The 56,621-nt window shown below is 72.1% G+C and carries 51 protein-coding genes and 1 tRNA gene; 25 read left to right on the top strand and 27 right to left on the bottom strand.

What is annotated here, in order from left to right:
* The first annotated feature begins 28 nt into the window (after positions 1-28).
* On the top strand, positions 29-943 hold the full coding sequence (locus ACLJWH_RS13330) for an alpha/beta fold hydrolase (protein ID WP_411141864.1): 915 nt from the start codon (positions 29-31) through the stop codon (positions 941-943).
* A 99-nt stretch (positions 944-1,042) separates the two neighbouring features.
* Positions 1,043-1,119 (top strand) — tRNA-Pro (locus tag ACLJWH_RS13325).
* A gap of 178 nt (positions 1,120-1,297) precedes the next feature.
* Here the strand turns inward: ACLJWH_RS13325 and ACLJWH_RS13320 are convergent.
* The 10 genes from ACLJWH_RS13320 to ACLJWH_RS13275 all read right to left on the bottom strand — a co-directional run bounded on the left by ACLJWH_RS13320 (position 1,298) and on the right by ACLJWH_RS13275 (position 9,372).
* A complete protein-coding gene (locus ACLJWH_RS13320) occupies positions 1,298-2,608 on the bottom strand; it encodes an MFS transporter (RefSeq protein ID WP_411141863.1) in 1,311 nt (436 codons plus the stop codon).
* 104 nt (positions 2,609-2,712) lie between these two features.
* Positions 2,713-3,495 carry an MBL fold metallo-hydrolase gene (locus ACLJWH_RS13315; RefSeq protein ID WP_411141862.1) on the bottom strand — a complete coding sequence of 261 codons (783 nt, stop codon included), beginning with the start codon at positions 3,493-3,495 and terminating at the stop codon, positions 2,713-2,715.
* Between the two features lie 28 nt (positions 3,496-3,523).
* Positions 3,524-4,981, bottom strand: a complete 1,458-nt coding sequence (locus ACLJWH_RS13310) for a catalase (RefSeq protein WP_411141861.1) — start codon at positions 4,979-4,981, stop codon at positions 3,524-3,526.
* Positions 4,982-5,070: 89 nt separating this feature from the next.
* Positions 5,071-5,889, bottom strand: a complete 819-nt coding sequence (locus ACLJWH_RS13305; RefSeq protein WP_411141860.1) for an SAM-dependent methyltransferase — start codon at positions 5,887-5,889, stop codon at positions 5,071-5,073.
* A gap of 28 nt (positions 5,890-5,917) precedes the next feature.
* Complete coding sequence (locus ACLJWH_RS13300; protein ID WP_411141859.1) at positions 5,918-6,388, bottom strand: MaoC family dehydratase; 471 nt, start codon at positions 6,386-6,388, stop codon at positions 5,918-5,920.
* Positions 6,388-6,627 carry an acyl carrier protein gene (locus ACLJWH_RS13295; protein ID WP_052860443.1) on the bottom strand — a complete coding sequence of 80 codons (240 nt, stop codon included), beginning with the start codon at positions 6,625-6,627 and terminating at the stop codon, positions 6,388-6,390. The genes ACLJWH_RS13300 and ACLJWH_RS13295 overlap by 1 nt, the downstream gene beginning before the upstream one ends.
* Entirely contained in the window at positions 6,599-7,039 is a 441-nt protein-coding gene (locus ACLJWH_RS13290) for a holo-ACP synthase (RefSeq protein ID WP_411141858.1), read from the bottom strand. The genes ACLJWH_RS13295 and ACLJWH_RS13290 overlap by 29 nt, the downstream gene beginning before the upstream one ends.
* Positions 7,036-7,869, bottom strand: a complete 834-nt coding sequence (locus tag ACLJWH_RS13285) for a hypothetical protein (protein WP_411141857.1) — start codon at positions 7,867-7,869, stop codon at positions 7,036-7,038. Before ACLJWH_RS13285 ends, ACLJWH_RS13290 begins: the two co-directional genes overlap by 4 nt.
* Positions 7,866-8,783 carry a diiron oxygenase gene (locus tag ACLJWH_RS13280; protein WP_411141856.1) on the bottom strand — a complete coding sequence of 306 codons (918 nt, stop codon included), beginning with the start codon at positions 8,781-8,783 and terminating at the stop codon, positions 7,866-7,868. Before ACLJWH_RS13280 ends, ACLJWH_RS13285 begins: the two co-directional genes overlap by 4 nt.
* Before the next feature lie 379 nt (positions 8,784-9,162).
* Positions 9,163-9,372, bottom strand: coding sequence for a DUF2180 family protein (locus ACLJWH_RS13275; RefSeq protein WP_052860473.1), 210 nt, complete (start codon positions 9,370-9,372; stop codon positions 9,163-9,165).
* Positions 9,373-9,939: 567 nt separating this feature from the next.
* Between ACLJWH_RS13275 and ACLJWH_RS13270 the strand changes: the two genes are divergently transcribed.
* The gene (locus ACLJWH_RS13270; protein WP_411141855.1) at positions 9,940-10,392 is read left to right on the top strand and encodes a Fur family transcriptional regulator; all 453 of its coding nucleotides are present in this window, start codon (positions 9,940-9,942) and stop codon (positions 10,390-10,392) included.
* A gap of 136 nt (positions 10,393-10,528) precedes the next feature.
* On the opposite strand, the gene ACLJWH_RS13265 is transcribed toward ACLJWH_RS13270, so the two are convergent.
* The 3 genes from ACLJWH_RS13265 to ACLJWH_RS13255 all read right to left on the bottom strand — a co-directional run bounded on the left by ACLJWH_RS13265 (position 10,529) and on the right by ACLJWH_RS13255 (position 15,712).
* On the bottom strand, positions 10,529-14,362 hold the full coding sequence (locus ACLJWH_RS13265) for a S8 family serine peptidase (protein WP_411141854.1): 3,834 nt from the start codon (positions 14,360-14,362) through the stop codon (positions 10,529-10,531).
* A 255-nt stretch (positions 14,363-14,617) separates the two neighbouring features.
* Positions 14,618-15,031 carry a pyridoxamine 5'-phosphate oxidase family protein gene (locus ACLJWH_RS13260; RefSeq protein WP_411141853.1) on the bottom strand — a complete coding sequence of 138 codons (414 nt, stop codon included), beginning with the start codon at positions 15,029-15,031 and terminating at the stop codon, positions 14,618-14,620.
* A gap of 108 nt (positions 15,032-15,139) precedes the next feature.
* A complete protein-coding gene (locus tag ACLJWH_RS13255; protein WP_411141852.1) occupies positions 15,140-15,712 on the bottom strand; it encodes a helix-turn-helix domain-containing protein in 573 nt (190 codons plus the stop codon).
* 237 nt (positions 15,713-15,949) lie between these two features.
* On the opposite strand from ACLJWH_RS13255, the gene ACLJWH_RS13250 reads away from it, so the two are divergent.
* The 8 genes from ACLJWH_RS13250 (at position 15,950) to ACLJWH_RS13215 (ending at position 24,407) form a co-directional block, all read left to right on the top strand.
* Complete coding sequence (locus tag ACLJWH_RS13250) at positions 15,950-16,747, top strand: aldolase (protein ID WP_411141851.1); 798 nt, start codon at positions 15,950-15,952, stop codon at positions 16,745-16,747.
* Positions 16,747-17,685, top strand: a complete 939-nt coding sequence (locus ACLJWH_RS13245; RefSeq protein ID WP_411141850.1) for a dihydrodipicolinate synthase family protein — start codon at positions 16,747-16,749, stop codon at positions 17,683-17,685. The genes ACLJWH_RS13250 and ACLJWH_RS13245 overlap by 1 nt, the downstream gene beginning before the upstream one ends.
* A gap of 150 nt (positions 17,686-17,835) precedes the next feature.
* The gene (locus tag ACLJWH_RS13240; RefSeq protein WP_411141849.1) at positions 17,836-18,519 is read left to right on the top strand and encodes a hypothetical protein; all 684 of its coding nucleotides are present in this window, start codon (positions 17,836-17,838) and stop codon (positions 18,517-18,519) included.
* Positions 18,520-19,180: 661 nt separating this feature from the next.
* A complete protein-coding gene (locus tag ACLJWH_RS13235; RefSeq protein WP_411141848.1) occupies positions 19,181-19,669 on the top strand; it encodes a helix-turn-helix domain-containing protein in 489 nt (162 codons plus the stop codon).
* Between the two features lie 79 nt (positions 19,670-19,748).
* Positions 19,749-20,354 carry a hypothetical protein gene (locus tag ACLJWH_RS13230; protein WP_411142201.1) on the top strand — a complete coding sequence of 202 codons (606 nt, stop codon included), beginning with the start codon at positions 19,749-19,751 and terminating at the stop codon, positions 20,352-20,354.
* Complete coding sequence (locus ACLJWH_RS13225; RefSeq protein WP_411141847.1) at positions 20,347-21,564, top strand: MAB_1171c family putative transporter; 1,218 nt, start codon at positions 20,347-20,349, stop codon at positions 21,562-21,564. The genes ACLJWH_RS13230 and ACLJWH_RS13225 overlap by 8 nt, the downstream gene beginning before the upstream one ends.
* A 168-nt stretch (positions 21,565-21,732) precedes the next feature.
* Positions 21,733-23,010 (top strand): cytochrome P450 family protein, encoded by a 1,278-nt coding sequence (locus ACLJWH_RS13220; RefSeq protein ID WP_411141846.1) that lies wholly within the window; start codon positions 21,733-21,735, stop codon positions 23,008-23,010.
* Positions 23,011-23,207: 197 nt separating this feature from the next.
* Positions 23,208-24,407, top strand: a complete 1,200-nt coding sequence (locus ACLJWH_RS13215; protein ID WP_411141845.1) for a D-alanyl-D-alanine carboxypeptidase family protein — start codon at positions 23,208-23,210, stop codon at positions 24,405-24,407.
* Positions 24,408-24,538: 131 nt separating this feature from the next.
* Here ACLJWH_RS13215 and ACLJWH_RS13210 read toward each other — a convergent pair whose 3' ends face one another.
* Complete coding sequence (locus ACLJWH_RS13210; protein ID WP_411141844.1) at positions 24,539-25,159, bottom strand: DUF309 domain-containing protein; 621 nt, start codon at positions 25,157-25,159, stop codon at positions 24,539-24,541.
* Between the two features lie 173 nt (positions 25,160-25,332).
* Between ACLJWH_RS13210 and ACLJWH_RS13205 the strand changes: the two genes are divergently transcribed.
* The 3 genes from ACLJWH_RS13205 (at position 25,333) to phzG (ending at position 27,048) form a co-directional block, all read left to right on the top strand.
* Entirely contained in the window at positions 25,333-25,626 is a 294-nt protein-coding gene (locus tag ACLJWH_RS13205) for an ArsR/SmtB family transcription factor (protein ID WP_411141843.1), read from the top strand.
* A complete protein-coding gene (locus ACLJWH_RS13200) occupies positions 25,623-26,009 on the top strand; it encodes a VOC family protein (protein WP_411141842.1) in 387 nt (128 codons plus the stop codon). Before ACLJWH_RS13205 ends, ACLJWH_RS13200 begins: the two co-directional genes overlap by 4 nt.
* Before the next feature lie 394 nt (positions 26,010-26,403).
* Positions 26,404-27,048, top strand: coding sequence for a phenazine biosynthesis FMN-dependent oxidase PhzG (gene phzG / locus ACLJWH_RS13195; RefSeq protein ID WP_411141841.1), 645 nt, complete (start codon positions 26,404-26,406; stop codon positions 27,046-27,048).
* A gap of 238 nt (positions 27,049-27,286) precedes the next feature.
* On the opposite strand, the gene ACLJWH_RS13190 is transcribed toward phzG, so the two are convergent.
* Positions 27,287-27,856 (bottom strand): DinB family protein, encoded by a 570-nt coding sequence (locus ACLJWH_RS13190; protein ID WP_411141840.1) that lies wholly within the window; start codon positions 27,854-27,856, stop codon positions 27,287-27,289.
* A 53-nt stretch (positions 27,857-27,909) separates the two neighbouring features.
* Here ACLJWH_RS13190 and ACLJWH_RS13185 point away from each other — a divergent pair, with 53 nt between their 5' ends.
* Positions 27,910-28,152 (top strand): hypothetical protein, encoded by a 243-nt coding sequence (locus ACLJWH_RS13185; protein WP_411141839.1) that lies wholly within the window; start codon positions 27,910-27,912, stop codon positions 28,150-28,152.
* A gap of 415 nt (positions 28,153-28,567) precedes the next feature.
* On the opposite strand, the gene ACLJWH_RS13180 is transcribed toward ACLJWH_RS13185, so the two are convergent.
* The 4 genes from ACLJWH_RS13180 to ACLJWH_RS13165 all read right to left on the bottom strand — a co-directional run bounded on the left by ACLJWH_RS13180 (position 28,568) and on the right by ACLJWH_RS13165 (position 33,965).
* The gene (locus ACLJWH_RS13180) at positions 28,568-30,067 is read right to left on the bottom strand and encodes a DUF2079 domain-containing protein (protein ID WP_411141838.1); all 1,500 of its coding nucleotides are present in this window, start codon (positions 30,065-30,067) and stop codon (positions 28,568-28,570) included.
* 342 nt (positions 30,068-30,409) lie between these two features.
* Positions 30,410-31,423, bottom strand: coding sequence for a hypothetical protein (locus ACLJWH_RS13175; RefSeq protein ID WP_411142200.1), 1,014 nt, complete (start codon positions 31,421-31,423; stop codon positions 30,410-30,412).
* A gap of 299 nt (positions 31,424-31,722) precedes the next feature.
* Positions 31,723-32,979, bottom strand: coding sequence for an MFS transporter (locus tag ACLJWH_RS13170; RefSeq protein ID WP_411141837.1), 1,257 nt, complete (start codon positions 32,977-32,979; stop codon positions 31,723-31,725).
* 32 nt (positions 32,980-33,011) lie between these two features.
* Positions 33,012-33,965 carry a metallophosphoesterase family protein gene (locus ACLJWH_RS13165; protein ID WP_411141836.1) on the bottom strand — a complete coding sequence of 318 codons (954 nt, stop codon included), beginning with the start codon at positions 33,963-33,965 and terminating at the stop codon, positions 33,012-33,014.
* Between the two features lie 447 nt (positions 33,966-34,412).
* On the opposite strand from ACLJWH_RS13165, the gene ACLJWH_RS13160 reads away from it, so the two are divergent.
* Positions 34,413-35,045 (top strand): RICIN domain-containing protein, encoded by a 633-nt coding sequence (locus ACLJWH_RS13160; protein ID WP_411141835.1) that lies wholly within the window; start codon positions 34,413-34,415, stop codon positions 35,043-35,045.
* A gap of 210 nt (positions 35,046-35,255) precedes the next feature.
* On the opposite strand, the gene ACLJWH_RS13155 is transcribed toward ACLJWH_RS13160, so the two are convergent.
* A complete protein-coding gene (locus tag ACLJWH_RS13155; protein ID WP_411141834.1) occupies positions 35,256-35,588 on the bottom strand; it encodes a DUF427 domain-containing protein in 333 nt (110 codons plus the stop codon).
* Between the two features lie 111 nt (positions 35,589-35,699).
* On the opposite strand from ACLJWH_RS13155, the gene ACLJWH_RS13150 reads away from it, so the two are divergent.
* Positions 35,700-36,923, top strand: a complete 1,224-nt coding sequence (locus tag ACLJWH_RS13150; RefSeq protein ID WP_411141833.1) for a serine hydrolase domain-containing protein — start codon at positions 35,700-35,702, stop codon at positions 36,921-36,923.
* Positions 36,924-36,982: 59 nt separating this feature from the next.
* Here ACLJWH_RS13150 and ACLJWH_RS13145 read toward each other — a convergent pair whose 3' ends face one another.
* The 4 genes from ACLJWH_RS13145 to ACLJWH_RS13130 form a co-directional block, all read right to left on the bottom strand.
* Positions 36,983-37,501 carry a thioesterase family protein gene (locus ACLJWH_RS13145; RefSeq protein ID WP_411141832.1) on the bottom strand — a complete coding sequence of 173 codons (519 nt, stop codon included), beginning with the start codon at positions 37,499-37,501 and terminating at the stop codon, positions 36,983-36,985.
* Entirely contained in the window at positions 37,498-38,469 is a 972-nt protein-coding gene (locus ACLJWH_RS13140; protein ID WP_411141831.1) for a 3-hydroxyacyl-CoA dehydrogenase NAD-binding domain-containing protein, read from the bottom strand. Before ACLJWH_RS13140 ends, ACLJWH_RS13145 begins: the two co-directional genes overlap by 4 nt.
* Positions 38,470-38,782: 313 nt before the next feature.
* Entirely contained in the window at positions 38,783-39,670 is an 888-nt protein-coding gene (locus tag ACLJWH_RS13135; RefSeq protein ID WP_411141830.1) for a 3-keto-5-aminohexanoate cleavage protein, read from the bottom strand.
* A 135-nt stretch (positions 39,671-39,805) separates the two neighbouring features.
* Positions 39,806-40,669, bottom strand: coding sequence for a TetR family transcriptional regulator C-terminal domain-containing protein (locus tag ACLJWH_RS13130; RefSeq protein ID WP_411141829.1), 864 nt, complete (start codon positions 40,667-40,669; stop codon positions 39,806-39,808).
* 191 nt (positions 40,670-40,860) lie between these two features.
* Between ACLJWH_RS13130 and ACLJWH_RS13125 the strand changes: the two genes are divergently transcribed.
* From ACLJWH_RS13125 to ACLJWH_RS13110, 4 genes are all read left to right on the top strand, one after another.
* Entirely contained in the window at positions 40,861-42,924 is a 2,064-nt protein-coding gene (locus tag ACLJWH_RS13125) for a SpoIIE family protein phosphatase (protein WP_411141828.1), read from the top strand.
* A gap of 78 nt (positions 42,925-43,002) precedes the next feature.
* Entirely contained in the window at positions 43,003-44,403 is a 1,401-nt protein-coding gene (locus ACLJWH_RS13120; RefSeq protein WP_411141827.1) for a glutamine synthetase, read from the top strand.
* Positions 44,403-45,542 carry an amidohydrolase family protein gene (locus ACLJWH_RS13115; protein ID WP_411141826.1) on the top strand — a complete coding sequence of 380 codons (1,140 nt, stop codon included), beginning with the start codon at positions 44,403-44,405 and terminating at the stop codon, positions 45,540-45,542. The genes ACLJWH_RS13120 and ACLJWH_RS13115 overlap by 1 nt, the downstream gene beginning before the upstream one ends.
* A gap of 53 nt (positions 45,543-45,595) precedes the next feature.
* A complete protein-coding gene (locus ACLJWH_RS13110; RefSeq protein WP_411141825.1) occupies positions 45,596-46,885 on the top strand; it encodes an MFS transporter in 1,290 nt (429 codons plus the stop codon).
* Between the two features lie 18 nt (positions 46,886-46,903).
* On the opposite strand, the gene ACLJWH_RS13105 is transcribed toward ACLJWH_RS13110, so the two are convergent.
* Together ACLJWH_RS13105 and ACLJWH_RS13100 are read right to left on the bottom strand one after the other, a co-directional pair.
* Positions 46,904-48,427: a M81 family metallopeptidase gene (locus ACLJWH_RS13105; protein WP_411141824.1), complete on the bottom strand. Its 1,524-nt coding sequence runs from the start codon at positions 48,425-48,427 to the stop codon at positions 46,904-46,906.
* 81 nt (positions 48,428-48,508) lie between these two features.
* On the bottom strand, positions 48,509-49,681 hold the full coding sequence (locus tag ACLJWH_RS13100; RefSeq protein WP_411141823.1) for an ROK family protein: 1,173 nt from the start codon (positions 49,679-49,681) through the stop codon (positions 48,509-48,511).
* 221 nt (positions 49,682-49,902) lie between these two features.
* Here ACLJWH_RS13100 and ACLJWH_RS13095 point away from each other — a divergent pair, with 221 nt between their 5' ends.
* The 4 genes from ACLJWH_RS13095 to ACLJWH_RS13080 are packed head-to-tail and all read left to right on the top strand — an operon-like array spanning position 49,903 to position 55,628.
* Positions 49,903-51,669, top strand: coding sequence for a peptide ABC transporter substrate-binding protein (locus ACLJWH_RS13095; protein WP_411141822.1), 1,767 nt, complete (start codon positions 49,903-49,905; stop codon positions 51,667-51,669).
* The gene (locus ACLJWH_RS13090) at positions 51,666-52,616 is read left to right on the top strand and encodes an ABC transporter permease (RefSeq protein ID WP_411141821.1); all 951 of its coding nucleotides are present in this window, start codon (positions 51,666-51,668) and stop codon (positions 52,614-52,616) included. The genes ACLJWH_RS13095 and ACLJWH_RS13090 overlap by 4 nt, the downstream gene beginning before the upstream one ends.
* Positions 52,613-53,509 carry an ABC transporter permease gene (locus ACLJWH_RS13085; protein WP_411141820.1) on the top strand — a complete coding sequence of 299 codons (897 nt, stop codon included), beginning with the start codon at positions 52,613-52,615 and terminating at the stop codon, positions 53,507-53,509. Before ACLJWH_RS13090 ends, ACLJWH_RS13085 begins: the two co-directional genes overlap by 4 nt.
* 16 nt (positions 53,510-53,525) lie before the next feature.
* Complete coding sequence (locus ACLJWH_RS13080; protein WP_411141819.1) at positions 53,526-55,628, top strand: dipeptide ABC transporter ATP-binding protein; 2,103 nt, start codon at positions 53,526-53,528, stop codon at positions 55,626-55,628.
* On the opposite strand, the gene ACLJWH_RS13075 is transcribed toward ACLJWH_RS13080, so the two are convergent.
* Positions 55,622-56,401 carry a L,D-transpeptidase family protein gene (locus tag ACLJWH_RS13075; protein ID WP_411142199.1) on the bottom strand — a complete coding sequence of 260 codons (780 nt, stop codon included), beginning with the start codon at positions 56,399-56,401 and terminating at the stop codon, positions 55,622-55,624. The genes ACLJWH_RS13080 and ACLJWH_RS13075 overlap by 7 nt on opposite strands.
* Positions 56,402-56,621 lie beyond the last annotated feature (220 nt).

Genomic DNA, 56,621 nt, shown 5'->3' with positions numbered 1-56,621 from the left:
CCCGCCCCGGCAGTCAGGAGACGACGCCATGCAGCAGGACTTCCACCAGGCCCCCGACGGCGCCCGCATCGCCACGTACACCTGGCTCCCGGAGTCCGGCCACCCCCGCGCCCTCGTCCAGATCGCCCACGGCGCCGCGGAACACGGCCGGCGCTACGACCGGTTCGCCCGCTTCCTGGCCGGTCACGGCTATGCCGTCATCGCCTCCGACCACCGCGGCCACGGCGGCACCGCCCCGTCCACCGGCGGCCGCGGGGTGGCCGGCGAGGACGCCTGGCGGGCGATCGTCGGCGACCTCAAGGGCATCGGCGACCAGGCGGCCGCCGCCCACCCCGGAATCCCCTTGGTCCTCTTCGGCCACAGCATGGGCGCGATGCTCGCCCGGGACTACGCGCAGGAGTACGGCGCCGACCTGGCCGGTCTGCTCCTCATCGGTGTCTTCCGCACCCTGCCCGGCGTGGAGATCGACACCGCGTCCGCCGAGCTGGAGTCCGAGATCGCCGCGCACGGCCGCGGCCACCTCTCCGGCTTCCTCCCCCGTACCTTCGGCTCCTTCAACGAAGCCTTCCCCCACCGCACCGGCTTCGAATGGGTCACCCGTGACACGGCCGAGGTGGACCGCTACCTGGCCGACGAGGACTGCGGCTTCCCCTTCTGCGCCGGGCTCGCCCTCGACTGGGTGCGCGCCATCCGCAAGATCAACGCCCCGGACAACCTCGCCCGCATCCCGCGTGGACTGCCCGTCCACCTCGCCGTCGGCGAACAGGACCCCTGCCACCAGCGCCTGACCCTGGTCTACGAGCTGCTGGAGGACTTCCGGTACCTCGGCATCCGCGACCTCACCTGGAAGGTGTACCCGGGCGCCCGCCACGAGATCCTCAACGAGACCGACCGCGACCGGACCTTCAGCGACCTGCTGGCCTGGCTCGACAAGCGCATCTGACGGGGCGGCGGCGCCGGAGGATGGCGGTGCCCACCCTCTGACATGCGGTATTGTTCTCGTGCACGCCCCGACCGGGAACTTTCCGGCCGGTACGGGCACCGGGACGTGGCGCAGCTTGGTAGCGCACTTGACTGGGGGTCAAGGGGTCGCAGGTTCAAATCCTGTCGTCCCGACCAGCTTTTTGGCAGGTCGGAAGCCGTTTCCACGGATAGTGGAGACGGCTTTTCCCGTTCCCGGGGCGAGGGCGAGGGACGCGCCCCGCCCCCGCTGCTCCGCCTGCCGTATCCAGCAGGCGAAGCAGCAGATCCCCGGACCGGCCCACGGCATCCGCGGCCGGGCCAGGTGCCGTTGTGGCTAGTGCGCGATCTGGCTGCCGCGGCCGGCGAGTGCCCCGGTGAGCCCCATCGGTACCGCCAGGATCACCAGCGCGATCAGCCCCGCGGTCCAGCTGCCGGTCAGGTCGCGGGCGGCGCCGAAGGTGGTGGGGCCGACGGCGGCGAGCAGGTAGCCCACGCACTGGGACATCGCCGACAGCAGTCCGGCGTCGTGCGTGGTGCGGGCGCAGAGGGACATATAGGTGATGCCCAGCGACAGGACGGCGCCCAGGCCGAGGCCGAGCAGCACGGCCCACAGGACCGCCGCCCCGGTCGGTGCGGAGATCAGCCCGACGAAGGCGGCCACGCACAGCAGAGTGCCGCCCAGCGCCAGGTAGCTCTGCCGCCGGGACCGCTGTGCCCACACCGGCACCAGGAGGGAGGTGATGATCGCGGAGCCCATGCAGACCGCCAGCAGCATGCCGGCGCCACCCTCCGAGTAGCCGTGGGAGATGTAGAACGACGGCAGCCAGGTGGTCGCGGTGTAGTACAGCAGGGACTGGAACGCGTAGAACAGGGCGACGGCCCAGGCCAGTCCGCTGCGCCACATCGAACCGTCCGCCTGGGCCCGGGTCTGCGGGTGCTCGCGCCCGCGGCGCAGCCGCGGCACCCACACCAGGACCGCGGCCAGCGCCAGTACGCCCCAGATGGCGAGGCCGCCGGCCCATGACAGCGACAGGGCGTCGCGCAGCGGGACGGTCACGGCGGCCGCGACCGCGCCGCCGCCGACCAGCATGGTGGTGTGCAGACCGGACATCAGCCCGACGTGCCGCGGGAAGTCCCGCTTGATCACGACGGTGATGACCACGTTGGCGACGGCCACCGCGGTGCCGACCAGGAACGACCCGGCGAACAGCGGGAACAGCGACGGGACCAGGCGTACGGCGATACCGCACAGCAGCACCAGCAGCACCGCGACCAGAGTGCGTTCCATACCCCAGCGGCGGGCCAGCCGGGGCGCGAGCGGAGCGAAGATGCCGAAGCAGATCAGCGGCAGGGTGGACAGGGCACCCGCGGCGCCGTTGGACAGGCCGGTGGCCTGCCGGATCTCGTCCAGCAGCGGGGAGACCGCGACGATCGCGGGCCGCATGTTGATCCCGACCAGCAGCACCACCAGGGCGTACCACAGCAGATGCCGGCCGCGCCGCGCGCCGGGGGCGGGCTCGGTGTCGCGCTCGGCGGCCGGGCGCCCGGCCGGTGCGGGCACCTCGGCCGCCTCGGGGGGTGCCGGCACGTCAGCCGCCTCGGGGCGTGGGGACACGGGGGCTTCCCGTTCGGGGGGCGGGGTCACGAATGTTCCTTCCATGAGCGCCCGCCGGGCCGTCGCCCCCCGCGGGCACCACGGGGCTCGCGGTACGGGGGGAACGGCCCGGCGGGTGTCCGAGCGTGGTGTGGTCAGGCGGCGCTTGCGAACGGCACGGGTTCCCCGTCGCCGGGAGCGACCGCGTGGATGCCCCTGGCCTGGGCGGCGCGCAGAAAGCGCCCGCGAACGTCGTGCTGCTCGGTGTAGTACGGCGGGTTGTTGAACAGGTCGTAGTGGATCGCGCAGGCGGTCGACGCCTGGAGCACGACCGCGGCTTCGACGGCCTGTTCGGGGGTGAGCGTGGCGGGCTGGTTGGTGGGGGTGAACCCCTCGCGACGCGTCATCACTCCGGCGATCGGGAGGAAGGCGACGTCGAAGGGGCCGTGGTCGCGGGCGATCTGCCACCACTTGCCGTGCCAGATGGTGTCGCCGAAGTGGATGACGCGCAGACCGGCGGTTTCGACGATCCAGGCGACCTGGTCGTCGCCGCGCCAGTCGTGGGAGGCGACGGGGAGGGCGGTGAACGGGCCGAGCCGGCGCCGCTCGCCCAGCGTCTGCGGCGTCGCGGTCACCCCCATCCCGGCCAGGACGTCCACGATCGGGGCGTGAGCGCCCACCGTGCCGCCTTCGCTGCCGGCGATGTCGGTGAGCAGTTCGCGATCGCAGTGGTCGGGGTGGAGGTGGGTGATCAGGGCATGGGTCGTCACCCCTGGCGAGGCCCCGATGCCGGGCATGGGGCGCCGCGGCATGCCCTGGAACCCGGCGAGGTCCGCGGTGTTCTGAAGCGGATCGATGACCACCCGCACGTTCCCGGCGGCCACTTCGACCCCGGCCCAGGCAAGACGCCGTACCGTGACGGTCGCGGCCGAACTCATGGTCTGCTCCTCACTGTGGCGTTCGTGGTCACTTCCCGTTGACGCCCAGACCCTTGGCGACCCGGCTGCCGAGGTCCTTGTGGACGTTGCGCCAGTAGTCGACGATGCGCTCCTTCGTCTCCGTCAGCACCTCGGGTGCCGAGGCGTGCGCGACGATGTTGGTCACCAGGTGCTCGCGGTCGACATCGGTCATCACCTGCTCCCACAGCGCGCGCGGCTGGACGAAGTCGTCGTCCTGGGCGTGCAGCCGGTGGGCGCTGCGCACGATCTCGCCGGTGGCCTCGTAGCCCTCGCCGGCCAGCAGGGTCGGGTCGGCCACCGGGCCGCTGTGGCTGTTGGGCGCGTAGACCGGGTCGCCGGGGTTGTCGTACCGCATGGCCCCGTCGCGGTTGTAGGAGTGCACCGCGTTCTTGGGCCGGTTGACCGGGAGCTGGAGGTAGTTGGCGCCGATCCGGTAGCGGTGGGTGTCGGGGTAGCTGAAGAGCCGGCCCTGGAGCATCTTGTCCGGTGAGGGCGCCACCCCCGGGACCAGGTTCGAGGGTTCGAACGCGGCCTGTTCGACCTCGGCGAAGTAGTTCTGCGGGTTGCGGTTGAGGGTGAGGGTCCCGATGTCGATGGGCGGGTAGTCCTCGTGCGGCCAGACCTTGGTCAGGTCGAACGGGTTGAACCGGTAGTCCGCGGCCTCCTCGAAGGGCATGACCTGTACCTGGAGGGTCCAGGACGGGTGGTCGCCCTTCTTGATCGCCCCGTGGAGGTCCCGGATGTGGGTGTCCAGGTCGGCGGCGGCCGCGGCGGCGGCCTCGTCGTTGGTGAAGTTCTTGATGCCCTGGTCGGTCTTGAAGTGGTACTTCACCCAGAACTTCTCCCGGGCGGCGTTGTACCAGAGGAAGGTGTGGCTGCCGTAGCCGTTCATATGGCGCCAGGAGTACGGGGTGCCGCGGTCGGACATCAACAGCGTCACCTGGTGCGCGGTCTCCGGGGAGAGCGTCCAGAAATCCCACTGCATGTTGTTGTCGTGCAGGTGGTTGTCGGCACGCCGCTTCTGCGAGTGGATGAAGTCGGGGAACTTCTGCGGGTCGCGGATGAAGAAGATCGGCGTGTTGTTGCCGACGATGTCGTAGTTGCCCTCTTCGGTGTAGAGCTTCACCGCGAAACCGCGCGGATCGCGGACGGTGTCGGCGAAGCCGAGCTCTCCGGCGACCGTGGAGAAGCGCAGGAACAGTTCGGTGCGCTTGCCCCGCTTGAAGACATCGGCCAGCGTGTACTGGCTGACGTCCTCGGTGATCTCCAGGACTCCGTAGGCGCCGCCGCCCTTGGCGTGCACCACCCGCTCGGGAACGCGCTCGCGGTCGAAGTGGGCCAGCTTCTGGATGAGGTAGTGGTCCTGTAACAGCAGCGGGCCGTCGGCGCCCACCGACTGGGAGAACTCGTCGCTCGGTACCGGAATACCGCTGTCCGTGGTCGTCACCGGACGACTTACGCTCATGGCACTTTCCCTTCGTACGGCTGATGGGTTGTCGGGTCGGCGGGAGCGGCCCGGCCCCCGCAGGGGCCGGGCCACCGCACCGGCTTCGGTTATGTCAGTTCCGCGCGGATCAGCCAGTTGCGGGCCACGCCGCCGACCTCGCGCGGCTGGACGGCGTAGGGCCAGCGCCCTTCGCCCGCACCGGGCTCGCCCGGTTCCTTGAGCTCCCGGACCGTCCAGCCGGTGCCCGCCAGGAACTCCTCGGGCGTGTCGGTGCCGAACAGCCAGGGGATCCCGTCCGCCTTGAGAGCGGACAGGAAGATCTGGGCGGCGGGGTTGCGCAGCAGCGACTTGCTCAGGATGTCCAACGCGACCCAGCTGCCGGGGGCGGAGTTGGCGGCGAGGGTGCTCAGGAGCGTGGCGGACTGTTCCTCGGTGAGGAAGAACAGCAGCGCCTCGGGCACCCAGAGGGTGGGCAGCGCCGGATCGAAACCGGCGTCCCGCAGCGCCGCGGACCAGTCCCCCGCCAGGTCCGCCCCGACCCGTCGCAGCCGCACGGACGGGGACGGGGCCCCCAGCTGAGCGAGGCGTTTCTCCTTCTCCGCTATCAGCGCCTGGTGATCCACCTCGTACACGGTGATGTCGTCCGGCAGCTTGAGGCGTAACGCGCGGGTGTCCATACCGGCCGCGATCAGGACGACCTGCCGGACGCCCTTCCCCACCAGGTCGTTGATGGCGTCGTCGAGGTAGCGGGTACGGATGGCCACGAACTCGACGAGCCCGCCGCCGCCGTACTGGTCGAGGAGTTCGAACCCGCGCGGTTCGGCCAGCGACCGCGCCAGCGGATCGCTGAACAGCGCGTCACTGCGTTCGCTCTCCAGCGCGCGGGCGGCCGCAGTCCACTGCGACGTGTAGGACACGGTCTCCATGTGAAGCTCCATTCGGGGAAGGGGCTGGTCAGGAATGCTTGGGACGGGACCGGAACCGGGCGTTCAGGATCAGCGTGAGGACTTCGGTACCGGCCGCGTTCACCAGCCGGCCGCGGTTGCGGATGATGCGGAAGTCGGGTGCCGACAGGGACGGCAGGGACGAGATGATCTCGCAGGTGCCGCTCAGCACGTCACCGGGGCGGACCGGTTCCAGGAAGCGCACCTCGTCCACCCCGGGGGAGCCCTCGACCGTGCCCTCGGCCGCGGCGTCGGGCAGCAGCGTCGTCACGTACAGGCGCATCCAGATCGCCGCGGTGTTCCACCCGCTGGCGATGAGGCCGCCGAAGGCCGAGGCGCGTCCCGCCGCCTCGTCGACGTGGTAAGGCTGCGGGTCGTAGGTCCGGCCGAAGGCGACGATTTCGTCCGCCGTGACCTTGTGCGACCCGAGGTCGTGGAGCGCACCGGTCTCGTAGTCCTGGGCGTAGAGCAGACGCCCCATCAGAAGAACTTCCGCTCGATGGCTTTCAGGGTGCGGAAGTCGTCGAGGTCGATGGCTTCACGGTCGATCTCGACGCCGCTGGCCTCTTCTATCGTGAGGACGAACTCGACGAAGGACAGCGAGTCGACCAGGCGGGCGGTGATGAGGTCCTCGTCCGGGTCGATGGAGTCGCGCTCGGTGGTCCTGGCCAGCAGCCAGTTCCGGACCTGGTCAAGGTTGGACGATGTCGTGTTCGGCATGGCATTCCTCCTTGTGCGTGGGGGGTACCGCCGCACCCGCGGCGACGGCGACAGCGAACTGGTCTTCGTGGGAGATGCTGATGTCGATCGCCGCCAGGCCGGCCTCGGCGGCCCAGCGGCTGGCCGGCCCGGCGAGCCGGACGTACGGCCACTGTCCGGGGCCCTTGAGGATCTCGATGGAGGTCCACGGGAGCGGCTGATCGGCGATGTGGAACAGCTTGAACACCGCCTCCTTCGCGGCGAGCCGCCCGGCCACCCCGTGGAGGTCCCATCCGGCGGGGAGCCGGCTGAGCTCCGCTTCCGCCGCGGTGAGCATCAGGTGCAGCGGGACGGCGCCGTCGGCGTCGACCATGGTCCGCACGCGGGCGACGGGGACGACGTCCACGCCGACCCGCACCGCGGCCGTGGTCACGAGGCCGCCGCGGTGACGGCGGCGCGGGCTCGGGGCAGATCACCCTCGAACCGGTCGCTCAGGGCCGCCAGCCACCGTTCGAGGCCGAAGGCGACGCAGCTCGTGTAGGCGTGCTCGCCGGTGCCCTCGATGGTGATGCGGCACCGTTCGCCGAAGAAGTTGCGATGGGTGTTGACCGAGGCGATGGCCAGACCGTCGGCCTGGAACTCGTATTTGACCGGGCTGAGGCGCTGGAGGAGGGCACGGCCGCCGTCACTTTCGAAGAACGGGTCGGTGGCCGCCACCTTCTTCAGTCCGAGGCCCAGGGCCTCGGCGAACCGCTCGATCCGGCCGGTGAAGCGATCGAGGACCTCCTGGGTGTGCTCGAACGACCCGATCGCCACCACCTCTCTCATCTGGAAGCTGAGCAGCCGCCGCAGACCCTCGTACTTCTGCTCGTTGCGGAAGCACCGGTTGACGAGAGTGAGGCTGGTGTCAGGGGCTACGGACTGGTTCTCGTAGTAGAGATAGGCGCCGTAGCAGGTGGAGTGCGGCATCCCCAGGAACGGCAGCTCGACGTCGTCGCGGGCGAAGACGCCCGCCACCGGTGCCGGCGGGGTACCGGCCACATCCAGCGCGCCACCGACGAACTGCAAGTGGGGGAAGTTCCGGTAGACGTCGAACTTCTCCAGGTCGTGCAGCGGGTAGACCGGCGGGGGGATGATCTCCCGCGTGCCGTCCTCGTCGGCCCAGCCGGTGACGATGCGGTCCAGGGCGCGCAACAGGTCCGTCTCGTCGGGGCTGAGGATGCTGAGCGCACCGCCCCGCGCTATCGATATCGGCGCGGTCACGAATTCCCCCGTGCGGTCGGCAGGCCGGCGGGGGCGAGGTCCCGATCGTGCAGAATCCCGGTCTTGACGAGGAAGTTCAGCGGTTTGCGGAGCACCTGCTGCTGGAACTCCGCGCTGCGCGGGGAAGCCAGCAGGCGACGCCGCACGGCGAACGGTTCGGGGATCCCCGCATCCCGGTAGACCTGGGGGTTGAACAGCGACTCGAAGCTGTAGTTCACGTAGCGCTTGATGTACTCCCGGATCTCGCCGAGCTGCTCCTCCGGCACCTTGGCCTTCAGGTCCTCGAAGAGCAGGGAGACCAGTTCACGGCCGAAGGCGATGTGCCGGGACTCGTCCTGGTGGTGGATGCGGTTGACCGCGCGGATGGTGTCGTGCAGCCGCTCGTCGACGGCCATCGTGCTGTTGAAGTGGTCGACCAGCTCCTCGAAGAGGAGGATGCGGACGAACACCAGGAAGCTGGCGGCCTCCGGCCACGCTCCGTCCTGCCCGGACGAATCCACCTGGCGGTAGATCTTCTTCCCGTAGCGCTGACAGAACTCGGCGAAGAACCACATGTGTTCGTTCTCCTCACCGATGAAATGGTGGAAGAACTCCGACGGAATCTCGAAGCCGCGGGTGTGGATGCGCCGGGTCACCTCGATGATGAGGTCCCGGATACCGTCCACGTTGAGGCTGTAGAAGTTGATGCTCTCGTACCGGGACAGCCGGTATAACTGCTCCTGGTCGAGTTCGGCGGCGATATCGGTCCCGTACGTGGTCGTGAGTTCGGGGCTCATCCACCACTGGTTCTCCGGCAGGGAGTCCGGCCACTCGAACATCCGGTACGGGTTGTAGTAGTCCTCGACCGACTTGCGGTTCAGGCGCTCAAGGATCTCCTGGAACCGTTCATCCTTGCTGATCAGCTCGCTGATCATCCCATCTCCTGAATTCGGGGAACTGCGCGGGTGAATTCGGGGAACTGTGCTGGAGACGACTGGCTGGACAGGGGAGCGCGGAGTCTCGACGGGGAAGGGAAGCGCCGACTGTCCGCCGTAAACCCGCCGGCCCGCGGGTGCATCGGTGATTTCTCCGGCCGGCGGGACCGACACCGGCGGCCTTCCTTGTGAAGCATCCGCGGCGGAGTATTCCGCGCGACGGTTCACCGCTTCACATGAAGGCGGAACCGGTCTCGTACAGAGGGGGAAGGTGAGGCGGCCGCTGGTCCGCTCCGGGGTAGCTCACCACCGGGGCGTCCCGTTCTTCCGCCGGGCTTCACGCCGAAAGCCGGCGGGGAATTCCGGGGCCGCGGGAGCTTCAGAAGGAGCGCTCGGCCCCGTGACAGGTCTGGCAGAGCACACGGCGGGCGGGCAGGTCACTGGTCGACTTGCCCATACCGGCCATCCTGTGGATGGTGCTCTGCGCGACATGTGCGTGCTCGGCGCAGACGGCCAGGCCGCAGCGGCAGCAAATGCCCACGGGGACCTTGCCGTTCCTGTCGGCAAGGCAGCAGTCGTAACACTTCAAGAGAAGCTCCATCGGGGTACGCGCCTGGTGCACTCCCGGCCCAAGTGCGCGGTTCCTGATCCGGGGAGGTGGCGTCTCGGCGTGAGGTGGGGTTCAACAGCGGCGTACGCGTACTGGTCGACGAGAGGCTGATCAACGCTCCGCCACCGACTGAGAAGTTAGCTCGCCAGATTGGACGGAGTCAACTCTAGTGACAGGTTTGTCCCCGCCCGAGGGTCCACGACACCGGCCCGGCCGGTCCGCTGCGGGCGCTCCGTAATCCGCGCCGATACCGTCCGTCACGAGCGCCGATACCGTCCGCCACCGGCACCGATACCGTCGGCGGGCCCCCCGGAGCACCGGCTCGGGCGCAGGGTGCGGAGCGGTTCACCGCAGGATCACCCGGGGTTTGCCGCCGAGGGCCGCGAGACGCTCCGGCTAGACTTGTTCTCAGCCAATATGGCGTGCGGACGGGGCGACACCACCGCATGCGAGGGCAGGCGGGTGGCGCCGGTTTCCAGCCGGATTCCACGGGTGAGCCGGCCGCATGCGCGATGCCCGCCAGTGACCGGAAGGTACGACTGCGAGATGGACCAAGTGGCGGCCGACATGCTCAGGGCCAAGGGTTTGCGGAGCACCGTACAGCGCCGCACCGTGCTGGCCGCCCTGCAAGGTCACCCGCACTCCACCGCGGCGGAGCTGGAGAGCCGGATCGGCATCGCCATGGCCGGGAAGACCTCCTCCGGGGGGCTCTCCCGGCAGGGGCTGTACAACGTGCTCGACGATCTCACCCAGGCCGAACTGATCCGCTGCATCGAACCAGCCGGGTCCCCGGCGCGCTACGAACTGCGCGTCGGGGACAACCACCACCATCTGGTCTGTCGCGGTTGCGGGCAGATCGAGGACATCGATTGCAGCACCGGCCGCGCCCCCTGCCTGGAGCCCTTCGAGCACAAGGGATTCACCATCGACGAAGCCGAGATCATCTGGTGGGGCCTGTGCGGCGGCTGCCAGTCCGCTCGGCAGGCGGCGGACCACTGAGGCCGCGGACGGCGTGACCGCGCCCGTCCACCGACGGCGAGAAACGTATCTCCTCCGGCCGGGGCCGGGAAGAAAACACGGACCGGACCGTGCCGGGGAGGGGCCGTGACCGACGGCCCCTCCCCGGCGGTCGGTGCTACTTCAGGCCGTAGGCACGCACCACCGTCTGGCTGACGGTGTTGCCCGCGGTGTCCCGCGCAGTGGCGCGGAGCGAGACGTACCGGGCCGCCCGCGGCGCCGTCACCGTCGTGGCCCAGCCGCCGTCGGCCGTCGTGCGCAGGGCGGCCGGCGTCCAGTGCGCGCCGTCGTCGTAGGAGACCTGGAGGGTCGCGGCGTCGATCCGCCCGGCCCCGGTGACGCCGGGCAGGTGCGAGGCGGTCAGGGTGAGTGCGGTGTGGCGTGCCGCGTTACCGGACAGGTCGGTGGCGACACCGTGGTCGAGCTGTATCAGCGGTATCAGCGCCCACCCGTTCCCGGAGGTGAAGGTCCATTCGGTGCGGGTCTGCGTCGAGGTCGGGAAGACACCGTGCTGGCTGGTTTCGGCCACCAGCCGGTACGGCAGCGGGGCGCCGCTCGGGGCGGTCGCGGTGAGCTGCTGGTAGGCGGTCGAGCCGAGTTCGGTGTCGCCCTGGTAGAGCGTCACCGTCTCGTGCAGCTGGTCGTTCGCCTCCCACAGGTTCCGGTCGAAGCCGTCGTGGCCCGCACCCCCGTCGCCCCAGCCGGGGACGTTGAGGACGAAGAAGTCGCCCTGCCGGTCCGGCAGGGACTGGCTCGGGTTCAGGCGCGGGTGGACGACGGGCAGGAACCAGTCGCTGCCGGTCCTGGAACCCTTCTTCGGGTCGGTGCGGAGCGACCGTTCCTCCAGCGTGGCGGTACCGGACTCCTCGTACCACGTGAACGCCCCGTCGCCCGGTGTCACCCAGTCGGTGCGGGTGGCCGCCAGCGCCTGTTCCGTGCCGTACCCGAAGCCGTAGCTGTCGAAGTCCTGCATGTCGTACCGGCCGTTGTCGCCGGTGGCGCCGGGCTGCCCGGCGAAGCGGGAGTCCAGCCGGGCCAGCGCGCTCTTGGCCGGGCGGTAGGTCAGACCGGTCGCCGGGACGCCACCGTCGTGCCGCTCCACCAGGTCGTAGACGTACGGCGATACCGGCCGGGAGGTGACCGTCAGCCGGAGACCGGGGCGGGCGGCCGCCGAGATCAGCGCGGCGCCCTCGTGCGGCTGGAGGCTCGCGACCTCGATCGGGCTCTTGGTCACGCCGTCCGCCGCGCCGTACCAGTCGCTGAGCCGCCCGGTGGTGTCGTTGACGACCAGCAGGAGTCCGGCGCCCGCGGCGACGGCGGCCGCGGCCTGCGCCGCGTCGGCCTTCGGCTGGTCGCGCGGATCGGCCTGCCGGTCGTACCGCACGACCACGGCCTTGCCCTTGGCGTCCAGGCCCGCGTAGTCGGCCGTCCTGCCGAGGCCGGCGTGGACCACGCCGAGCCGGCCGGTGCCGGCCGGCCGCAGCGTCGAACCGGCCTGGACCACCAGGTCGGGAAAGCCCCGCTCACCGGAGTACGGTCCGGTGGCCTCGACGGTCAGCAGCGGGGCGGCCTTGCGCCAGCGGGCGGCGAAGTTGAGGCTGCCGCTGGTCACCCGGTCCGTGTGCTGCGCCCACACGCTGGTGTAGGTGAGCGGGACCAGGTAGTCGGCGTTGAACCGGACACCGCCCGCGACGCGGTTCCAGTCGATCCGGGTCATCCGGTCCTCGGTGGCCTGCGGCGCGACGGCCGAGACGCGGTGGGCCTGACGGGCGTCGAGCCGCGCCGTACGGTCCCGGTCGAGGGTGATCTGCGGTGCGGACAGTACGGCCAGACCCATATCGTCCGGCCCCGCGGCACCGGGCAGGTCGGCGTACATGAGCAGCGAGTACTCGCCCTTGGGCCGGCGCAGGGTGAGCACACCGTCGTCGGGGATCTGGACCTGCGTGGGAATCGCGTCACCGGTCCGGTAGAGCGCGGCGACGCCGGACAGCGGTCTGCCCGCGCGGTCGGTGGCCCGGACGGTGAGGTCGTAGCGCTCGTCCTCGCGGTCGAGGCCGATCAGCGTGTGCGCGACGGCCGTGCCGTGGGAGTCGGCCGCCGACAGCAGCCCCGCGGTGGCCCCGTACGGGGCCGCGTCCGGATCGCCGGTGACGGTCACCGCGGCGGTGCCGTGGGCCGGGACGGTCACGGCCGGCGCGGACAGGGTGAAGACGCCCGCGGGCACGGCGGCGCCGTTCGCGTCCTTCGCCGTGGTGGCCAGATCGAGTCTGACGTCCTGGTCGCCGGTGTTGGTGTAGGTGACGGTCCGGACGGCCGGCCGGTCGTCGGTGTGCGGCCAGGCGTAGAACCCGGACCAGGCGCTCGCCTCGGCGTGGACGGTGCCGAGTACCGCGGTCCGGGCGTCGAGGCGGCCGGTGCCGCCCTGGGGCACCGGGATGTCCGGTGTCGGGTGCGCGGTGCTGACCAGGGCGTCCTTGATCTGCCCGCCGGTCCAGTCCGGGTGTCGCTGGGCGACGAGCGCGGCGGCGCCGGCCACGTGCGGGGTCGCCATGGAGGTGCCGCTCATCCGGACGTAGGAGCCGGAGCCGGCGGCGTACTGCGAACGGGCGGCGAGGATGTCCACACCGGGTGCGGTCACCTCCGGCTTGAGCGCGCCGTCGGGCCGGCGCGGTCCCCAGCTGGAGAAGGATGCCAGGCTGTCGGTCGCGTCCACGGCGCCGACGGTCAGCGCGGCGGTCGCCGCGCCCGGCGCTCCGATCCCGCCGGCGCCGGAGTTGCCGGCGGCGACGACGAAGAGCGCGCCGGTGGCCGCGGACAGGTCGTTGACGGCCTGGCTCATCGGGTCGGTGCCGTCGCTCGCCTCCGAGGTGCCCAGGCTCATGCTGATGACCTTGGCGTGTTCGGTCCGGGCCGCCCACTCCATGCCCGCGATGATCCAGGACTCGTCGCCGAAACCGTCGTCGCCGAGGACCTTGCCCACCAGGAGGCGCGCGCCGGGGGCGACACCCTTCTCCTTCCCGCCCGAGGCGGCACCGGTACCGGCGACGGTGGACGCGGTGTGGGTGCCGTGCCCGTGGTGGTCGGTGATGTCCGCACCGGGCACGAAGCTCTGGGAGGAGGCGATCTGCCCCGCGAAATCCGGGTGCCCGGTGTCGGCGCCGGAGTCCAGGACGGCGACGTTCACGCCCGTGCCGTCGGTACCCGCCCGCCATACGTCCGGCGCGCCGATCTGCGCGGTGCTCTCCGCGAGGGTCGCCTTGACCTTGCCGTCCAGCCAGATGCGCCCGATGTTTCCGCCGAAGACCGCGGGGCCGGCCGCCGCCTGGGAGCGGGCCTGCCGCTCGGGTGCGTTCCCGGCCGCGGAACGGGCCTTGGCACGGGCGAGTGAGCCGGCCGGGGTGAGGTCCTGCCAGAGGCGGGCCGCCTGGGCGTGGCCCGCGGACGCCGCCGCACCGCTGATCGCGGGGAGGGACCGCCGCGTGGTCAGTCCGGTGACCGTACCGGCCGCCGTCCGGGCCGCGCCGGTGCCGCCGTACTGCACGATCACCGGCAGGCTCGCGGTGTGCGCGTCGTCGTAGCCGTCGGCGATGAGCCGGGTGACGTCGAACAGCCGCTGGTCCAGGACGCCCGCGGCGAGGTACGGCAGTACCCCGTCCGGGAAGACATAGAGGTCCTTGCCCACGGTCTGGGTGCGCACCCCGCCGACGGCTTTCCTCGGCCGGTCGACGCTCGCGACGCGGTGGCCGTCGGCGAGGGTTTTGACGGTGACCCGGTCGCCGGTGATGAGGGTGACCGTATGCGTGTCGGTGGTGGCGGCGGCCCGCGCGGCGGCGGCCGGGGGACCGGCGGCGGCCGGCCCGTCGGCGTACGCGCCCGACAGGGGCACCGCCAGGGTCGCCAGGGCCGTGCCGAGGGCTATCAGCCCACGACGGCGTGAGGTTGAGGATGGCACGAGAGGCTCTCCGTGTTCTGCGGGGGAACAGAGACGGAGGACATCTTCGGGCCGACGGGCGCTCCCTTCGGCGGTTCCGTCCTGACGGTTCACCGCCCTGGCGGGAGTCCGCCACTCCGGGAGTGCCGTGCCGCACGCCGTACGGGGGGTACGGCGTGCGGCAGGCATTACTGGCGATGCGTCAGAACTGGTGCTCCGCCGCGTACGGAGCGGGAGCCGGTGCGGGGGACCGGGGCGTGGCGGGCCCGTCCGCCGTCACCAGCCCGGCGGTTTGGCGGTGCCCATGGCGCGGGTGACGGTGATCTCGATGACCACGCGCTCGGGGTTGGGGCGCGGGGTTTTGTAGCGTTCGGTGTAGCGGCGCTCGGCGTCGGCCACGGACTCGGGGTCGTCCCTGATGACGGCGGTGCCTTCGAGGGTGCACCAGCGGCGGCCCTCGGCCTGGCTGACCGCGACGCGGACACCGGGGCCCGCGGCGCGTACGTTGCGGACCTTCTTGCTGGTGCCGCTGCTGATGACGCGGGCGATGCGGGTGTGGGGGTCGTAGGTCACGCCGACGGGGACCAGGTGCGGGCTGCCGTCGGGCCGGGGCGTGCTGAGGAAGCAGGTCCGGCGCTCCTCCCAGAAGCCGGTCTGCGCGGTCGGGTTCGCGGGGGGTTCGCCGGTCACGGCACTTCCTTACGTGGGGTGGGGTCCGGGTGATGCGGGGGAGCCGCGTACCTGCGCTGTGTGCCACGCGGCTGCGGCGGCGGGCACGGCCGGGCGGGGCTCGGCGCGTCAGGGCAGGTGCGGGTGCGGGGTCTCCGGTCCGGTGCGGTCGTCGCAGACCATGAGCAGCAGCGCGGCGCGCTCGGTGCTCAGCGAGCGGACCTTGTGGGGGACCGTGGCCTTGAAGTAGACGGAGTCGCCCGGTCCGAGCTCGACGGAGCGGGCGGGGAGGAGGAGTTCGGCGCGGCCTTCGTGGACGAAGAGGAACTCCTCGCCAGGGTGGTCCCGGAAGGGCACGGGGCCGGCGTCGTGCGGCGGATACAGCATGAACGGTGTCATCCGCTTGCTGCCGGTCCGCAGTGCGATGCCTTCGTAGCGGGAGCCGGGCTCCTGGCCGGGGCTGAGCGGCCGCCGCTCCGCCGCCCGGGTCACCGTGACATCGGCGAGCCGTTCCGTATCGGCGAAGAGGCTGTCGAGAGGGACGTCCAGGGCGCGGGCGAGCGCGGTGCTGACGGCGATGGACGGCATGCTGTGGCCGCGTTCGACCTTGGAGAGATAGCTCTTGGTGACGCCGGCGCGCTCGGCGAGCGCCGCCAGCGTCATGAGCCGCTCCTTGCGCAGCTGCCGTACCCGATTGATCACCGTTTCTCCCCTTCGTACCGCCCCGCGGGCCGGTCGGCGGACTGGCGGGAAAACAAGTATGTCTTCTTGCGGCCGTCCGGCCGGGGCGCTGACCTTCTGGGGGTGCACCTGGTCCCATGACACAAGGTGTCCTATGGTGAATAACGTTTCCTGGACTTTCCTGACGGTGCCGTCGTCGAGGGCGGCACCGGGCGACTGGGCCCGCCGGCGGCGCCGGCGCCCGGAACTGGAGCGGACATGGCGAAGACACTGGGCGAGACGAAGGACGTGCTCATCGGCCGCGCCGAGCGGCAGATGCGCGAACACTTCGGCGACGCGGAGCTGACAACCCGGCAGAAGCTGGCACTGACCTGCCGCATCCTGTTCGACGGCGGTCACGACTCGGGACTCGCCGGGCAGCTCACCGCCCGCGGACAGGAGCCGGGCAGCTACTACACCGAGCGGCTCGGCCTCGGCTTCGACGAGATCACCGAGGAGAACCTGCTGCTGGTGGACGAGGACCTGAACGTGCTGGAGGGGACGGGCATGCCCAACCCCGCGAACCGGTTCCACTCCTGGATCTACCGGGCGCGCGAGGACGTCAACTGCATCATCCATACGCACTCACTGCACACGGCGGCGCTCGCCATGCTGGAAGTCCCCCTCGTGGTCTCCCATATGGACACCACACCCCTGTACGACGACTGCGCCTTCCTCAAGGACTGGCCGGGTGTGCCCGTGGGCAACGAGGAGGGCGAGATCATCTCCGCGGCCCTCGGTGACAAGCGAGCCGTTCTGCTCGCCCATCACGGTCAGCTCGTGACCGGCGCCACCGTCGAGGAGGCGTGCAATCTGGCGATCCTCATCGAACGGGCCGCCCGCCTCCAGCTGCTCGCCATGTCCGCGGGAACCGTCCAGCCGCTGCCCCCGGCCCTCGCCCGCGAAGCGCACGACTGGACCTCCACCGACCGGCGGAACCAGGCCAACTTCGTGTACTACGCGCGCCGGGCCCTGCGCAGCCACCCCGACTGCGTGACGGGTGAGGTGCGGATCTGATGCCGACCCCGCCCCTGCAAGGCATCATCGCCTACCCCGTCACCCCGTTCTCCCCCGCCACCGGGGAACCCGACCTGGCGGCACTGCGCCGGCTGACCGGCGACCTGGTGGACGCCGGCAGCCATGCCGTCGCCCCGCTCGGTAGCACGGGCGAGAGCGCCTATCTCCGGGATGCCGAGTGGGACGCCGTCTGCGAGACGACCGTCCAGACCGTGGCGGGCCGGGTGCCGACCGTGGTCGGCGTCTCGCACTGGAGCACGGAGACCACCGTGCGCCGGGCCCGCACGGCCGCCCGCAACGGAGCCGACGCGATCATGGTCCTGGCGCAGACGTACTGGAAGCTGACCGAGGACGAACTGGCGCGGCACTTCGCGACCGTCGCGGCCGCGACCGACCTGCCGGTGATGCTCTACAACAACCCCGGCACCAGCGGCGTCGACCTGCTGCCGAAGACCGTCGTCGCGCTCGCCGAGAAGATCCCCAACCTCACCATGGTGAAGGAGAGTTCGGGCGACGTCGCGCGCTTCCGCGCCCTCCTGGAGATGTCCGACGGGGCCCTGTCGGTCTACAACGGGAACAATCCGGTCGCCCTCGACGCCTTCCGGTCCGGTGCGGCCGGCTGGTGCACCGCGGCCCCCTGTCTGGTGCCCCGGTGGTGCCTTGAGCTCTACGCCGCCGAGCGGCAGGGGGCGGGTGAGCGGGCCGACGCGCTGCTGGCGGCCCTGTCGCCGTTCCTGAAGTTCATCGTCGGCCACGGTCTGCCGCGGGCGGTCAAGGCGGGGCTGGCCCTCCAGGGCCGGTCGGCCGGCCCGCCACGGCCGCCACTGCTGCCGCTACCGGCCACGGAGACGGAGCAACTCCGGGAACTGCTCGGGCGGCTCGGCTCCGGCCCGCCGCCGGAGAACGCGGCCACCGCTGCGGGCGGCCCCGCCGTCTGAGGCCGGTCGTCCACGCCGCCGCGGCACCGGGCGAGCGGCGTGGACGGCGGGCCGTGCCGGATACGCGACCGGCGGAATCGGCATGGGCGCCGTTCCTGCCGGCGGCGCGCGCCGGCCAGGTATGACGGGACAGCCCTTAGGGTGTGGGCCATGTCGCGGTGGGGATGGACCGAAGTGGTCCTGGATGATCGTGAGAACGCCGACGTCCCGTACCGGAGCTCCCGGTCGCGCGAGGGGTACGCGTCACCTCGGCAGGCGCGCGCCGCACTGGAGCGGGAACTGTCGGCGCCGGCGAACGGGTCGCCGCTGCGCACCCAGGCGCTGCGAGAGCTCCGGGAACTGCCGCAGCCGGACGGCGAGCAACGGGTGGCGCTCCCCGAAGCGATATGGCTGGTGCACGAGCACGGGCCCTACTCCTGGCTGGTGATTCCCCGCCGGGACGGCTCGTCCAGGGAAGTGCAGGTCGTGCTCTCCGTGCCGGGCCCGAGGCGCGTGGCGGAGCCGGTGACGCGGACGGCTCGGCGGTGGCACTGGGGGGCCGCCATCGGCTGGTTCCTCGCCGCCGCGGTGCTGCTGGTGTGCGGCGCGCTGATGGTGATCCTGGTCGGCCTGCCCGGAAACCACACGGTGCTCACCTATGGCGGGAAGAAGGTCGGCCCCCGGGACCAGTGCATCGGGTCCAGCCTGCCGAGCGGGCCGTGCGACAGGGTCGGCCGCCGGGAGCAGCGCGACGAGGGAGCGAACGTCGACGTCCTCATCGGTGGCGGCGCCGTCCTGGCCGGCGGACTGTTCCTGGCCTGGGCCGGCACGAGCAGGCTCCGGGACACCCGCTGAGCCGAGGGCCGAAGGCGGGGCGCGACAGCCGCCCGCCCTCGGCCGCCGCCGTCGGCACGACTGTCCTCGGTGCCGGGCTTCCCCGCCGTGTCATCGCGCCCCGCGCCGAGCGGTTCGGCTACGGAGCGCTCCGGGACCGCACCGGCCGCAGTGTCGACTCCACCGCTCACTCCCCTCGGATCGTTCCGTACCGCGACGGCCCGCACCCGCGGAGATCCTCGTCTTTCCGTGACCGGATCGGCGGAGCCCCGGTTCGGCGGGCTTTTCCGTCGCTCGGGCAGGGGCGTGCGGGCCGGTGAATCCGGATGATCGCCAAGTTCCCTTCCGTCGCGTGCAGTTGGCGGAATGTTCCGGCTCGTCGCGGTGGGGGAGTCCGTCGGCGTCGCCGCGCCGCGTCGCCGGCCGTACGGCGGCACTCGCGGCCGCCGCCCCCACGTCGGCGACGGGCGATGCTCAACCCCTGGTTAAGTCCGGCGATCCTCACTGTCCGTATGTGGACTGGTGCACCCCGTTCCTGGCATGACAGGATGTGTACTGCGGCTCCGGCGGCCTTAACTGGGCGTTGGGCTCTATCGATGGAGCCGTCGTACGGCCGGCGCCCACGGGAGACGGGGCCGCCGCCGGGCCGGTTCGACCTTGAAGCAGCCAAAGGACGGTGGGCATGACAGTGGGGGGCGACGGCCGGGCCGAGGGGGCGGGCGGCGCGCTCGCGGAGCGGCTCAACCATCTCTTCGCGAACATGCACCCGCCCGGGGCGCCGTACACCAACGCTTTCGTGGCCGACGAGATCAGCGGCGGAGCGGCGGAGTACGGCGGCGTCAAGGTCACCGAGCAGTATCTGTCGATGCTGCGCAACGGCAGACGGACGAACCCGAGTCCGGAACTACTGCGCGCACTGGGCAAGTTCTTCGCCGTACCGGTCGGCTACCTGCTCGGTGACCTCTCGCAGCCGCAGGCCGCGCGGGTGGAGGAAGAGGTCCGCTTCCTCGCCGCCATGCGGGACCAGCGGGTACGCGCCATCGCGCTGCGCTCCGTCGGGCTGCCGCCCGAGGTGCAGGACAGTCTGACGACGATCATCTCCCAGTTCCGGCAGCAGATGAATCTGCCGGCCGATCCGCCCGCCCACAGGGGTGAGCCGGGTGGTGAGTGAGCCGGAACCGACCGAGCAGCGCGACCGGATCTTCTCTACCTGGCGGCGGACCGGAGACGAGGACGGAACGAGCATGCGAGTGGGGCAGATACGCAGGCGGTGCAAGCAGCTCATCAAGGAGCTGGAGCTGCCCGCCGCGACCGATCTGCGGGGGATGTGCGACGTCGTCGCTACGCGCGTGGAGCGGCCGGTCCACATGGTGCCGATGAGCCTCGGCGGTGTGGTCTCGGGCATGACGGCCTCCACGGACGACGGCTACTGGATCTTCTTCGAACTCAAGACGTCACCGTGGCATCAGGCGCACATCGTGCTGCACGAACTCAGCCACCTCCTGCTGGGACACGGCCAGGATCCGGCCGTCACCGAGGACGCGCTGCGGATGTGGACGCCCTCGGTCGATGTCGCCACCGCGATGCGCCGGATGGGCCTGACCATGGGGTTCGCCCGCCACCACGGCTACGACAACCCGGCCGAGCGGGAGACCGAGGTACTGGGCACGCTGCTGATGGAGCGGGTCGCGCCGTCGGCCGGGGAGAGCGAACTCCCGCTGGAGGGGCCCGCGGCGGAACTGGCGGCGGCCCTCGGGCCCGCACTGCAACACATCAGGCGGCGGCAGGACGGGACACCGGACACCGCCGCGGCCCCGAGCGGCAAGGGGGCCGGGGACGGAGGCCCGCGTGTTTGACGTCATCTACCTGTGCTTCGGCGCGGTCGCCTGGGCGATCGTCGCGTACAAGGCCGTCGCCTGGTTCCGGGACCGCAGCAACACGGACCTCGGCCTCGCCTGTGTGATGACCGGCGGCGTGGCCACCGTCTTCCTCTTCTCCGCGCCCAGCCTCTACCGCGGATTCGACCGGCTGACCAGCGTCGCCAACCTCGCCATGGTCTTCCTCTACTCCTCCGTCGTGGTGTTCGCCGCGGGCGCCCTGATGCTGCTGCTGCGCTGGACCGAGGGCGAGAGCGCGGCCGCGCGGGACCGCGCCAGGTTCCGGGCGCGCGCGGTCGTCGCCGGTGTGGCGGTGCTGTGGGCGGTGGCGGTCACGGGCTTCGCGGTCGGCCGGCCGGACGCCGTCGAGCACCCCCGCGACTTCAGCACCGCCTACACCGGCTCGCCCGGAGTCATGCTCTTCCTGGTGCTGTATCTGGCCATCTTCGGTTCGAGCCTGGCGGGCCTCGGCATCCTCTGCCCGCGCTACGCCGCCCGGCTCGGCGGATCCTGGCTGGCCCGCGGGCTGCGACTGCTGGCCGCCGGCTGCTGGCTCGGCCTGGTCTACTGCGCCTGCAAGGTGATCGGCTTCGGCCTGTCCTGGGCGGGCCACGAAGCGCCCTGGCTCTCCAACGGCGTGGCCCCGCTGTGCGCCTCGGTCGGGGCGATCCTGGCCCTCGTCGGCTTCGCACTGCCGGCCGCCGGCCCCCGGGCCGCCGCCTGGCGCCGGCTGCGCCGCCTCTCGCCGCTCTGGCGGACCGTCACCGCGCAGGCCCCCGAGGTCACGATGGAACGGTCCCCGTGGTCCGGGCGGTGGCCGTTCGCCGACCTGGAGTGGCGGGCCAACCGGCAGATGGCGGAGATCCGGGACGTGCAGCGCGGTATCCGCCGCCATGTGGAGTCCGACGCCGTGGACATCGCGCGCGAGCGGGCTCGCGTGGTCGCGCTGGACGACCGGCAGCTGGCCGCCGTCGCGGAGGCCGCCGCGCTCCGCCGCGGTCTGGAGAACCGCGCGGTGGGCCACGTCCCGGCCCACGGCGCGGACAGCGTGGTGGTCACCGGCGGGGAGGCGGCCGAACTCACCGCGGAGTACGAGCATCTGGCCCTGGTGGCGGACGTCTACCGTTCGCCGCTGATCGAGACCGTGCTCACCGAGCTGCGGCAGCGCAGCTCCCAGTCGCACGACTGAGGAGCGGCCGCTCGGCAGCGACCACACAGACGGGGTGGCCCGGCACGGGGGTCCGGGCCACCCACGCCACAGGGACGGCGCCGGTCCGTACGGGCCGGCGCCGCCCCTGTCACCGGCCGTGCCCCCGCGCCCCGCCCCGTACGGCCGGCCCGTCTAGAGTTCGGCCCCATGCAGAACACCGCCGAGACCGGCCCCGACGCACCCCTCGACGTGACACCTCTCCTCGACGATCCGCACGCCGCCTACGCGGCCCTGCGCGAGGCCGGACCCGTGCACCGGATCACCGGCACCGACGGGTGTCCCGCCTGGCTCGTCACCCGTTACGACGAGGTGCGCGCCGGGCTCGCCGATCCGCGGCTGTCGCTGGACAAACGCCATGCCGCGCCCGGCGGTTACCGCGGCTTGGCGCTGCCGCCCGCGCTGGACGCCAACCTGCTGAACATGGATCCGCCCGACCACACCCGGGTCCGCCGCCTCGTGGTCAAGGCATTCACTCCGGGACGGGTCGCCGCGCTGCGCGGGCCCGTACGGCAGGTCGCGGACGAACTGCTGGACGCCATGGCGGCGGGCACCCGGGCGGACCTGATCGCCGATTACGCGGGGCCGCTGCCCATCGTCACGATCTGCGCGCTGCTCGGTGTTCCGCCGCACGACCGGCGCGACTTCCGAGCCTGGTCGGACGCCCTCATCACGCCCGACCTCACCCGCCCGCACCTGATGAAGGAGGCGATCGGGGCGATGCTGGAGTTCTTCACCGGGCTGATCGCCGCCAAGCGCGCCGAGCCCGGCGACGATCTGCTCTCCGACCTGATCGCGGTGCGCGACGACACCGGGCCGGACGCCGGCACGGGACCGAACGGCGCCACCACGGGCCGGGGCGGCGGCGCCGCGCGCCGCGGCGGTGACCGGCTCACCGAGGACGAACTGACCTCGCTCGCCTTCCTCATCCTCGTCGCCGGATACGAGAACACGGTGCACCTCATCGGCAACTCCGTGCTCTCCCTCCTCGACCGCCCTGATCTGCTGGGCCAGTTGCGCAGCAATCCGGCCGAACTTCCGGCAGCCGTCGAGGAGTTTCTCCGCCACGACGGACCGGCCCCGCTGGCGATCCGCCGCTTCCCCACGGAGGACCTGGAGATCGGCGGCGTACGGATCCCGGCCGGGGAGAGCGTGCTGCTCTCGATCGCCGCCGCCAACCGCGATCCGGGCCGTTTCCCCGATCCTGACGCGCTGGACCCGGGCCGGGACCGTACCGGCCACCTCGCCATGGGGCACGGTATCCACCACTGCCTCGGCGCCTCGCTGGCTCGGATGGAGACCGTCACCGCGCTCGACGCGCTCATCGGCCGCTTCTCGGGGCTGCGTCTCGACGTGCCGCGCGACGCGGTGCGCCGCCGCCGTTCGCTGCGTACGAGTGGCTTGATCTCGCTCCCGGTCACCTGGTAGTCCGGAGGCGAACAAGTTTTTCTCGCATAACCGTTTGTCATGCGGTAGAAATGTTGTCAGGCCCGCCCGGTGTGCATCCCCCGTCGCACCGGGCGGGTTTCTGCGCTCCGGCGCGACACGCCGTGGACGGGTTCCCTCCTTGGGCCGTCTGGCGCACCGGCGCTGCGGGGCACCGGGACCGTTCATAGCGTGACGGCATGGCAATCGACGTGCGTTTCTCCAAGAAGGCCGGTGCGGTGGCAGCGATCGCCGTCGCCGGTGTGTCGCTGACTTCCATACCGACCGCGGTCCACGCCGAGGGGCCGGCGAACCGGCCGCCCGCGCTGGACCGGAGGGGGGTGCAGGTGGCGGCCGCGCCCGGGATACCGAAACTGCCCGCCGGGCTGTCCGCCCTCTCCTGGACCGTGGCCGACGCCGACAGCGGGGATGTGCTGGCCGCCAAGGACCCGCACCGCGAACTCGCCCCGGCCAGCACCCTCAAGACGCTGTTCGCCGTCACCGTCCTGCCCAAGTTCCCGGCCGGCGCGGTCCGCCAGGTCAGCGCCGAGGACCTCGACGGCATCGGCGCCGGCAGCAGCCTCGTCGGCGTCGAGGAGGGCGAGAGCTATCAGGTCGCCGACCTGTGGCGCGGGGTGTTCCTCCGCTCCGGCAACGACGCCGTACACGTCCTGGCCTCGATGAACGGCGGCTGGGAAACCACCGCGCAGGAGATGCAGGAGACCGCCCGCGAACTGGGCGCCCGCGACACCACGGTGAAATCCCCGGACGGCTACGACGTACCGGGCCAGGTCTCCTCGGCGTACGACCTGACCGTGTTCGCCCGCGCCGGGCTCGCCAACGAGGACTTCGTGCGCTACTGCTCCACCGCACGGGCCGAGTTCCCCACCGCCGACGGCGAATACACCGAGATCGAGAACACCAACCGGCTGCTGGCCGGCTCGCACGGGATGGAACGCTACCCCGGCATCATCGGCGTCAAGAACGGCTACACCACCAACGCCGGCAACACGCTGATAGCCGCCGCCCAGCGGGACGGCCACACCCTGCTGGTCACCGTGATGAACCCGCAGTCCGGTGAGAACAACGGCGTCTACAAGGAAGCGCGTGCCCTGCTGGACTGGGGCTTCAACAGCGTCGAGAAGGTCCAGCCGATCGGCTCGCTGCGCACCGCGCGCGACGCCGCCGATGAGGACGACGACGCCGGCGGCGGTGACTTCCGCCCGGTCGCCAGGTCCGCCCCGGATGCCGAGGCCGGGGACGGCTCGCCCTGGCGCTCCAGCGTCGCTCTGTGGTCCGGCGGCATAGGTGCCGCGGTACTCGCCGCGGGCGCCGCGCTCACCTGGCGGCTGCGCCTCCGCGGCCGCGGCACGCCGGGCGAAGGGGACCGGAAGGGGTGAGTGCACCGGACGACGGGGCGGACGAGGCGGACGGGGCGCCAACCGGTGACGGGCCCGGCGGAGCCTTCAGGTACCGGAGGGTGGCGTCGGCGGGCCACGGGAAGCCGGCAGGCGAGCGCGGTGGGGACGGGTCAGGACCCGCCGCGCGCCCCCCGCAGCCGCGGTGCCGAACCGGCGGCCGGCACCGGTCCGCCCAGCCGCCCCGTCAGCTCCCGGGCCCAGGCCGTCAGCCCCGTGATGTCGATGCCGTACGGGGCGGTGTCCGCGTACGGCGCGATGGCCGCCGCACCCCGGTCGAGCAGCGCCCGGCCACCGGTGACATTGCCGCGGGCGGCGTGGGTGAGTCCCACCGCGAGCTGGGCGAGCCCGCGCCACAGCCCGCGCTCCACCTCCGGCGCCGCCTTCCACGCGTCCTCCAGCACCTCGTGCGCGTGGAACGGCATCCCGGCATCGAACAGCCGCTGCGCCTCGGCCAGCGCCTCCGAGGGCGCACGCGGCACCCCCTCGGGCTGCCGGGCCACCCCCGGCGCCCCGTACGGCAACGGCCGCCCGAGCCCGTCACGCGGCCGCGCGCTGCGAGCCCGGCCCTGCTCGTCGCGGTCCCGGCGGCGGTCGCGGTCGCGGGCGGGCCCGGGTGCCGGTGCCGTGCCGTCGGGCCCGGCGTCCGCGCCGGACTCGCTCGCCGCCGTACCGCGCCCGTCGGTCCGGCCCCGCTCGTGGTGGTGCTCGTGGTCGTGCTCCGCGTCGTTCACCCTCCGATTGTGCGCCGTGCGGCGGGGCCGCGTCGCCGTACGGACCGGCCGCCGACGGGGCCGCCCTGGTGCGGTCGAACCGCCCGGACGAACCCGCCCGGCGGCTGTCTCGCCCGCTTCCGCCGGCGCGCCCGACTTGATAGGCAAGTCCCCACTTGCCTATGGTGTGGGCCATGGCGGAGGACGTCTTCAAGGCACTGGCCGACCCCACACGCCGGCGCATCCTCGACGAACTGGTGGAACGGGACGGCCAGACCCTGTTCGAGATCTGCGCGCGGCTGGTGACCAAACACGGTCTGGGGCTCTCCCGCCAGGCGATCAGCCAGCACCTGGCCGTACTGGAATCCGCGGGGCTGGTCCGTTCGCGGCGCGAGGGCCGCTACAAGTTCCACGATCTGAACACCGAACCCCTTGAGCGCATCGTGACCCGATGGCTCGGACCCGACGCACCGGAGCGCACCCTATGAAGATCCATCTGTCCAGCGTCTTCGTCGATGACCAGGCCAAGGCCCTGCGTTTCTATACGGACGTGCTGGGCTTCGTGAAGAAGGCCGACGTCCCGCTGGGCGAGGACCGGTGGCTGACCGTGGTCTCACCGGAGGATCCCGACGGGACCGAGCTGCTGCTGGAGCCCGACGGCCATCCCGCGGTCAAGCCGTACAAGGCGGCGCTGGTCGAGGACGGCATCCCGGCCGCCTCCTTCGCCGTGGCCGACGTACCCGCGGAGTTCCACCGGCTGCGCGGGCTCGGGGTGCGCTTCACCCAGGAGCCGCTGGCGATGGGCCCGGTCACCACCGCGGTGCTGGACGACACCTGCGGCAACCTGATCCAGATCGCGCACAGCGAGTAGGGACCCGGCGCGGGCACCGGCCGCGGCCCCCTGTCCGCGGCCGGGTTCGGGGCCCGGTCACCAGGGCGGCGGTGACGGTGCCGCGGCGGACGTCTCCGCGCCGGTCATGGCGGGTGGCGACGGTCCGGAGCCGGAACCGCCATCGGGACGGCCCCGTCATCGTCGACGGCGGATACCGCGGCACCGGGCGGAACGCGGCCTTCCCCCGCGGCGACCGTGAGGCCCGTGGCCCGCGTCATCTCTTCGGCCCGATGGAGCGCCGGCCGGGCGACGTGCCGCACCCCCGTCGCCCGCGCTCCCGCAGCGATCCGAGACGCGCACCGGGCCCCGGTGCGACGGCCCGTCACAGCGCCGGGGCACCGGGCTGCCGACCACCCGAAGGAGAGGGAGAAGGATGAGCGAGAACGTACCGACCCTCAGCGGTGACACTTCGCTGCGACTGCGCGAGTTCGACGCACCGCCCGCCGACCCCTTGGGCCTGCTGCGCGAGTGGCTGGACGGCGCCCTGCGCCGCGAGGTGCGGGAGCCCTTCGCGGCGGTGCTGGCCACCGTCGACGGGGCGGGCCGGCCGTCGACGAGGGTCCTGCTCGCCAAGGACCTCGACGAGCGCGGTCTGGTCTTCACCAGTTCCCGCGGCAGCCGCAAGGGCCAGGAGCTCGCCGCCCGCCCGTCGGCCGCCATGACCTTCTACTGGCGTGAGACGCTCCAGCAGATCACGCTGTCCGGAGCGATCGAGGAGCTCACCGCGGCGGAGTCCGACGCCCTGTTCGCACGGCGCCCACCGGCCGCGCAAGCGGCCACCGCGGTGTCGCGGCAGAGCCGGCCGCTCGATGACGAGGCGGAGCTGCGCGAACGGGCTCGGGCGCTCACGGAGTCCGGCCGCCCCGTGCCGCGGCCCGCCGAGTGGACCGGTTACCGGCTCGTGCCGCGGACCGTCGAGTTCTGGTACGGCAGCCCCGACCGCCTGCACCGCCGCCTTGTCTACGAGCGCCCCGCACCCGACACACAGAACTGGACGCACCGGCGTCTACAGCCCTGACCGGGCCGGGGCCGGGGCGGCTCGGCCGCCCGGCCCCGGACGCGCTTGCCCGGCTGAGCCGACGAACCTCTTGTACGGCCGGGGAGCACGCCCCCCCGGCCGCGTGCTGCCTTCCGGCCGCGGTGCTACTCGTCCGTGGCGGGCTTCCCGCGCCGGTGGTTCCCAGCGGTCAACCTCCGGCAATGCCCGGATGGCGGGCCTCTGCGTCATTCATGCAGAGGAATTCATCCGGAACACCTCACTGGCCCACCCTTCCGTCGATGCACTCGCGCAACAGGTCGGCGTGCCCGCAGTGGCGGGCGTACTCCTCGATCCTGTGCACCATCAGCTCCCGCACCGCGATCCCGTCCTTCCCCAGACGCACGCTCAGATCCGGATGCTCGGCCAGCGCGGCGTCGGTTGCGTCCTGCTCGCGTGCCAGAGCGGAGTACGCGGCGTCGACCTCGGCCTGCTCGGAGACAGCTTCGTCGAAGTCCGCGTCGCGCTTGCCGTACAGCTTCGGCAGCGGATCACCGTCGCTGATCCAGTTGCGCCAGTCCCGTTCCGCCTCGGCGAGGTGCCGAAGCAGGCCGAGCAGCGACATCGTCGACGGCGGAACCGATCGACGGGCCAGTTGCTCCGCGTCCAGGCCCTCGCACTTCATCCGCAGGGTCATGCGGTAGTTCGCCAGGAAGTCCCGCAGCGTCGCAAGCTCGCCGTCCGGACTGGTTCCTTCGCTGTTGCGGGGGTCGTCGTCAGGGTCAGCCCACATGTCGGGGTAGATGGTTGACCGGGTCCACCGTGCGGGTTGATCGCTCATGTGTTCCATGTTGGTCCGTGAAGACCCGAGCTCGCCAGTGAGTTTCTCAACGGTGGTGACTTGTGGATGCCGTTGAGGGCGAGGGCGAGGGCGAGGGCGAGGGCGAGGGCGAGGGCGAGGGCGAGGGCGAGGACGGCGCGGCCGACGTCACCGGTCCGGCTGGTGCTGGACGTGACGTGTTGCAGGCTGTGCCGCCGTTGCTGGCCGGGGCCGGCTTCTCCGACCTGCTCACATGCGGGCGAACACGCCAGAGCGGGCGGCCGCGCTCACCGGACGGTCGCCGTGGTGCGGTACTCGGCAGGTAGAGGCCAGGTATCGCCATGGCGCGCCCTTGGCCCAACGGTCCTCCAGCAGGGCACCGTTGGACATATCGTCCCGCCACCCGCCACCCGCCACCCGCCACCCGCCACCCGCCACCCGCCACCCGCCACCGGCCACCGGCCACCGGCCACCTGCCACCCGCCACACGTGCCCGTCATCTGGTGCCTGGTCAATCCCGAGCCCCGGGGAACGGGAAGCGATGGCCGCACTGCCGGAACGCGGCCACCGGCTCGTCCGGCCACCACCTCGTCCGGCCGAACCACGAGGACGAGCTCGCCCGCACCCGCCAACCCCTCCTCGCGCCGGGCCGATGCTGTCCGGCACAACCGGACCACCGACGCGCCGATCAAGCGATCCCTGATGATCGCCTACGACCACAGGAGACGCGGACCCACTGATCTAGGGCGTCCGCTGTGCGGGCCCGGGAGCGGCTGCCGACGTCGGCTTGCGCAGCAGGGTGATGCCGTCCTCTTCCGCGACGGTGAGGTAGCCATCGGCCCGGTACAGGTCGAGCATGCGCTTGGTCTGCGCCACCGGGCAGGGGGTTTTGACGGTCGGGTCGTTACGGTCCGAGACGACCCAGCGAGGCGGGTCGGCCGGGAGGCCGGTCGGTGCGGCGGGGTCGGGTCCGGTGCCGAAGCAGACCAGGCTGACGGTGGTGCGTCCCGTCAGCATCGGCGCCAGCCGGTTCGAGGAGGCGACGGTCTCCCCGTCCGGTATGCGGTCCAGGACCCGCTGGGCGGTACGGACATGGTCCGGGGTGCGCCAGGCCCAGGGGAGCACCAGGTCGTGGAGGGGGTAGACGGCGGCGGTGACCGCGGTGAAGGCGGCGCAGAAGGCGAGGACCTTACGGCGCCTTCGGGCGGGCAGCAGGTCCTTCCGGCGATGGAGTACGTCGACGAGACCGGCGAACACGAGGGGCATCAGAATCGCGTTGTAATGGAAGTTCGGCTGCCAGTAGTGCTCGTTCCCGGCGAGCAGCCGCCAGGCGAGGGTCGGCACGCACAGCAGTGTCAGCGGGGAGCGCACGGCGAAGAACGCGGTCGGCGCGGCGAGCATGAACAGCAGCAGCCATTTCATCGGTGGCCAGAACAGATGCAGCCCGAGAGATGCGAGGCCGGTGAGGCCGCCGGGCGATGACGGCCCGTCCGACATCTGCTGCCAGTAGTCGAAGCCGCCACGGGGATTCATGGCGGGCAGCAGCACGAGAACCTCCACCGCCGTCCCGGCCACACCGAGGATCACGACCGCGATGCCGAGCCACGTGGTGCCGCGCCGCGCGGTGGGGTCGGCGCGCCGTTCGCGCAGCCCCTGCCAGGCGATGTACGCACCGACCGCGGCGAGCGTGAGCCCGAGGTCCTCTTTCACCAGGAGCAGCGGGAGGGCCCAGGCCGCCGCGGCCCGCCAGCGCCGCTGCCCGAGCGCGGTGACACTGAAGGCGAGCAGCGGGACCGCGAAACATATCTCGTGGAAGTCCTTGGCGACTCCCGCGGCGATGCCCCAGGAGGCGCCGAGCGCGCAGCCCACCACCAGGCCGGTGACCGGTCCGACGGCCCGGTGGGCCCAGCGGGTGAGCGGGTAACAGGCCAGCGCCATCAGCGCGGCCTGCACGACGAGCAGCGTGACGCCGCCGGGGAACAGCCGGTACACGGGGGCGATGAGCGCCAGGATGGGATGGAAGTGATCGCCGAGGAGATTGAACCCCGGGCCCTTCAGCTCCACGATCGGGGCCTGACCGTGCGCATAGGCACGGATGGCCTGCTCGAATATCCCCAGGTCGTAACCGGCATTGAGCATGCGGTCGTTCCGTAGCACCGAAACGACGGTGTAGAGGACGAAATAGACCGCGGTCACCGTCCAGCCCATGACCCGCGGACCGGGAAGGCGTTCTCCCAACACGGTGCAGAATTCGGTGAATTGCCGGGCCGAGGGTATTCGCTCGACCCGCGGACGCCCGACCCGCTCTACTGACTCCACAACGTTCCCCACCTGTGATGACGTGCCGACAAAAAATGCGCCGCCGCACCCGGAGGGAAGGAGTCGCTGCCTCAGTGGCGGTTCTCCTTCCCTCCGAGTGCGGCAATTCGGGCATTGTCCGCCGTAATCTCGGTGGCCGGACCGCCAGGAGCACACCACGGGAGTCTAGGTCGTGCCCCGCGACGCACGATCAAAAGGTGCGTTTATACCTGACGGTGACGTGACGAAGGCCGCGAACCACGTGAACTCCGCGGCATCGCCGTATCAGGGCACCCGCGCCGGGGAGGACGCGTCCGGTACGCGCAGGGCCGGAGTGCCGCCGCCGTCCGCCGGGACGGTCCAGATGTCGCTGGGGCGGCCGTCGCCGCCCGGCAGCGCGTAGGCGAGGGTGTGATCGTCCAGCCAGGCGGCCTGGTCGTCCACGCTGCGGGCTTCGGCGAGCGGGTGTTCGCGCAGGGTGCGCAGGTCCAGGACGTAGAGCCGCCAGGGGTCGGTGGCGCCTTCGCGGACCCGCTTCTTGAAGGCGAGCCGGGTGTTGTCGGGGGAGAGGGAAGGGCATTCGACGTTCTCGCGGAGGGTGCGTGCCGTCCACTTCCGCATATCGCCCTCGACGAGGTAGGTCTTCCCCTTCGTCGAGACGGTGGCGTAGAAGCGGTTGTCGTCACGGGCGAAGGAGACGCCCCAGTAGTTGACATCCGGGGCGTGGTAGCGGCGCCCGTCGAGGGTGAGCTGGATCTCCTCCATGTTCTTGATGAGGTAGCCGGTACGGGTGTCCAGGATCGAGGTGCGGGTGGAGAACGAGGTGGTGGCGTAGGAGTCGCCGGTGGCGAACATCGTCCAGGACAGCATCCGGCCGGAGGCCGAGACGCGGGCCCGGTTGGGGATGCCGGTGAGGGCGATGCGCCGCGTCTCGCGCAGGTTCCGGTCCAGGACGACGGCGTACGACGTCGGGGGGATGCCGGGGCGGCGTTGCAGGCACAGCCCGGTACCGGCCGACGCGTAGAAGCGTTCGCAGACGGGTCCGCCGGTGGTGCGGCGGTCGGCACCGGCACCGGCGGTGGTACGGGCCGAGGCCGGCGCGGCCACCCCTGGTCCGGTGGCCGGCGCGGGCAGCCGGGCGATCCGGCCGGCCCCGGCCCCGGTGCTGCGGAAGTAGAGCCGGCCGTGGTCGAGGCCGAAGGCCGAAGGGGCGTCGACAGGTTCGGCGCGCCGGACGGCGCCGATGGTGTACACGACGGCGACGGTGGCGAGGATCGCGGTGGCGGTCAGCACGGCGATGACCCGGGCGCGCGGCGACAGCGCGCCGAGCCCGGTGGGGCGCGCCGGCCCTGGCGTATCGCCCGCACCGCCCCCGGCGCGTACGTCAGGTGCGTTGCGTGCGTCAGATACCTCTGGTGCGTCGTCAGGTGCGTCAGGTGCGTGAGGCGGTCGCGCCGCGGGGTCCGGCCGCGATCCGGCCGAGCCGGGCGGCGGGGTTGCCGGCGGCACCGCGGCCGGTGTGGCTGCGGCGGGTGACGTGGGGGCAGTGGGGGCAGTGGGTGCCGTGGGCGTCGCGGGTGTGGAGCCGGTCGAGGGGTTCATACGCGGGACGGCTGCCTTTCCGGGCGGGGGAGCAGGAAGACAGCCGCCGCAAGGGCCACGGCCAGGGCGACGACGGCGGCGATCAGCGCGGAGTGGTCGCCCCACAGCGTCCAGGCGGCCCCGAAACCGGCGGCCGCCAGCAGCCGGCTGAGCGCCTGGCCGGTCTGGAGCAGCGCCATACCGCTCGCCCGCCGGGCGGCCGGCAGCACCGGTCCGGCGAGCGCCATCAGCACGCCGTCGGTGGCCGCGTAGAAGACGCCGAGCAACAGCAGTACGCCGACGAGCAGGACCGGCCCCGCGTCGGTGCTCAGCAGCAGGACGTAGCCGCCGAGCAGCGCCGCATGGCCGCACAGGAAGGGGACACGGCGGCCGATGCGGTCGCCGAGCCGCCCGGCGGGCACCGCGAGCAGCAGATAGATCGCGGCGGCGCCCAGCGGCAGCAGCGGGAACCAGTTCACCGCGAAGTCCAGCCGGCGTTGCAGCAGCAGATACAGGAACGAATCGCCGATGGTCGCCGCGCCGAGTAGCGCCGCCGCTCCGAAGATGCGGCGGAAGCCGGGGTCGCGCAGCGGCGCGAGGAGCCGCCCGCGCTGCCGGGCCGGGGCGGCGGGCGCGGGCCGGCCGAGGGGGTCGGCGGACCGGCCGGGGACAAGGACGATCAGCATCAGCACGCCGAGCAGGCCGACGCAGAAGCTGACGACGAAGACGGCGTCGTACGCGTCGGCGGTGGCCCACAGCAGCGCGAAGGCGGCGAGCGGACCCAGCAGGGCGCCGGTGGTGTCCATCGCGCGGTGCACGCCGAACGCCCGGCCGAGCGCGTCCGGCGGGGCGCTGAGCGAGATCAGCGCATCGCGCGGGGCGGTGCGCACGCCCTTGCCGAGCCGGTCCGCGGCGATCGACGCGCCGATGCCGACGGTGCCGCCGCCCGCGAGCAGCAGCCCGAGGCGGGAGAGCGCGGAGAGCGCGTAACCGGCGCCGGCGACCAGCTTGTGCCGGCCGCCGCGGTCGGCCGCGTGCCCGCCGAGCAGCCGGACGAGCGCGGTGACGCCGTTGTAGAGGCCGTCGAGGAAGCCGAACTGAAGTGGGGAGAGCCCCAGTTGGAGGACGAAATAGAGGGGCAGCACGGCGGTGACCATCTCCGAGGAGATGTCGGTGACGAGACTGACCGCGCCGAGGGCGAGGACCGGTCCGCCGACGCGGCCGCGCGTCACCTTCGTCGCCGTGGCGGCCGCGTCCGTGGTCGCGAGATACATCGATCAGGCCCGAGGTTCCTGCGGGTCCCGGTTCAGTGGCACTCGTAGGACGGGCTGCTGTCCTTGACGCTGCCGTCCGTGCCCACCAGGTCCCACGAGAAGCCGGTGTCGGTGAGGTTCAGCTTCACCACGCCGAAGGTCTTGGTCAGCCGCTTCTCGCTGTTCGGCTGGACCTCTTCGATCTTGTACGGGTTGGCGCCGCCCATGCCGCCGAGGAGTTCGACCAGTCCGGCCTTGTCGGCCTTGCCGTCCGGGTTCTGCGGGGCGAACCGCTCGTAGTGGTGGTCGTGTCCGTTGAGGACCAGGTCGGCCTTGGCGTCGTAGAGCAGCTTCCAGACCGGCCTGCTGACCGGGTCGTTGCCGTGCTCGCCGGAGGAGAAGAGCGGGTGGTGCCAGTAGGCGGCCACGCACTTCTTGGTGTTGGCGGCGAGGTCGGCCTTGAGCCACTTGATCTGCGCGGAGTCCAGGCTGTTGGTGTCCAGCGCGATGAAGTGCCAGTTCTCGTGGTCGAAGCTGTAGTAGCTCTTGCCCTTGGGGTAGGCGATGGAGCCGAAGTAGGACTTGTAGCCCGCCAGCGCGCCGTCCGGGTCGTACGTCTCGTGGTTGCCGGCGACCGGGTGCGTCTTGTCCTTGAAGGTGCCCCAGGTCTTGTCGTAGTACTTCTTGAAGTCCTTCAGGCGGGCGTCGTCGTACTGGTTGTCGCCCATGGTGAGGACGAACGCGGGGTTGATCTTCTTCACCAGTGCCGCGGTCTTGGGGTGCTTGCAGTCGCTGTCGCTCGCGGTGCACTGCTCGGCGATGTCGCCCGCGGCGACGACCGTGAATCCGGCGGCACGGGCGGCCGCGCGCTCCGGTGCGGCGTCCGCGCGGCCGGGGGACCACAGCAGCACCCCGCCGACGAGCGCGAGAGCCGCGCCCGCGGCGGCCGGGAGAGCCGTACGGGGGTTGGTGAGCAGAGCCTTCTTGGCGCGGGGGGTGGGCGTCATGTCCGTCTCCTGGGTCGCCGTGGGCAGCCGTCCCGAGGAATCCTGGCGGCGGGCCATGTACGCGTCAAGGAGATCGGAGAAGGATTGTTAGGAAACTTTCTTGACCACTCCTGCGGCGGCGTCGTTCAGGCTCGCGCGGACCGGGTGGGTGGCCGCCGCTTCGGCCCGGTCCGCGAGGGTGATGGCGCGCGACGGGTCTTGGGCCTGCTCCGGACCTGCCCCGGGGTCCGTCGGGGTCCCGGGGCAGGGCGTGCTGACGGTGAGCCGGTGCGGCGGAGGGAATCCGGCCCACCTCATGGGGCAACCAAGATGATCATTCTCCTCCTCTCCGGGTTTCCTTTTTCACGGTGCGGGTTACCAGTTCCGTGCCGGATTCTCTGTCCGGCGGTGCACAAGAAATCCCGTTGATGAATTCGTCATGGGTGAAACCGGCGAAGGGGAATGGTTATGCGGCATGCATTCCGTGCGAAAGCCGCGACCCGGGCGGTGGTGCTCGGGACCGCGGGTGCGGCACTGGTGATCGCGACCGGGGTGGCCCCGGCGGGCGCGGCGGGCTCGCGCGGGCTGCGCAAGGACGTGGTGACAGATGTCAGCGACGTCTTCCTGATCGGCCGTGAGGCCGGGATGCGCTGGGAGACCTACGGGGGAGGGACCGGCGTCGGGGCCGAGGTGACCGCCAACCGCCGTGACTACGAGGACCACCACTTCACCTGGGAGCTCATCGATGTGCAGCCGGGTGCGGACTGGATGATCCGGCATCTCGCCTCCGACAAGTGCGTCCGGGTCGCGAGCACCGATCTCAAGGCCAGAGCCACCCTCCAGGACTGCAAGAGCGGTGACAGCAATCAGAGATTCCGCTTCGAGAACGACCCGGCGACGGTGCGCGGCACCGACCGCCCCAACTGGCCCCATGACGACAACGCCGGCATCATGATCAAGCCGGTGGGGGATCTGTCCAAGGCGCTCACCCTGGAGAACCACGGCGACAGCACCTGGGCGTTCCTGGAGCTCAACCGCGCGGTGGCGTCCACGTCCCAGCTGTGGCGCGTCATTCCCAACGCGGTGCCCCCGAGTGCCTGATCCGGCCCGCCCATGGGATCGGCTGAGACCGGGCAGTTCCCTGTCTCCACGGACCTCGGTGGCTTCATTCGTTCATTTCACGGGGCCGGCAGGGCCGGCGGCCCCGCGAATTCGCCGGCGCAGGGCCGGTGAATTCGCGGGGCCTGGCTCATGGGTGCGCTATATCAGGAAAGTTCCCTGCGACGTCCTCGCGCCTGTCCGCTCATCCGTTCAGTCACCCAACGCGACCTCGTAGAAGCACAGATGGTCCTTGATCTGGGCGACCTGGGGGTTCGGCTCAGGGTAGGCCCAGGCGATGTCCTCCGGGCCGCCGGGCAGTGACCAGTAGGAGGCCGTTCCCTTGAACGGGCAGACGGTGTGTGTCGCGGAAGGCGTCAGCAGCTCGGTCCGTACGTCCTCGGGCGGGAGGTAGTAGCGCACCGGGTAGCCGGTCTCGGACAGCAGTAGCGGGCGTCGGCTGTCGGCCAGCAGTTGTCCGTCACGTACCACGCGTACGCGTTCGGTGCCCTGCTCGATCTCGATGTGGTGTCCCTGAGCGGTCATCTACGTGCCCTTCGTTCCGCCGTTGTGCCGGGTGGCTCCTCAGGGTCGCATCCGGGGCGGGTCAGGGTGGTCCCGGAAGACGGCGCGGGCGGGGACCGGCAGAGTGTCGGCATGGCCTCTTCTTTCCTGTCTTCCGCATCCTCATCTTCCGTATCACGCAGGGCTGTTGTGGGCGCGGCGCTCTCCGGCGCGGTGGTGGCCGCGACCGCGGGTCCCGCGCGCGCCGCGTCCGCCGTATCCGGCGTGTCGGGCGCGCCCGCGCGTGTCACGGCCCCCGCTGCGGGCCTGCCTCCGCTGGACGTCGCGGCCCTGCGGGCGGCCATAGGCGACCTGGAGCACCCGGAGCTGACCGCCGCTCAGCTGCGCGTCACCGGCTCCGCCGGACGGTGGTACGGCACGGCGGGCGTGGCCGACCGGGCGAGCGGCCGGCCGGTGCGCGCGAACGACACCTTCCGGATCGGCAGCATCACCAAGGTCTTCGTCGCCACCGTGGTGCTGCAACTGGTGGCCGAGGGCCGGCTGGCGCCGGACGCGACGGTGCAGCGCCTGCTGCCCGGACTGCTGCCGGCCGGCTATCCCGCGATCACCGTCACGCAGCTGCTGAACCACACCAGCGGACTCCCCGACGAGCAGGGCGGGCTGGACCTGTCCACCCCGGAGGCGATCGCCCGCCACCGCTATGACCGGTGGACACCGCAGCAGATCGTGGCCATGCTCCCGCCGGGCCCGATGAAGTTCGACCCCGGCACCCGGCAGGAGTACCGGGGCATCAACTACGTACTCCTGGCGCTGCTCGTCGAGCGGCTGACCGGGCGGCGCTACGCCGAGGCGATCGGCAGCCGCATCCTGCGCCCGCTGGACCTGCGGCACACCTCGCTGCCCGGCGCCGACCCGCGCATCCACGGCCCCCATGTGCACGGCTATATGAAGATGACCGACGGCTCCCTGCTGGACATCACCGACTACGACCAGACGCTCGCCTGGGGCGAGGGCGAGATGATCTCGACCACCGGCGACCTGGACCGTTTCGTCACCGCCCTGTTCTCCGGCGACCTGGTGCCGCCGCGCGTCCTGGAGCACATGTTCACCCTGCCGCCCGACAGCGTGCGGATGCTGGACGGCAGCCCCGCGCGCTACGGCGCGGGACTCCAGACCGTCACGATGAACGGCATCACCCTGTGGGGCAAGACCGGCGAGCGCTACGGCTACGCCTCCGCCATGGTCGCCACCCGCGACCAGCAGCGCCGCGCGGTGCTCTCCTTCAACCCGGTACGCAGGGACAGCACCCAGCTCCAGGCGACCCTGCGCATAGCCGAGGCGCTCACCAAGGGGTAGGCGCCGCGCTCTCGTGGGCCGGGGTCCGGTGGGGCCGGGGACCCCGGCCCCACCGGGGTCTACACCTCCCGGATGCCCCGGCCCGCCCACGCCGGTGCCGGGCCGGTCAGGGTGGTGAGGTGCGCGCGGGCGGTGTCGGGCAGCGGTGCGGCGCGGCCCGCGGCCTGGTCGACGTGGAGGGTGAAGAGCTCCTCGGTCGCCACCGGTTCGCCGGACGGTTCGCCGACGAACATCTCGTGGAGGAACCGCGCCTTCTTCGCGTCCACCCCCAACACCGTGGTGCGGACGGTGAGTTCACTGCCCCGAGCCACCTCGTCCAGATAGCGCACATGCGCCTCGACGGTGTAGAGGGAGCAGCCGGTGCGCTCGCGGTAGCCGGCGTCCAGACCCGCCGCGTCCATCAGCGCATCGGTCGCGAAGCCGAAGACCAGGACGTAGTACGCCTCGCTGAGGTGGCCGTTGTAGTCGATCCAGTCGTCCCGGACGGTCTGGCGGAAGAGCGGGAGGGGAAGGGGGAGGCGGCCGGTGGCGGGCGGCGCCGGGAGCGGCGCCGCGGGGACCGTGGGGTGTTCCGTCATCGGGCGCCGCCGAGACGGCCGGTGGCGCGCAGTACGTCGATGACGCCCTGGTCGCGTTCGGCGACCAGCTGGGCGTAGTCGCGACCCTTGGCGGCTTCCGCGCAGCCGTCCACCATGGCGTCGCGGAGCGTGCGGTCCAGTTCGGGCGCCTCCAGACGGGTCCACGGGGACTTCAGGGACGGACCGAAGTGGTCGAGCATATGGGCCATCCCGCCCTCGCCGCCGGCCAGCGCGAAGGTCAGGCAGGGGCCCATGAACGCCCAGCGCAGGCCCGGCCCTTCGGTGATGGAGGCGTCGATGTCCTCGACCGACGCCTCGCCGTTGGCGACCATGTGCAGCGCCTCGCGCCACAGCGCCTCCTGGAGGCGGTTGGCGATGAAGCCGGGCAGCTCACGGTCCATGGTGATGACGGACTTGCCCGCCACGTCGTAGAAGCGGGCGGACCACTCCACCGCGGCCGCGTCGGTCCGCTCACCGCCGACGACCTCGACCAGCGGGATGAGGTAGGGCGGATTGAAGGGGTGGCCGACGACCAGCCGGGCCGGGTCGGCGGCCTCGGTCTGCATATCGGTCATCGGATAACCGGAGGTGGAGGAGGCGATGACGACACCGGCCGGCGCCGCGGCGTCCAGCTCGGCGAGCAGGGACCGCTTCAACTCCAGCTTCTCCGGGGCGCTTTCCTGGATGAACTGGGCGTCGGCGACCGCCTCGGCGAGTGTCGCCGTAACGGTCAGCCGGTCCTGCGAGGCGCCGTCGGCCAGACCTATCTGCTCCAGCGCGGGCCAGGCGGCGGCGACCAGGCGGCGCAGCTTGTCCTCGGCGTCCGGGGCCGGGTCCCAGGCGGTCACGTCATAGCCGCGGGCGAGGAAGTGCGCGACCCAGCCACCGCCGATGACACCGGCGCCGATACAGGCGACGCGCCGGACGTCCTCGGGGGAGCAGGGGGCAGGAGTGGTGGCAGCGGACATACGGATGGCCTCCAGGTCGGGCTGTGTCGGGCTGTACGTGCAAGGGCGGGTGTCGGGGTGAGCTGCCGACAAGAGAGTCGGGTTCCGGGAAGGGGGATTCCGGGAGGGCAGTGGGGTCCGCGCAGGTGGCGGGTTCCCCTGCGAGAGCCGGGCGGTACGGGTGGGAGCCGGGCGCTGCGGAAGGCGGCCGCCGGTGTGGACCGGGCGGGGCCGTCCGCACGCGATCCGGGCCGTACGTGAGTGAACCGGGCTGTACGTGAGTGATTGGCTGTACGTGCGCGATCCGGGCTGTACGTACCCGTGGGAGCCGAGGTCAGGCGCGCGGCTTGAGGCCGAGCCGGGCGCGGGCCTGGTCGGGGGTGGCGACGGACGCGCCGAGCAACTCGGTGATCTGGACGGCCCGTTCGACGAGCTGCCCGTTGGTGGCCTTGACGCCCTTGCTGAGGTAGAGGTTGTCCTCCAGGCCGACCCGGACGTTGCCGCCGAGCAGGATCGACTGGGCGACCCACGGCATCTGCATCCGGCCGAGCGCGAAGCTCGCCCACTGCGCACCCTCGGGCAGCATGTTCACCATCGACTGGAGCACGCCCGGATCGGCCGGGGCGCCCCACGGCACGCCCATGCACAGCTGGAAGACCGTCGGGTCGTCCAGCAGGCCCTCGGCCAGCAGCTGCTTGGCGAACCACAGCTGGCCGGTGTCGAAGATCTCCAACTCCGGCCGTACGCCCAGGTCCTGGATGCGCTTGGCGCCCACCCGCAGCATGTCGGGGGTGGAGACGTAGAGGTTGGAGCCGTCGCCGAAGTTGAGCGAGCCGCAGTCCAGGGTGCAGATGTCGGGCAGCAGCTCCTCGACGTGCGGCAGCCGGTCCAGGCCGCTGACCAGGTCCGTACCGGGCAGCTGCCGGAGGGGTTCGTCCGGGTCGATCACCAGGTCGCCGCCCATGCCGGCGGTGAGGTTGATGATGACGTCGGTGCCGGTCTCCTTGATCCGCCCGACCACCTCGGCGTACAGCCGCGGGTCGCGCGACGGGGCGCCGGTCTCGGGGTCGCGTACGTGGATGTGGACCACCGCGGCGCCCGCCGACGCCGCCTCGACCGCCGACTCGGCGATCTGCTCGGGCGTCACGGGGACGTGCGGGGAGCGGCCCACGGTGTCGCCCGCGCCGGTGAGCGCACAGGTGATGATGACCTCGTTGTTCACGGTGATTCCCTTCGGGGGATGGTGAGTTGAGCAGGTGTCAGGACTGGGTGTGCGGTAGTGGTCGCCCGGGGGGCGGCGGGCGGAGCGGATGCGGGTCCGGTCCGGTCCCGGTGTGGTGGTGCGGCCGCCGGGGGCTCAGGCGGTGAGTTCGCTCTCCACGAAGGCGAGGAGGGCGGCATGCATGGAGTCGGGGGTGGTGCTGTCCGGCGCGGTGGCCAGTACCTGGGTGGCCAGACCGTCGATGAGGGCGGTCAGCCGCAGTGCGGTGAACTCGGCGTCCACGGCGCGGAAGACGCCCTGCCGGATGCCGCGGCGCAGCACGTCGGCGACGGTGCTGCGCCACTGGCGGTAGTAGTGCTCGTGCAGTCGCCCGACGGCGGTCGAGCGGGCGGCCTGTGCCCACAGGTCCAGCCAGACCAGCCACTGACGGCGCTGCTGCGCGGTGCGCGGGGTCTGCAAGGCGATCAGACGCAGCAGCTCGGCGCGGGCGTCGGCGGCCTCGGCCGGTCCGGCGGCGCGGCGCGCGGTGTCCTCGTCCATGCACCAGCGCACGGCCGCCTCCAGCAGCTCGTCGCGGCCGGGGAAGTGGTAGTGCACCGCGGCGGTGCTCGTCCCGCAGGCCGCCGCGATATCGGCGACCCGGACCTCGTGGAAGCCGTGCTCGGCGATCAGGCGGACCGTCTCCCGGACGATCTGGAGCGGCCGGCCGCCGTCCGGCACCGGCACCGGCACCGGCTCGCGCTCAGGAGCGGGTGCGGGCCGCTCGGGGGAGCCGAGCAGCCGGCCCACGTCCACCCCGCCGATATCGGCGATCCGGACGATCTCGGCCAGCGTGAAACGCCGGGTGCCGCCGAGTGACCTGGAGAGTTTCGAGGGGTCCATCACGATCCGGCGGGCGAACTCGCGGTGGCTGCAACCGAGCCGCGCGATCACCTGCCGGACACGGTCCGTGACATCTCCACCGTCATCGGTGACCCGGGCTCCGGGGTCTTCCTTCATGGTCCGGGACCGTAACAGCGTGTTGAGATCATCGCAACGTTTGAGGCGGGGGGACAGGGAAAAGGCCAGTTCCGGTGTGGTGCGTGGTGTGGTGTTGCGCATGAACTGATGAGGGAGTCAGGGGTGTGGCGGATGGGGACGGCGGGTCGCCCGAACCGCCATAATCCGGGCGAATATGGCAAAGTGACGATATGGCTGACCGGGGAGCGAAGCGGCCCACCGTGTCGGTGCCGGACGACTGGCCCGCCCACCCGGACCTGACCCTGGCCCTCAACGGCATGGGCGGCTTCGACTGGGACCTCGACAGCGGGCTGATGCATCTGGACCCGCCCGCCCTGGAGCTCTTCGACATGGCGCCGGCGGAGTACGACGACCGCCCGGCCACGCTCGGCGGCCGCCTGCCGCCCCATGAGTCGGCCCGCCTGGCGACCGTGGTCACCCGCGCCCTCAAGGACGGCAGCGACTCCTACGGCGCCTACTTCCGCGTCCGCCGCCGCGACGGCGCACTGCGCTGGACCCACTGCCAGGGCAGCATCCGCCGCGACGGCACCGGGCGGCCCCGCCGCGTCATCGGCGTGATCCGCGACGCCGACGCCGAATACGCCCAGGCGGTCGAGCGGATCGCGGTGGACGAGGAGCGCCGCCGGCACACCGGAGTCGTCGAGCGCACCACCGCCGCACTCGCGCACGCCAGCACGGTGCGCGACGTCATCGCCGTCCTGGCGGGCGACCAGGGGCTGAACCGGCTGGGTGCCGAGAACATCATCCTCGGCCTCGTCGAATCCGGCCGCATCCGGCTGGTCTCCGAGGGCAAGGCGGGCAGCTTCCGGCCCGAACTCGGCGTCACCAAGGTCGGCGACGAATTCCCGATGAGCGAGGTCGTACGCACCCACACCCCGCGCTTCATCGGCAGCCGCACCGAATTCGCCGCTGACTACCCCCGGTTGTGGCCGGCCGTCGAACCGCTGAACATCGGCTCCGCCGCCTATCTGCCGCTGATCGCCCAGGCCCGCCCGATCGGTGTGGTCGGCCTGTTCTTCGCGCGTGAGGGCGACTTCCGCGACCAGGAGCGCAATCTGCTGGTCGCGCTCGGCAGCGGTATCGCGCAGAGCCTGGCCCGCGCCATGCTCTACGACCAGGAACACGACCTCGCCGAGGGGTTGCAGCAGGCCATGCTGCCGCGCCGGATCCCCGGCGTCCCCGGCGCCGAGATCGCGGTCCGCTACCGCTCCGCCCGGATCGGCCGGGAGATCGGCGGCGACTGGTACGACGTCACCCCGCTGCCCGACGGCCGGGTCGCCGCCGTCATCGGCGACGTCCAGGGCCACGACACCCAGGCCGCGGCCCTGATGGGACAGCTGCGGATCGTGCTGCGCGCCTACGCGGCCGAGGGCCACACACCCGCCACCGTCATGGCCCGCGCCTCCGCCTTCCTGCACGAACTCGACCCCGACCGCTTCGCCACCTGCACCTACGCCGAGGTGGACCTGGGCACCGGTACCGCCCGCCTCGTCCGGGCCGGGCACCTCGATCCGCTGCTGCGGTACGCCGGGGGAGCCTGCCGCCGGCTGCCGGTGGCCGGCGGGCTGCCGCTCGGCCTGTCCGCCGCCTTCACCCAGCTCGACTACCCCGTCACCACCGTCCACCTCGCCCCCGGCGACACCCTGCTGCTGTGCACCGACGGCCTGGTCGAACGGCCCGGCACCGACCTCGACGACGGCCTGCGGGAACTGGCCGGCCGGGTCCGCGACGGCCCCCGGGACGTCCAGCAACTCGCCGACCGGCTCTGCGAGTCGGCGGCCGAGCGGCCGACCGAGGACGATATGGCGCTGCTGCTGCTGCGCCTCCTGGGCGCTCCGCGGCAGGAGGACGCGGGACACCTGCGACAGCGGATCACCCCCGGCGACCCCGACGCCCGGTCCGCCGCCAAGCGCCTGATCCGGGCGGCCGTACGCGCCTGGGGCGCCCGGGAACGCGCCGAGGAGATCGAGCTGGTGGCCGATGAACTGATCACCAACGCGCTGCTGCACACCGACGGCGCGGTCACCGTCGACATCCGGCTGCCGCACGGCGCCGGGCGGCGGCTGCGGCTCGAAGTGACGGACCGCTCCAGCGCCTTGCCGCGGCGCCGCACAGCGGATCCGGCCGGTGCCGCCGGCCGCGGTCTGCCGATGGTGGAACGGCTGGCCGATGTCTGGGGTGTGGAGCCGCGCGGCGACGGAAAGTGCGTATGGTGCGAGTTCAACTGCCCCTGACCGGCGAGGCTGTGGGCCGCGCCGGCCGCAGCGGGACCGGACGTCGAGGGATCGGCACGGCGGAGTGAGGACAGCTCTATGGGAACGCGGCCTGCACAAGCGCGCGCACAGGCCCGCCAGATGGCGGCGCGACTGGACGCGGAGGGCGTCCGCAACGTGGCCCTGACCTGGGTCGACAACGCGGGTATCGCACGCGTCAAGGCCATTCCGGCGCACCGCCTGGCGCATGCGGCGGAGCTGGGCGTCGGCATGTCACCCGTCTTCGACGTCTTCACCTCCGACGACGCGATCACCGAATCCGAGCATCTCGGCGGCCCCGACGGCGATCTGCGGCTCATCCCCGACCTGGACCGGCTCACCACCCTCGCCGCACAGCCCGGCTGGGCCTGGGCCCCGGTGGACCGCTACGACCAGCTGGGCCGTCCGCACCCCGCCTGCCAGCGGCAGTTCGCCCGCCGGATGGCCGACCGGGCCGCGGCCGCCGGCCTCGGCTTGCGAATGGGCTTCGAGACGGAGTGGGTGGTCAGCCGCGCCCCGTCCGGCCGCGCCCCGGCCGCTGCCGAGGGGGACGAGCCGCTCGACTACCCCTGTGCGGGACCCGCCTACGGCATGACCCGCGTCGTCGAACTCTCCGACTACCTCCGCGATGTCACCGAAGCGCTGACCGTCCAGGGCGTCGAGGTCCTCCAGCTGCACCCCGAATACGCCCCGGGCCAGTTCGAGGTGACCTGCGCCGCGGCCGACCCGGTGCGCGCCGCCGACGATCTGCTGCTGGTCCGCGAGACCGTCCGCGCCGTCTCCGCCCGGCACGCGCTGCGCGCCTCCTTCGCCCCTTCGGTCGTCGCGGGCCAGGTGGGCAACGGCTGCCACCTCCACCTCAGCCTGTACCGCGACGGCGCCAGCCTGCACCGCGCCCCGGACGCCGCCTGGGGCCTGGCGCCCGACGTGGTGGCCTTCCTCGGCGGCGTCCTCGCCGCACTGCCCGCGCTCCTCGCCATCGGCTGCCCCTCGCCCGCCAGTTACCTGCGGCTCCAGCCCTCCCACTGGGCCGGTGTCTACCAGTGCTGGGGCGTGGAGAACCGGGAGGCCGCACTGCGGCTGATCACCGGCGCCCCCGACGACCCGGACGGCGGCCATGCCGAGGTCAAGACCTTCGACGCCGCCGCCAACCCCTATCTCGCGGTCGGCACCGTCATCGCCGCCGGACTGCACGGCATCGAGTCCGGGATGCAGCTGCCGGCGCCGACGGCCGGGGACCCGGGCACGCTGGGCGTCCGCGAACGGGCCCGGCGCGGCATCGTCCGGCTGCCCGTCACCCTCACCGAGGCCACCGACCAGCTGGCGAAGTCGGCTCCGCTGGCCGAGGCGCTCGGCGAGGTGCTGTACGGCGGGGTGCTCGCCGTCCGGCGCGCCGAGGCCGCCCGGTTCGCGGCGAGCGACGCCGTGGAGATCACCGCCGCCACCCGCTGGCGCTACTGATGACCGGGGACGCACCGGGGCCCGGTCCCGTACCCGACGACGGCCTCCCGCCGCTGGTGGACCACCACTGCCACGGCGTGCTCCGCGGCGAACTCGACGCCGCCGCCTTCACCGCCCACCTCACCGAGGCGGCCGGCCCGCCCGCCGCGGGCACCACTTTCTTCGACACCCAGACCGGCTTCGCCGTGCGCCGCTGGTGCCCGCCGCTGCTCGGCCTGCCCGCGCACTGCCCGCCCGACCGCTATCTGGCCCGCCGCCGCGAGCTGGGCCCGGCCGAGACCCGCCGCCGTCTGCTGGCCGCCACCGGTATCGGCACGTACCTCGTGGACACCGGGCTGCCCGGCGATCTCACCGGCCCCGCGGAGACCGCCGGAGCCGGCGGCGGCACCGGCCACGAGGTCGTCCGGCTGGAGACGCTCGCCGAACGCGTCGCGGTCGGCGCGCGCGACGCCGAGGAGTTCACCGACGCCCTCGACCACGCCGTACGGGACGCGGCGCGCACCGCCGTCGCCTTCAAGACGGTCGCCGCCTACCGGCACGGCCTCGCCCTCGACCCCCGGCCGCCCGCCCCGGACGCCGTCCACACCGCCGCCCGCGCCTGGCTGGCCGCGGGAGCGCACCGCCTGGCCGCCCCCGTCCTGCTGCGCCATCTCGTCTGGCTGGCCGTCGCCACCGGCCGGCCGCTCCAGCTGCACACCGGCTTCGGCGACCCCGACCTGCGGCTGGACCACGCCGACCCGGCGCTCCTGACCGACCTTGCACGGGCCACCGCCGGCACCGGCACCGACCTGATACTGCTGCACTGCTATCCGTACCACCGCCAGGCCGGCTACCTGGCGAGCGTCTTCCCGCACGTCTACGCCGACATCGGGCTGACACTGACCCACACCGGGCCGCGCGCCGCCGCGCTGCTCGCCGAGTTCCTGGAGCTCACCCCCTTCGGCAAGCTCCTCTTCTCCACCGACGCCTACGGCCTCCCGGAGCTGTACGTCGTCGGCAGCGCCCTCTTCCGGACGGCGCTGGCGACGGTGCTCGGCGACTGGACCGCCACCGGGGCCTGGTCGGCGGCGGACGCCCGGCGGGTCGGCGCGCTGATCGCGGCGGACAACGCGCGGCGGGTGTACGGACTGGGCGGCTGAGCGGTCCGCCGGGCCCGGGTGCCCGGCCAACGCCGCCACGGTCCGCACCCGCCGTGTTTTACTTCCGGGTGCCTCCTGCAACGAATCCCACAACAGGCCAAATACCGCCACGCGCCCGGATATTCGCCGATCTCACCCCGCTCCGGACTTCTCCGGACTACCGCCGCTTGTGGTGCGGTAACACCGTCTCCTGGATGGGCCAGCAGATGACCGCCCTCGCGGTCTCCCTCCAGGTCTACGCCCTCACCGGATCCACCTTCTCGGTCGGCGTGGTGGGCCTGTGCTCGCTGGTCCCGCTGGTCCTCTTCGGGCTCTACGGCGGCGCCGTCGCCGACACCGTCGACCGCCGCACCCTGGGCCTGCTGAGCGCCGCCGGCGCGACCGGGCTGTCCGTCGTGCTGGCCGCCGCGGCGCTGGCCGGCTACCACCGGGTCTGGCTGCTCTACACCGTCGTCGCGCTCCAGGCCGTCTGCTTCGCGATGAACTCACCGGCCCGCTCCTCGATGATCCCCCGGCTGCTGCCTACCGAGCAGCTGCCGGCCGCCAACGCCCTCAACTCGCTGACCAGCAGCCTGGGTCTGATGGGCGGGCCGATGCTGGGCGGTGTCATCGTCGGCCTGTGGGGCTATCAGGCCGCGTACCTCATCGATGTGGCGGCCTTCAGCGGCTCGCTGTACGCGATGTGGCGGATGCCTCCGATGCGGCCCGACCGGGGCGAGGGCGCCGGTCGCCGGGCCTCCGTCCTGGACGGCCTGCGCTTCCTCGCCACCCGGCCCAACCTGCGGATGACGTTCTTCACCGATCTGGCGGCGATGGTGCTCGCCCAGCCCAGGGCGCTGTTCCCGGCGATCGCCGTCCTCTGGTTCGCCGGTGACGCCAGAACCGTCGGCCTGCTGGTCGCCGCACCCGCGGTGGGCGCCGTCCTGGGCGGACTGTTCTCCGGCTGGCTCGGCGGGATCCGCCGGCACGGCCTGGCCATCCTGCTCGGGGTGACCGCCTGGGGCGCGGCCGTCGCGAGCTTCGGCCTCGCCCGGAACCTCTGGCTCGGACTTGGCTTCCTGGCCGTCGCCGGCTGCGCCGACACCATCTCGATGGTGTTCCGCAGCACCATGTTGCAGGCCGCGACACCGGACGCGATGCGCGGCCGCCTCCAGGGCGTCTTCATCGTCGTGGTCGCGGGCGGGCCGCGGCTCGGCGACTTCCTCGCCGGCACGGCGGCCGACCTCACCTCGCCGGCCGCCACCGTGATCGGCGGCGGCCTCGCCTGCGTCCTGGTGGTCACCGCCCTCGGCCTCGGCCGCCGCGCCTTCGCCCGCTACGACGCCCACGACCCGCAGCCCTGAGCCCGGCGCCGGCCCGCCCTACAGCAGCACCGGCGTCAGGTCCGGGTCCTCGAACCCCTCGTCGTCGAACGGGTAGAGGGGCCGCGCCACCTTGTGGTGGCCCAGCCGCAGCAGGTCCTGGTCGACACCGCCCGGAGTGAGCGCGAGCAGCCAGTCCGCGGCCATCTCGTGCAGCTCCGGCTCCAGATAGCCGATCTTGACGACCACCAGGTCGAACTCGCGCGGGTCCAGGGTGCCGAAGTCGGCGCGGGTGTGGAACGGCTTGCGGCGCTCGGTGAGCACCACCGTCACCCCGCCGCGGGTGACGGCCGCGGTCCGGCCCCCGTCGTCGTAGGCCGGATTGCCGCGCGGCGCACCGGAACCCGGGCCGACCGCGCCCTCCAGCGCGGTCACCGTGCCGGTCAGCTCGTACGGCTCCGCGTGCGGGCCGGTGCCCGCGCTGACCTGGCCGCCCACCCGGAGCGTGACCTCGGCGCCCACCCCCGCCGCGAAGCAGGCGGCGACGGCCGGCGGGTCGGTGATGCCCGGGTGCAGCGCGGTGACCCGGCCGCTCGCCAGCTCCTCGTGGGCCAGCAGCCGGCCGAGCATGTACGCCAGGTCACCGGCCCCGCCCGCGGTGGGGTTGTCGCCGGAGTCGCTGATCAGGAACGGGCGGGCGGTGGCGCCGACGGCGCGGGCGATGCACTCGTCGGCGTCGCCGGTGGGGCCGACGAAGACGAAATCACGGCGGACGTCCCAGTACTCCTGGGCCAGTGAGCGGGCCTGGGCGACGGCGAGCTCCGGGTCGTCGGCGGTGACCACCACCGCGGCCCGGCAGCGCTCCTCGTCGGCCCAGGCGTAGCCGACCCAGACGGCCGCGTCGACGACGCCGTCCAGCGCCTCGACGGAGGCCAGCCGCCCGTACAGCGACGCGGCCGGCTCCAGCCGGGTGCTGGTCTTCTCGCCGGGCAGCAGGACGGGGACCTGGACCCAGGCGCGGTGCGGGCGGCCCCGGCCGGAGACCAGCCGTTCGACGAGCTTGCGGGCGGCCCGCTCCCGGGTCTCCCAGGCGTCCTCGTGCGGAGCGAGGCGGTGCGCGGTGAGCAGGTCGAGGGGTTCGGCGAAACGGCGCGAGACATTGCCGTGCAGATCCATGGCGGCCGATATCAGCGTGTCGGGCCCGGTCGCGGCCCGCACCGCCTCGGTCAGATCCGCCTCCGCGTCGACCAGGCCGACCACGCTCATCGCGCCGTGGATGTCGTACACCAGGCCGTCCAGCGGACCCGACTCGCGGATGAGGCCGGTCAGTTCCGTCTTGATGCGGTCGTACGTGGCACGTTCGACGGGACCGCCGGGCAGCGAGACGGCGTGCACCAGCGGCACCCACTCGACCCGCTCGGCGAGGTCGCCGTCCGGCCGCGTCCACGTGTAGCGGTCCAGCAGCGCACTCTTCCGGGTGACACGGAAATCGTCGTACGTGGCGCGGTGCGGGCAGAACTGGCTGGACTCGATGGACATACCGCCGATGCCGATCCGAAGGCGACGGCCGGTGGGGGAGGTCATGGTGGCTCACTTTCCGTAGGTGGCGGTCGGCGGGTGCCGGTCTGCGGGCGGCGGTGCCGGACGGCGGTGGGTGTGCGCCGGTCAGGCGCGCGGGGCGGGCAGCGGACCGTCGGCCGCTGCCGTCGCGCGCAGGGCGGCGTGGCCGGCGCCCAGCAGTCCGGCGTCCGGTCCGCAGGCGGCGGCGTCGATGACGAGATCCCTGGTCGCCATCGGCAGGCAGCGCTCGTAGAGCATCCCGCGCACCGCCGCGACCAGCGGTTCCGCGCCGGAGAGCGCGCCGCCGAGGAGCACCGCCTGGGGGTTGAAGAAGTTCACGACGACGGCGAGCACCGCGCCGATGTCCCGCCCGGCCTGCCGGACGAGGGTGGTGGCGTGCGGTTCGCCGTGCTCGACGAGCCGCAGGATGTCGGTGGTGGAGTCGGCGGCGATGCCCTGGCCGCGCAGCGCGGCGGCGATGGCGGCGCCGCTCGCCACGGTCTCCAGACAGCCGATGTTCCCGCAGGAGCAGGGGAGGTCGGCGGTCGAGTCCACCCGGACATGGCTGATGTCACCGGCCGAGCCGCGCGCCCCGCGGTAGAGCCGGCCGCCGCTGATGACGCCGGAGCCGATGCCGCGGCCCGCCTTGACGACGACGAGATGGCGCAGCGCCGGGTGGGCGGCGCGGTGTTCGCCCAGTGCCAGCAGATTGGCGTCGTTGTCCAGCAGCACCGGCAGGCCCAGCCGGTCGGCGAGCCGGTCGCGCAGCTCGAACAGATGCCAGCCGGGCATCCGGGACGGGGCGATGATCCGCCCGCCGTCGGCGTCCACCGGGCCGGGGAAGCCGATGCCGACACCACGCACCGTGCGGCCCGCCGCCCGCTGCCGCCCGGCCAGCGCGGTCAGCCGCTCGGTGAGCATGTCCAGCGCGGGACCGGGCCCCGCGGTCAGGTCGAAGGCGGACTCGTCGATGTCGAAGCCGCCGCCGGTCAGCCCCACCGCGCCGGTGCGGACGTGGTGGCTGCCCAGATCGGCGGCGAGCGCGACGGTCTGCCGGTCGGCGACCCGCAGCAGCCGTGGCCGCCGGCCGCCGCGCGAGGCGCCCTCGCCGGATTCGGCGAGCAGTCCGGCCTCGACCAGCTCCTGGACGCGGGCGGAGACGGTGGAGGCGGCGAGTCCCAGTTCCCGTACGAGGTCCGCGCGGGAGGCGGCGGAGCCGTTCGCGACGAGTTCGAGGACGTGCGCGGCGGAGCCGGGCTGTTCCTCGGCGGCGGTCATAGGGCGCCTTTCGGCTCGGTGCGGGAGGGCTGCTTTCGCGAACTTCCTTCGAAATCGAAGGAAGTTGTCCAAGTAACTCGCCGACAGTAGACCTCAAGCCCCTTGGTTTCGCCAAGCCCTTGACTTCTTTTCGCGGTCATCCGTACTTTGCTCGCAATTCTTCGATCGGCCGATTCCCCGGAGGCAGCATGGGCCTGCGCAGCACACGAATACGCGGGCCCTTGGGGCGCATCCTGGCCGCGGTCCTCCTCGGCGCCACCGCGCTGACCGGCTGCGGTCCGACTGCCAACGTTGTCACCGACGTCGGCGCCACCGGCGGCACCCCCGTACGGGGCGGCACCGCCACCATGGCCCTGCCGCCCGCCGCCAGCCCCAACTGGATCTTCCCGATCGGCGCCCCCGGCTACCTGGCCACGTACAACAAGGCCATCCAGAACCTGCTCTTCCTGCCGCTGTACACGGCCGAGAAGAAGGGCGACGCGCTGACGATGGACAGTCCGCGCAACCTCGCCGAACAGCCCCGCTACAGCGACGGCAACAAAACCGTGACCATCACCCTGAAAAAGGGCTACGTATGGTCCGACGGCGAACCCGTCACCACCCGGGACGTCAAGTTCTGGTTCGACCTGATCAAGTACAACAAGAAGGACTGGGCGGGCTATTCACCCTCCCTCATGCCGGACGACGTCACCGCGTTCGAGACCGTCGACGACCGCACCTTCCGGCTCCGGCTGGACCGTGCGTACAACCCAGCGTGGTTCACCGGCAACCAGCTCGACAGCTTCGTCGCGCTGCCCGTACACGCCTGGAACCCCCGGAACGAGGACCCGAAAACCGCCTTCGCCCGGCTGACACAACACGCCAAGCAATTCTCGCAGTTCGCCACCGACCCGCTCTGGAAAACCGTCAACGGGCCCTGGACGATCGAGAAATGGAACACCTCGGGGCAGGTGTCACTGGTCCCCAACAAGAAATACCGGGGCCCGGACAAACCCCACCTCGACCGGGTCGTCCTCAAACCCTTCACCACCGCCGACTCCGAATTCAACGTGCTGCGCGCCGGCGGCGTCGACTACGGCTACATCCCGCCGTCCGTCATGGCGCAGTCCGCGAAGTTCAAGGAGATGGGCTACCGCATCGCCCCCTGGGACGGCTGGGCGATCACCTATATCGTCCTCAACTTCAACCACCCCACGGCCGGCCCGCTGCTGCGCCAGAGCTATCTGCGCCAGGCGCTCCAGTACCTCATCGACCAGAAGTCGATCTCCAAGGTCATCTGGCACGGCAGCGCCGCCCCCACCCTCGGCCCGGTGCCCGCCGGCCTGCTCGACGGCGAGCCCTATCCGTACGACCCGAAGCAGGCGGAACAGCTGCTCGCCGCGCACGGCTGGGCCGACCGGGACGGCACACTGCGCTGCGTCCGGCCCGGAACCGGCGCGGCGGAGTGCGGGGCCGGTGTCAAGGGCGGACAGGAACTGCGGCTCTCGCTGCTCTCCCAGTCCGGCTCCACCGAGACCTCCAACACCATGCAGGCCATCAAGTCCGAATTCGGCAAAGCCGGAATCACCCTCGACATCCGCCAGCAGCCGCTGAACACCGTGCTCGGCACCACCGTCCCCTGCAAGACGGACGAACCGGTCTGCGGGGAATGGCAGCTCGGCTTCTTCGGCACCCAGGGCAGCTGGTACTTCCCGACCGACCCCAGCGGCGAGAAGCTCTTCGCCACCAACGCCCCCTCCAACATGGGCAACTGGTCCGATCCGCGCACCGACCGGCTGATCCGCGACACCGAGTACTCCGACGCCCCGGCCGCGATGCGCGACTACGGCCGCGAGGTCGCCCGCCGGCTCCCGGTCCTGTGGACCCCCAACCCCGCCTACCAGGTCTCCGCCATCCGCAACGACCTGCGCGGCATCGATCAGAACGTGACCCTCACCCTCGCCCCCCAGGACTGGTACTTCGTGACGAAGGACGGTGCCGGCAAGTGATCCGCTTCCTGGCCAAGCGCATCGCGCAGGCCGCCATCGTGCTGCTGCTCGTCTCCGTCATCGTCTTCGTCCTGCTGCACCTGCTCCCCGGCGGCCCGGCCCGCGCCATCCTCGGCATCCAGGCCACCCCGGAATCCATCGCCCACTTCAACCACCAGCAGGGCTACGACCGTTCCCTGCCCGAGCAGTACGTGAGGTATCTCGGCCGGCTGCTCTCCGGCGACCTCGGCGAGTCCTACAAGCTCAACCGGACCGTCGCCGCGCTGCTCGGCGAACGGCTGCCCAAGACCGCCCTGCTCGCCGGGCTGTCGATCGTGCTCGCCGCCGTGCTGGCCGTCCCGCTCGGCATCCTCCAGGCCGTCCGCCGCGGCAAGGCCGCCGACTACGTCCTGACCGGGATCGCCTTCCTCGCCTACGCCACCCCGGTGTTCTTCCTCGGTCTGGTCCTCATCCTGGTCTTCAGCCAGCAGCTCCAGCTCTTCCCCGCCGAGGCACCGCAGGCCGACACCCTCGGCGGTGTCCTCGCCGAGCCGCGCGCACTCGTCCTGCCCGTCGTGACCACCGCGCTCGGCATCATCGCCGCCTTCAGCCGCTATATGCGCTCCGCGGTCCTCGACAACCTCGGCGAGGAGTACGTCCGCACCGCACGCGCCAAGGGCCAGTCGCACGCCCGGATCATGGCCCGGCACGTGCTGCGCAACGCCCTGATCCCGCTGGCCACCCTCCTCGGCCTCTACCTCCCCACCCTCTTCAGCGGCACCCTCGTCGTCGAGTCGATGTTCAACTACCCCGGCATGGGGCTGCTGTTCTGGAACGCCGCCCAGGGCTCGGACTTCCCGGTCCTGCTCGGCGTCACCCTGATCGTCGGCGTCGCCACCGTCCTCGGCTCCCTGATCACCGATATCGCCTACGCCGTCCTCGACCCGCGCATCAGGAGCGTGACGTGACGACCACCGCCCTCGACGCCACCCAGCCGGAGGCGGCCCTCGCCACCCCGAGCCTGGCCCGCCGCACCCTCACCGTCTTCGCCCGCAACAAGCTCGCCCTGACCGGCGCGCTGGTCCTGCTCGGCCTGCTCGCCTTCTGCTTCCTCGGGCCGCTGATCCACCCCACCGACCAGATCCACACCGACCTCACCCAGGCCAACCTCGCCCCCGGCGGCGCCCACCCGCTGGGCACCACCGACCTCGGCTACGACCTGCTCGGCCGCCTCATGTACGGCGGCCAGACCTCCCTGGAGGTCGGGCTGGCCGCGGGCCTGCTGGCCACCCTCTTCGGGACGGTCTACGGTGCGGTCGCGGGCTACTTCGGCGGCTGGGTGGACGCCGCGATGATGCGGGTCACCGACGCGGCGCTCGCCATCCCGGCGCTCTTCCTGCTGGTCGTGGTCGCCGCCATCATCACGCCCAGCAAGCCCGTCCTCATCCTGATCATCGCCTCCGTCGCCTGGCTCTCCCCGGCCCGCCTCATCCGCGGCGAGGCCCTCGCCCTGCGCAGCCGCGACTACATCCACGCGATGCGGCTGATGGGCGGCGGCGGTGGCCGGGCGGTGTTCCGGCACATCGTCCCCAACGCCATCGGCACCGTCATCGTCAACGCCACCTTCCAGATCGCCGACGCCATCCTCTACGTCGCCTACCTGTCCTTCCTGGGCCTGTCCATCCCGCCGCCCGCCGCCGACTGGGGCTCCATGCTCTCCGCCGGCATCACCTACACCCAGGTCGGCTACTGGTGGCTGATCTTCCCGCCGGGCATCGCGATCGTGCTGGTCGTGGCCGCCTTCAACTTCATCGGGGACGGTCTGCGGGACGCCTTCGACGTGCGCCTGACGAAGAACTGAAGCGAGGACCCACACCATGACCGACTCGCTCCTGCGGATCGAAGACCTGCACGTCGAGATCGCCGGCCGCGGCCGCACCGTGCACGCCCTGGACGGTATCGACCTGGACCTCGCCCCCGGTGAGGCGCTCGGCATCGTCGGCGAATCCGGCTGCGGCAAGACCATGACCGCGCTCTCCGTCCTCGGCCTGCTGCCGGGCGGCGGCAAGGTCACCGGCGGCCGGATCCTCTTCGACGGCCCCCACGGCACCGCCGACGGGCCCACGGACCTGGCCGCCGCCCCGGAACCCGTCCTGCGGGACATCCGCGGCAACACCATCGGCATGGTCTTCCAGGACCCGCTGACCTCCCTCAACCCCACCCTGACCATCGGCGCCCAGGTGGCCGAACCCCTGCTGCTGCACACCCGGTGCACCAAGGCCGAGGCATGGGAGAAGGCCGCGGAGACCCTGCGGCTGGTCGGTATGCCGCGCCCCGCCGAACGCATGAAGAACTACCCGCACCAGCTCAGCGGCGGTATGCGACAGCGCGTCGCGATCGCCATGGCGCTGGTCTGCGAACCCCGGCTGCTGATCGCCGACGAACCGACCACCGCCCTCGACGTGACCACCCAGCACCAGATCCTGGAACTCATCGACGAGCTGCGCGACCGCCTCGGCATGGCGATGATCCTGGTCACCCACGACCTCGGCGTGATCGCCCGCCGGGTGGACCGGGTCGCGGTGATGTACGGCGGCAAGATCGCCGAACGGGCCGCCGTACGGCCGCTGTTCGCCACCCCGCGGCACCGCTACACCCAGGCCCTCTTCGCCGCCCTGCCCGAACGCGCCACCGACGGCGCACAGCCGCTGGCCACCATCCCCGGCCTGCCGCCGTCCCTCGTCACCCGCCCCGCCGGCTGCCGCTTCGCACCGCGCTGCGGCTTCGCCACCGACCACTGCCGCACCACCGAACCGGAACTCACCGCGGACGGCGACACCGGCGTGGCCGGGCACACCTACGCCTGCTTCCACCCCGCCGACCCCGCCCCCGGCCCCGACCCGGCCGCCGAGGTCCGCCCGGCCGCGCCCGCCGCACCCCCGGCCGGGACCGGTGAACCGCTGCTGCGCCTCGACGGCGTCGCCAAGTCCTATCCGCTGCACGGCGGCCCCTTCGCCCGCCGCAGGGGCGCCGGTGCCGAGGTCAGCGCGGTCGCCGGGATCTCGCTGACCGTCCGGCGCGGCGAGACCTTCGGCATCGTGGGGGAGTCCGGCTGCGGCAAGTCCACCCTCGGCCGGATGGTCGTCGGCCTGGAGGCGCCCAGCGGCGGCACCATCCACTTCGCCGGCCGCGACATCGGCACCCTCACCAAGCGGGAGCTGCGCGCCCACCGGCGGGACGTCCAGCTGATGTTCCAGGACTCCTACGCGTCCATGGACCCGCGGATGCGGGTCTCCGCCGTACTGGGCGAACCGCTGGTCATCCAGGGCATCGGCGACCGGGAGGAGCAGCGGCGGCGGATCGCCGGGCTGCTGGACGACGTCGGGCTGCCGCGCGGCGCGGTGGACCGCTATCCGCACGAGTTCTCCGGCGGCCAGCGCCAGCGCCTCGGCCTGGCCCGCGCCCTCGCCCTGTCGCCCTCCCTCGTCGTCGCCGACGAACCGGTCTCCGCGCTCGATGTGTCCGTCCAGGCGCAGATCCTCAACCTGATGCGCGACCTCCAGCGCGACAAGGGCCTGACCTACCTCTTCATCTCGCACGACCTGGCGGTGGTGCGGCATCTGGCGGACTCGGTCGGCGTGATGTATCTGGGCAAGCTCGTCGAGACCGGCCCGGCCGAGCGGGTCTTCGCCCGGCCGCTGCACCCGTACACCCGCGGGCTGCTGGACACCGTCAACGCACCCGACCCGGACGCGGAGCCGGCCGGCACCCCGCTCGGCGGCGAGACGCCCTCGGCCGCCGCCCCGCCGTCGGGCTGCCGCTTCCGCACCCGCTGCCCCGCCGCCCGCGAAGTGTGCGCGACCACTGAGCCCCCGGTGACCGAGCCGGAGCCCCCCGGGCACCGGGTGGCCTGCCACTTTCCGCTCATCTCGGAACCGGCCGGGGACGGAGCCGCGACCGCCGCCGGACCGGTTCAGTAACGAGTGAGCGCCGTCGGCCCGGCCGCCGTACCGATCGCGATATGCGGCCGGGCGGCGGGCCGTACCCAGGCGAGGATCCGCGCCATCGACCCGGCGGGTACGGACACACAGCCGGCCGTCGCGCCCTTGCCGTTGACATGGAGGAAGATCCCGGCGCCCCGGCCGTGCACCGGGTGGCGGTAGTTGAAGGCGATGACCAGCGCTCGGGCGTACTGCGTGGGGTGGTCCGCCAGCCGTTCGGACTCGCGGGCCGCGCAGTCCGGCGGCAGCGGCCGCACCCAGCGGTTGTAGGAGGCGGAGGCGTTGTCCTGGCACCACCAGGAATCCGCGCCGATCCGGCGGTACGGGATCGCGGTGCCGGCCGGGGCCGGGCCGGTGCCGAAGCCGAACGGCAGACCGTACAGCCCGGTCGGGGTGGTCGAGGTGCCCTGCACCCGGGTGCGGCCCTCGGTCAGCCCGCCGGATCCGAAGCGGGCGGGCGCCGAACCGGCCCGCCGCCAGCGGCCGTGCCGCCGCTGCCACCAGGCCACCGTCCCGGTGGTGGCGCCGGTACCGGGCGCACGCGCGGTGATCAGCTGGTCGCCGCCCCCGGTGTCGGCCATCCGGTAGGGGAGCGGGACCGGGGAGGCACGCGGGATACGGGAGGCGAGCGGGACCCCGGTGACGGCGGTCCGGGCGACGGCGGTCCGGGCGGCGGTGGCCGAGGCCGGTGCGCCGGCCGCGAGCAGTGCCGCACAGGCCGCCGACAGCAGCGCCACGGCCCCCGCCCGGATGGTGCGGGCGGCTCCCGGCCCGGTTCCGGTGCCGGGCCCCGGCCCGGCCGTGGTCTCGGCGGTGTGCGTACGCGTCACGGACATGGCCGCAATCTAGTGTGATGCGCCAGAAATTCTGATGGTTAGTTCTGCTCTGTTTGCTGCCTGTCGGCACCGACCTTGGTGAGGTAGTCGGCGAGGGAGCTGAGGATCTCGTCGGCGGTCTTGGTCCAGGTGAAGG

Source organism: Streptomyces sp. x-80 (assembly GCF_046549095.1).
In the GTDB taxonomy this organism is placed as follows: Bacteria; Actinomycetota; Actinomycetes; order Streptomycetales; family Streptomycetaceae; genus Streptomyces; species Streptomyces celluloflavus.
Note: the sequence above shows the minus strand (reverse complement) of the source record. Positions and strands in the feature narration are given on the sequence as shown.

Coding starts and splice junctions, on each gene's coding strand:
- ACLJWH_RS13330 (WP_411141864.1), top strand. CDS start 29: ATGCAGCAGGACTTCCACCAGGCCCCCGACGGCGCCCGCATCGCCACG.
- ACLJWH_RS13315 (WP_411141862.1), bottom strand. CDS start 3,495: ATGAGTTCGGCCGCGACCGTCACGGTACGGCGTCTTGCCTGGGCCGGG.
- ACLJWH_RS13310 (WP_411141861.1), bottom strand. CDS start 4,981: ATGAGCGTAAGTCGTCCGGTGACGACCACGGACAGCGGTATTCCGGTA.
- ACLJWH_RS13305 (WP_411141860.1), bottom strand. CDS start 5,889: ATGGAGACCGTGTCCTACACGTCGCAGTGGACTGCGGCCGCCCGCGCG.
- ACLJWH_RS13300 (WP_411141859.1), bottom strand. CDS start 6,388: ATGGGGCGTCTGCTCTACGCCCAGGACTACGAGACCGGTGCGCTCCAC.
- ACLJWH_RS13295 (WP_052860443.1), bottom strand. CDS start 6,627: ATGCCGAACACGACATCGTCCAACCTTGACCAGGTCCGGAACTGGCTG.
- ACLJWH_RS13280 (WP_411141856.1), bottom strand. CDS start 8,783: ATGATCAGCGAGCTGATCAGCAAGGATGAACGGTTCCAGGAGATCCTT.
- ACLJWH_RS13270 (WP_411141855.1), top strand. CDS start 9,940: ATGGACCAAGTGGCGGCCGACATGCTCAGGGCCAAGGGTTTGCGGAGC.
- ACLJWH_RS13250 (WP_411141851.1), top strand. CDS start 15,950: ATGGCGAAGACACTGGGCGAGACGAAGGACGTGCTCATCGGCCGCGCC.
- ACLJWH_RS13245 (WP_411141850.1), top strand. CDS start 16,747: ATGCCGACCCCGCCCCTGCAAGGCATCATCGCCTACCCCGTCACCCCG.
- ACLJWH_RS13240 (WP_411141849.1), top strand. CDS start 17,836: ATGTCGCGGTGGGGATGGACCGAAGTGGTCCTGGATGATCGTGAGAAC.
- ACLJWH_RS13235 (WP_411141848.1), top strand. CDS start 19,181: ATGACAGTGGGGGGCGACGGCCGGGCCGAGGGGGCGGGCGGCGCGCTC.
- ACLJWH_RS13220 (WP_411141846.1), top strand. CDS start 21,733: ATGCAGAACACCGCCGAGACCGGCCCCGACGCACCCCTCGACGTGACA.
- ACLJWH_RS13215 (WP_411141845.1), top strand. CDS start 23,208: ATGGCAATCGACGTGCGTTTCTCCAAGAAGGCCGGTGCGGTGGCAGCG.
- ACLJWH_RS13205 (WP_411141843.1), top strand. CDS start 25,333: ATGGCGGAGGACGTCTTCAAGGCACTGGCCGACCCCACACGCCGGCGC.
- ACLJWH_RS13200 (WP_411141842.1), top strand. CDS start 25,623: ATGAAGATCCATCTGTCCAGCGTCTTCGTCGATGACCAGGCCAAGGCC.
- phzG (WP_411141841.1), top strand. CDS start 26,404: ATGAGCGAGAACGTACCGACCCTCAGCGGTGACACTTCGCTGCGACTG.
- ACLJWH_RS13190 (WP_411141840.1), bottom strand. CDS start 27,856: ATGGAACACATGAGCGATCAACCCGCACGGTGGACCCGGTCAACCATC.
- ACLJWH_RS13170 (WP_411141837.1), bottom strand. CDS start 32,979: ATGTATCTCGCGACCACGGACGCGGCCGCCACGGCGACGAAGGTGACG.
- ACLJWH_RS13165 (WP_411141836.1), bottom strand. CDS start 33,965: ATGACGCCCACCCCCCGCGCCAAGAAGGCTCTGCTCACCAACCCCCGT.
- ACLJWH_RS13160 (WP_411141835.1), top strand. CDS start 34,413: ATGCGGCATGCATTCCGTGCGAAAGCCGCGACCCGGGCGGTGGTGCTC.
- ACLJWH_RS13155 (WP_411141834.1), bottom strand. CDS start 35,588: ATGACCGCTCAGGGACACCACATCGAGATCGAGCAGGGCACCGAACGC.
- ACLJWH_RS13150 (WP_411141833.1), top strand. CDS start 35,700: ATGGCCTCTTCTTTCCTGTCTTCCGCATCCTCATCTTCCGTATCACGC.
- ACLJWH_RS13145 (WP_411141832.1), bottom strand. CDS start 37,501: ATGACGGAACACCCCACGGTCCCCGCGGCGCCGCTCCCGGCGCCGCCC.
- ACLJWH_RS13140 (WP_411141831.1), bottom strand. CDS start 38,469: ATGTCCGCTGCCACCACTCCTGCCCCCTGCTCCCCCGAGGACGTCCGG.
- ACLJWH_RS13130 (WP_411141829.1), bottom strand. CDS start 40,669: ATGAAGGAAGACCCCGGAGCCCGGGTCACCGATGACGGTGGAGATGTC.
- ACLJWH_RS13125 (WP_411141828.1), top strand. CDS start 40,861: ATGGCTGACCGGGGAGCGAAGCGGCCCACCGTGTCGGTGCCGGACGAC.
- ACLJWH_RS13120 (WP_411141827.1), top strand. CDS start 43,003: ATGGGAACGCGGCCTGCACAAGCGCGCGCACAGGCCCGCCAGATGGCG.
- ACLJWH_RS13115 (WP_411141826.1), top strand. CDS start 44,403: ATGACCGGGGACGCACCGGGGCCCGGTCCCGTACCCGACGACGGCCTC.
- ACLJWH_RS13105 (WP_411141824.1), bottom strand. CDS start 48,427: ATGACCTCCCCCACCGGCCGTCGCCTTCGGATCGGCATCGGCGGTATG.
- ACLJWH_RS13100 (WP_411141823.1), bottom strand. CDS start 49,681: ATGACCGCCGCCGAGGAACAGCCCGGCTCCGCCGCGCACGTCCTCGAA.
- ACLJWH_RS13080 (WP_411141819.1), top strand. CDS start 53,526: ATGACCGACTCGCTCCTGCGGATCGAAGACCTGCACGTCGAGATCGCC.